Below are 56,248 nucleotides of genomic sequence, written 5' to 3'. Positions count from 1 at the left end.
CGAAGCCGAAGGCCACCGACGCCAGCACCGCCGTCCGCGGGACCCCGGCGCCGGACAGCCGCAGCATCGCGCGCGGCGCTTCACCTCGCGAGGCCAGGGAGAACACCATCCGCGAGGCGCCGTACAGGTTCGCGTTCAGCGCCGACAGCAAGGAGGTCAGCACGACGAAACTCATCAGCAGCGCCGCCGACGGCACCCCGATCTGCTCCAGGATGGTCACGAACGGGCTGGCGTTGGCCGACGCGGATTCCCACGGCAGCAACAGCACCATCAGCGCCACGGAACCGATGTAGAACAGCAGCAGCCGCACGATGACCGTGCGCGTGGTGCGGCGGATCGAATCCGCCGGGTCCTCGGACTCCGCCGCGGCGATGGTGACCAGTTCCATGCCGCCGAAGGAGAACGCGACCGCGAGCAGGCCGGTCAGCACGCCTTGCAGGCCGTTGGGCAGGAACCCGCCGTGCCCGGTGAGATTGCTCAGACCGACCGGCGACGTACCCGGCAGGATTCCGAACACCGCCAGCGTGCCGAGCACGAGGAACCCGACGACGGCGGTCACCTTGATCGCGCCGAACCAGAACTCGAATTCCCCGAACGAGCGCACGGCGAACAGGTTCACCACGGTCAGCACCGCCATGAACAGCAGCACCCAGGTCCACTGTGGAATCTTGGGCAGGAGTCCGTTCGCGATCCCGGCCGCCGCGGTCGCCTCGGCGGCCACCACGACCACCAGCAGCGACCAGTACAGCCAGCCGACGGTGAACCCGGCCCAGCGCCCGAGCGCCTTCTCCGCGTACACCGAGAACGAACCGCTGCTCGGCTCGGCGGCCGCCATCTCGCCCAGCATGCGCATGACGAGCACCATGAGCAGGCCGGCGACCACGTAGGACAGCAGGATGCCGGGACCGGCGGTCTTGATCCCCGCGCCGGTGCCGACGAACAGCCCGGCGCCGATCGCCCCGCTGATGGCCAGCATGGTGACGTGCCGCCGCCGGAAACCGGTACCGAGTGTCCTGGTCTCGATCTCGGGTTCGGCGGGACCTGGTGCGGGCATGGTGGATCCATTCGTCTGCGGCGGTACGCGGTGTTCAACCGCGGGACAACTCTTCCAGCCGTTCGTGGAGCCGGTCGACGTGGTCCTCGCTTTCGGGCTTCATCAGCACGCTACGCAGGATCCGCGCGCCGTCCGCATCCGCGTCGACCCCGGTGTGACGCAGGCCGAACCCCGGCCCGCTCACCCGCAGCGTGCTGAGGTACACCGGATCCTTCGCCGCGGCCATGCCGTTGCGCAGGATCCGTGCGCTCACCTGGTCGATCTTCGACAGGGAAGGTGGTTCCGTGCGCGGGAAGTACGTGACGATGTCGAGTTCCGGTGGCTGGTACAGGTCGAACCGTTCGGAGTCCTCCAGCAGTTTCGCCCACCGCAACGCCGCGCGGCGCCCGGCCGCGAGCACCCGGCCCAGCCCGTCGGGGGTGGGCGGCAGCACCCGGAAGGTGAGCCACAACGCGGCGGCCGCCGCGCCGGCCCGGGAGCATTCGAGGCTGATCTCGCCGAGGTGCAGGTCTTCCGAGGTGAAGTAGGTGTACGGCGAATCGTGCAGGAAGAACCGGGCCGTCCCGGGATCCTTGAACAGCACCGCGCCGCAGCCGTAGGGCTGGAGTCCGTGCTTGTGCGGGTCGATGACGATCGAATCGGCCTCGGCGATGGCGAGCCACGGTGCTTCGGGCAGCCCTTCTGGACCGTCCAAACCGGACAGAAGCCGGAAGAACCCACCGTAGGCGGCGTCGACGTGCACCCGGACGCCGTACCGTTCGCGCAGCGCCAGCGCCTCGTGGACCGGTTCCACCGTGCCGAGCCCGGTCGTGCCCGCGGTGAGCACCACGGTACCGATCTTCCCGGTACGCAGCAGGTCCTCGAGCGCGTCGAGGTCCATCGCGCCGCGGCCGTCGACAGGCACCGTGTGCCCCTCGACACCGAGTACGCCGCACATCCGGCCGTGCGTGTAGTGCGCCTCGGCGCTGTAGGCGATCCCCTTGCCCGGATGCGTCTCCCGCGCGACGAACAGCGCCTCGAGGTTCGCCACGGTGCCACTGGTGGTCAGATGCCCGAGATGCTCCGTATAGCCGAACATCGTGGCCAGCTGACGGACGACCTCGCGTTCCATCTCGGCCGTCGCGGGCCCGCCGTCGAGCGCGTGGTTGTTGGGGTTGACCAGCATCGCGGCCAGGTAGCCGACCACCGCGGCCGGATGCGGCGGTTTGAGCATCTGGCCCGCGTAGGACGGGTGGAAGAACGGGTAATTGTCCTTCAGCCGCTCGGTGAGCTCCTCGAACGCGTTCTCGAACCGCCCGTCGGGGATCTCCAGCGACGGATGTGGCCGCATGGGGGTGAACGTGTCCGCCCACGCCTCGTTCGACGTCAACGCCTGACCGAGCCAGTACCGGAAGTCCATCAAGGGCGCCCTTCGCTTCGTTCGGCTCCAAAAAACGTAGGAGTCGCCGGAGTCCTCGCGCAACCGTCTTCGGTAGGGGTCAGCTCCCTCGGGTAGCGGCCGCCTGACGCCGCTCCTCGCCCTTGTCCTCCAGTTGCTTGACGATCTCCCGCAGCGAAACGGCCAGGTCGGCGCACTCCGCCGGGCTGAGCCGATCGGTGACGAACGCTTCTTCCTGGTTGAACTCCGGGAAGAGCTCCCGCATCAGCCGTTCGCCCTCCGCCGTCAGCGCGAGCAGCACCAGCCGTCCGTCGACGGGGTGCTTGCGCCTGGTGACCAGGCCGTGCGTTTCCAGGGTCTTCATCACTCCGGTCAGCGTCCCCTTGGTGATCCCGGACTCCGCGGCGACGTGCCTGGTCTCCTTCTCGCCGAAGATCCACACCACCCAGAGCACCACGAACGCGGTCCAGGTGAGCCCTGCGGTACGCAGGACCGAGTTCTCGAAGTGCAGCCGCACCGCCGTGGCGGCGCGGTGGAGGTTGGCCACCGCCTCCATCCGCTCCCACAGCAGCGGGATTCCGCCCAGCTTGGCCCGCACGGCCTTCTCGGTCTCGGCCAGAGTGTGATATCCGGTCAACAGCCACCTCCTCACCGGCCGGTGGGCGCGCCACCGCGCGTCCGATCCGCCGATGGTATGCGGAACGGGCCGGCGTCCACAGTGGTCTTTTCGGGTCAGCGAGCGGGAACGGCCGCGCGGTGTTCGGCGATGTCGCCGAACAGGTCGCCCATCTCCTCGACGCGTTCGATCACCTGCTCGGCGGTGAACAGCAGATCGGCGGCCTTGCGGCAGGCCTCGACCTCCTCCCAGGTCACCGGGGTGGACACGGTCGGGATGGCGCGGCCGCGCAGGGAGTAGGGCGCGATGGTGGTCTTGGCGGTGTTGTTCTGACTCCAGTCGATGAACACGCGGCCGGGGCGGATCGCCTTCGTCATCCTGGCGACCACGGTTTCCGGTGACCGGCGCGCGAGCTCCTCCGCGACCGCCTTGGCGTACTCGGAGGTGCGTTCGTCGGAGCGGGTGCGCACCGGGCAGTACAGCTGCATTCCCTTGTTGCCGCTGGTCTTCGCGTACACGGTCAAGCCGTCTTCGGTGAGCAGCTCGCTGAGCATCTCGGCGACCCGGCAGCAGTCGACGACGTCCGCGGGTAGGCCGGGATCGAGGTCGAACACCAGCAGGTCGGGTGATTTCCGTGCACCACGCGGGCCGACCGTCCACTGTGGAATATGCAGTTCCAGCGCGGCGAGATTGGCCGCCCACATCAACGTCGGGAGGTCGCCGACCACCGGATAGTCGAGTGTTTCCTCCCCGCCCCGGCGGCCGCGGTTGGTCAGCCGCGCGGTGCGCACCCACTCGGGCGCGTGCCGGGAAACGTTCTTCTCGTAGAACGGTTCGCCGTCGACGCCGTCCGGGAACCGGCGGAACGTGGCGGCGCGGTCGCGCAGATGCGGGAGCATGACGGGGGCGACGCGGCGGTAGTAGTCGAGGACTTCCCGTTTGGTGAAACCGTGCGCCGGGTAGAGCACCTTGTCCAGATTGGACAGCCCCAGCCGCCGTCCCTCGACCTCGACCGTTATCCGCTCATCAGGCACCCTTCGACGATAGATCACCGGCGGGGCTTCCGGGGTACCGTGAGGCATGAGTACCGTGCCGGACGCGATCGCCCCGATGCTGGCGACCGACGGTGACCTGCCCACCGGCGGGTGGGGGTACGAGTACAAATGGGACGGCTACCGCTGCTGCCTGCGGGTCGCCCGTGACGGCGAGACACGCCTGACCAGCCGGCGCGGCCTCGACATCACAGCGACGTACCCGGACGTGACCGCCGAGGCCCTCGACGGCCACGAAGCCGTCCTCGACGGTGAGATCGTCGTTCTGGACGACCAAGGACGGCCGAGTTTCCCGCTGTTGCAGACGCGGCACCTGCGCACGCCAGACGCGTCGCTGCTGGAGCGCAGCCCGGTGCACTTCTTCGCCTTCGACGTGCTGTTTCTCGACGGCACCGTCCTGCTCGACGAGCCTTACGCCGCCCGTCGCGAACTCGTGACGTCGCTGGGTGGCGGCGGCCGCATCGTCATCCCACCGGGCTACACCGACGACGACATCTCACCCGATCAGCTGCTCGAAGTCGTCCGGCAGCACGGGCTCGAAGGGCTGATCGCGAAGAAGCTCGACAGCCGGTATTACCCCGGCAAGCGGACGCGGCAGTGGATCAAACGGGCGCTGTGGCACACCCAAGAGGTCGTGGTCGGCGGCTGGCGCCCCGGCGAGGGACGGCGCTCGGGCACGCTCGGCGCGCTGCTGCTGGGCGCGCACGACGAGGCCGGTGAGCTGCGGTACGTCGGCGACGTCGGGACCGGGTTCAGCGACAAGGTCCTCGAAGACCTGCATGCCCGGCTCACCCCGCTGGCACGGAAGACGCCGCCCTTCGCTTCGGAGGTCCCGCGCGATCGGGCGCGGCGAGTGCGCTGGGTGACGCCGGAGCTGGTCGGGGAGGTCGTGCACCGGAACTGGACCCCGGATGGACGGCTGCGGCATACGACCTGGCGGGGACTGCGGGCGGACAAGGCACCCGAGGACGTCGTGCTTCCTTCCTAGTGTCCGCGGCGTGTCAGTGCCGTGGCGGTCCGGTGTCAGCCGGGTCGGTGATCGTTGCTCTCGACAACGAGAGATCACCACCACGAGGGAGTTCCCCCATGTCTGTCTTCCCCACCCCGAAGCCGATCACCGCCACGCTGACCACCGCGGGTGCCCGGGTGCGCGTCGCCGCGAGCGAGCGTTCGGACACGGTGGTGCTGGTCGAGCCGATCGACAGCACGAGCAAGTCGGACGTGAAGGTCGCCGAGAACACGAAGGTCGACTTCGCGAACGGAGAGCTGTCGATCGAGACGAAGAAGGCCGGCGGCAAGGCGGGGTCGGTCGCGATCACGATCGAGGTGCCCGCCGGTTCCCGGCTGGTCCTGAACACGGCGTGGTCGGACGTGCGCGCCGAAGGCCGGTTCGGTGACTGCGTGCTGGAGGTGGCGTCGGGCCAGATCCAGGTCGACCACGTCGCGACGGTGCGGGGCAACCTGGCGGCGGGCGAGGTCGCGCTCGGGCACGTCGCCGGAACCGTGGACGTCGAAGGTGGCACAGCAGGTCTGCGGATCGGCGAGGCCGAGGGCACGGTCCGGTACGCGGGGGCGACCGGGAAGGTCTGGATCGGGCACGCCCACGCCGATCTGGACCTCTCCGGCTCGAGCGGAAGTTTCGACATCGACCGCGCCGACGGCGACGTCGTCGCGAAGGCGGCCGACTGCCCGATCCGGGTCGGCAAGCTGTCGCGCGGTGCCGAACTGATGAACGCGTCCGGGGGTATCGAAGTCGGTGTCGACGGGGACGCCGCGTCGGTGGATGCCAAGAGCACCAAGGGTTCGGTGCGCAGCTCCGTCGCCGCGGGCAACGGCGAGGGCGGGGTCAAGGTCTACGCCCGCACGCGGCTCGACGACATCGTCATCCAGCGCGCGGCCGCCTGAGGTACATGAAGGCCCCCTTGCTTGCGCTAAGCGCTGGGGTCCCGGCAAAGTCATATACCTGCTGGTCGACGTGGCGTGTCGCGAAAGCCACTTTCGGGACGTCTGGTGTCCCGAAAGTGGCTTTCGCGACACGAGCTTCGTTGCCGTGCGGGCCAGATGCTGCCCTGCTGTCCACAAGAGACACTCGTGGGAAGTGAGATGTACGGTTAATGGCGATATGCCCGATTGTCGGGCGAGGTCGCGAGTCCCCGATGCCCCACCTGATCGGCCAGTATGCGACTTTGCCGGGACCCTTGCGCTAAGCGCAAGGAAGGGGGCCTTCATGTACCTGGGAGCCACTCACGACGGGCGAAGCGGTCCAGCGCCTCCAGCTTCCAGGTCCGTTTCACGTCACTCGACCGATGGCCCGACCCGTCATCGATCAGCAACTCCGCGCCGGGCCAGGCGCGGGCGAGTTCCCAGGCGGTGTCCACCGGGCAGCTCAGGTCCCGCCGTCCGTGGATCAGCACGCCGGGAATCTCCCGCAACAGACCGGCATCGCGGATCACCGCGCCGGGCTCCAGCCAGCCCGCGTGGGAGTAGTAGTGCGTGACGATGCGGGCGAAAGCCAGTTCCCACTCGCCGATCGGACCATTGTGGACGGTCGCGCCGGGTTCCAGCGACAGCACGGTGTCTTCCCAGGCGCACCACGAACGAGCGGCCTCGGTCCGCACGTGCGGGTCGGGATCTTCCATGAGCCGCGCGTAGGCCGTGACCAGGTCGCCGGAGAGGTCACCGCGGAAACGGGCCCTCTCTTCGGGAAAGAACCGGCCGACGCCGTGATAGAGCCAGTCGATCTCGGAACGCCGTGTCGTGCTGATGGCGCTGACGATGATCTCCGTGACCCGCTCCGGAAATCGTTCGGCGTAGACTAGTGCGAGGGTGGTTCCCCATGAGCCGCCGGTGACGAGCCAGCGTTCGATTCCCAGGTGTTCCCGCAACCGTTCCAGGTCGGCGACGAGATGGTCGGTCGTGTTGTGCCGCAGGTCGGTCGCCGGGTCGCTCGCGTGCGGGGTGCTGCGGCCGCAGCCGCGCTGGTCGAACAGCACCGCGCGATAGCGGGCCGGGTCGAACATCCGCCGCATACCCGGCGTGCACCCCTGGCCGGGGCCGCCGTGCAGCATGACCGCCGGTTTCCCGTCCGGGTTCCCGTAGGTCTCCCAATAGACGAGGTTGCCGTCACCTACATCGAGCAATCCTTTGTCATAAGGCTCCACGGGCGGATACAGGTCGATCATGAACCCAGGCTAGAACCGTCAGTGAGATCGCGAAACACCTTCGCCGCAACGAAGTTCAGCACACCGGCCCTTTCTTCGCGACGCCGGGAGGGGCAGATTCATCGGTACCGGCGAAAACCACCAGAGACGGGGAACCATGGCGGTTGACGGCACGATGTTCACCCTTGGCGTGGAAGAAGAGTTCGTCCTCCTCGATCCGAGCGACGGCTCGGTCGCGTTGCGCGCGCCCGCGCTTCTCGAACACCTCGCCGCCGAACCGGACGTCACCGGTGAGCTGATGCGGTTCCAGATCGAGACCGCGACCGGGATCTGCCACAGTTTGGACGAGGTCCGCTCGGAACTGACACGGCTACGGCAGATCGTCGCGGGAGCGGCCGAGGCCGACGGCTGTCTGATGGTGGCGGCGGGGATACCGCCGGTCGGCCCGCGCGGGGACACGATCACACCCGAACCCCGGTACCGGCGGATGGCCAAGGCGTTCCCCGACCTGATCGACGACGCGGGGACTTGCGCCTGCCATGTGCATGTCGGTCTGCCGTCGCGGGATCTCGGCGCGCGGGTCCTCGCCGGACTGCGGCCGTGGCTCGCCCCGTTGCTGGCGCTCAGTGTCAACTCCCCGATCGAGAACGGCGCCGATTCCGGATGGTCGAGCAGGCGCTTCCCGATCTGGGACCGATGGCCGACGGCGAAACCGCCCGAAGAATGGCCTGGTGCGGCCGCCTACGACCGCAGTGTCGGGGAAGCCTTGCGCCACGGGGCCGCTCTCGACGCGGCCGGTGTGTACTTCTACGCCCGGCTTTCCCCTCGCCATCCCACGGTGGAGGTCCGGATCGCCGACGTCTGCCTTGCCGTCGACGACGCCGTCCTGCTCGCGGCGCTGGTCCGCGGACTGGTCGCGACCTGCGCCGGGGCGACGGGACTTCCGCGAGTTCGCAGCGCCCGGATCGGCGCGGCACTGACGGCCGCCGCGCGCCGGGGCCTCGACGGACCGGGGATCGACGTCTTCACCGGCCGGGAGGCCGATCAGCGCGTTCTTCTCGGCCGGCTCGTCGATTTCGTCCGGCCCGCGCTCAGGGCGGCCGGTGATCTCGATGACGTCGAGCAGGGATTGCACTCGCTTTTCGAGCGCGGGACCGGCGCGACCCGGCAACGGCGGTTGTTCGCGGAAGCGGCCTCCCCCGGCGAATTCGCCGCGGACCTCGCCTTCGCGACGATGAACGTCCCGGCCAGGTGAACCGGCGTCACAGCCAGCCGGACTCCCGCGCGATCCGCACCGCGTCGACGCGGTTGCGGGCGCTGAGCTTCGACACGATCGTCGTCAAATAGTTCCGCACGGTCCCGGCGGACAGGAAAAGTTCGGCCGCGATCTCGGTCGGATCGGAACCGACCGACGCCAGCCGGAGCACCTCGATCTCCCGTGCCGTGAGCGGACATTCCTCACTGTCCCAGGCCGCGAGCGCCAGATCACCGTCGACGACGCGCCGCCCGGCGGCGACCCCGCGGACCGCGTTGGCCAGCCTGTCGGCGGGCGCGTCCTTGCGCAGGAAGCCGTTGACCTTCGCGGCCAGCGCCCGCCGGAGGGTTCCGGGGCTGCCGAGCGAGGTGAGGATCAGCGTGCGGACCCCGGGCAGTTGTTCGTGCAGTTCGGCGGCGGCGGTGAGTCCGTCCTTGCCTGGCAGGTCGATGTCGATGAGCGCGATGTCGGGGCGCGAGGACCGGGCGAGCGGAAGGATCTCGTCACCGCTGGCGCATTCGGCGACGACCTCTATGTCGGCTTCCAGCCCGAGCAACGCGACCAGGGCCCCTCGGACAATGTGCATGTCCTCCGCGACCAGGACCTTGATCATCGACCCCATCCGCCTTTCGCCTGCGCCTCGCCCCACGAGCCGACAATACTATCCTCACACACCGGTCCCGCGAAATGGAAACCGGCCCTTGACCGCCGCGGGGGGACGCGGTCAAGGGCCGGTTCTGTGTTGCCGCGGGAATGCGTTCTTCGGACCGCGCCAACACGGCCGGGGTGGTTCCGGCGTGAATGCGCTACCTGCAATTTTGCGGCCACCGGCCGTGGAGATCCAGTGTTCACACCACCGCCGACCTGTGGTTTTCACATGGCCTTCCCGTGACGCCCTGCCCTCGCCGGACCCCGTGAAATTTTCACGTCACCGCACACATGAATCCATATCCGGCGGTGAATCAAGCACTTCAGGAGAAGCGGCGGCGAACACTACTGTCGAAACCGCAAAGCAAGCCAGAATTCCTCGATCGAAAGGACGGTACAATGGATGAGACTGTCCGGCGAGCCGTGGAGCGAGCCATTGGGGCCATGAACGAGAAACTGGGCGAAGAGCTCACTATCGACGAGATCGCCCGCGCCGCGAAGTTCAGCAAATTCCATTTCACCAGGGTGTTCCAGCAGGCCACCGGCGTCTCGCCAGGCAGGTTCCTGTCCGCGCTGCGGCTCGACGAAGCCAAGCGACTGCTGCTGGTGACCTCGCTTACGGTCGCCGACATCAGCCACCGCGTCGGCTACAACAGCGTCGGTACCTTCAGCACGCGGTTCAGCAGCCGCGTCGGTCTCTCCCCCTCCGCGTACCGCCAGCAGGGCGGTTTCCAGCGACGGCTGGCCGGCGAGCCCCTTCCCGGTGCGAAGCCCGCGATCGTCCGCGGTTTCGTGTCGGCGCCGCCGGAGATCTCGCCCGGCCTCGTCTTCGTCGGCCTCTTCCCGACGCGTATCCCGGAGGGCGCGCCCGTTCGCCACACGGTGATCGACGTCCCCGGCCCCTATCAGCTCACCGAGGTCCCCGAAGGTACCTGGCATCTCGTCGCGCACTGCGTGACCGGGCCGCTCACGCGCCGCGGCACCGGGTACAGCGGGCACCACGGCCCGATCACCGTCGAGCCGGGCGTCACCGCGCGGCTGGCGGACCTGCGGATGCGCCCCAAGTGCCTGTTCGATCCGCCGGTCCTGCTCGCGCTGCCCGACCTGCGGCGACGGCCGGAGCTGTTCAAGCGCGCTGCCTGAGTGTCAGGAAAGGGTCCTTCAAGACGATCTCCGTCTTGAAGGACCCTTTCCTCACATCTACGGGACCTCAGGCGGACAGCCGGCCCGCCGAGGGAGCGAAACCCTCCCGGATGTTCTGCCGCCAGAGTTCGTAGGCGGGCGTCCCGTCGGCGGCGTTCGCGGTGACCTCGGTCGAGTCGGCGAGGTCGACGGCCTCCTCGATGCTCAGCCCGGCCAGCGTCCGCGCGGCGCGGCGGGTGTGCGGCGGGACGAACGACGAGAACGTCCTCGCCTTCACCGCGAACACGACGCCGAGGCCGAGTTCGTCCTGGTGCTCCCCCGCCGACTCGCGCAGCCTGGTCAGCCCCGGCTGATCGCAGCCGCCCGCGAAGGTCGAGGCCAGCCCGACCCCGCTCCACAAGTCCCCACGGCGTTCGGCCGGGAAGCGGTTCACCGCCGCGGCGACCTTCACCGGGTCGGCGCCGTTGATGAACCACAGCGCCCGCCCGATGCCCTGGTCACAGGCGCGAGGGAAGTACGCGGGAGCGCCCGCCCACGGGTACGGCTTGGGGACGAACTGCTCGTCGACCCACTTGCGCGTGTCGAAGTAGGCGCGATCGAAGGCGTAGCCGTCGACGGCCAGCCAGCTCATCGTCGGATGGAACGGGACGCCGTCCAGATCCGGCAGCACCTTCTTCCACAACGGTCGCGGCAGCCGGGCCATCGCGAATCCGATGCCGATGTAGGTCAGGAAAACGTGCGGGAGGCCCGGGCCGCCCATCAGTTCGGCGGTGCGGTCCTTGCGGCCGCCGGGCATGACGTCGAGGATGGTGAACGCCATCGCCGCGCCCTCGTAGGCGAACCCGCGCATCTCCGGCTCGACCATGTCCAGCCGCCGCTCGGCCTCCCACAGTGCCGGCGCGTCGATCCCCCATTCGAACCCGCACACCACCGACTGCGGGATCGACTCGAGCCGGGCGGTCTCCGGTGTCGGCGGCACCCCGAAGCCTCGTCCCTCGAAGCCGACCGAAGCCAGCGAGGGCGCGAACAAGACCTTGCGCAGTGCACCCAGCAATGAGCTCATCACATACGTCCTTTGTGGATAGTGTCGGCTTCGCGCGCGAACTCGGCTCTTGCCGAGGAGACCACGCCGTGATCGCCGCCCGCTCGACGGCCGATCGAGGTCGGCGCCGGTACCGCCGAACAGTCCATTCGCGGCCACGACAATGGTGAATTCACCCGTTCGCCAGCTGAATTCACCGGAGCGAGACGTACTCAACAGGGAATGGAAAGCACTTATGGCGGCAATTTTACCGTCTTCTGACCTAACACCGGGTAATCGATCGATCGCTCTTGTACGGCAGGGGCAGCATACTCGAAGCTCTGCCATCGTCGCAGCTCACCAGGGGCCTTGATCGGCCGAGCAGGGCGCCGGAAAAAGCACAACCTTGAATCGTGCGATTCAGATTCACTCTTCCGGGTTTGCTATGTACACTGAGAGTTAGCGCATTATGGGGAAGAGGAGGTCGGAGTGATCCGAGTCCTATTGGCCGAGGATATGCACATGGTCCGCGGCGCCTTGGTCGCTCTGCTGAACCTCGAGCAGGACATCGAGGTCGTCGCGGAGGTCTGCTCGGGCGACAAGATCCTCCCGATGGCCGCGGAGTACCTCCCGGACGTCGCGATCATCGACATCGACCTGCCCGCCAAGGATGGGCTCGCCGCCGCTTCCGAGCTCTACCAGCAACTTCCCGACGTCCGCACGCTGATCCTCACCTCGCTCGGCCGTCCTGGCACCGTGCGCCGCGCGCTCGACGCGAAGGTCAACGGCTTCCTGCTCAAGGACGCGCCCGCCGACAAGCTCGCGAACGCCGTCCGCTCGGTCGCCATCGGCCGCCGGGTCATCGACAGTGAACTCGCGCTTTCCGCATGGGAAACGGAGGATTGCCCGCTGACACCGCGGGAAGCCGAGATCCTCCGCCTCGCGGCGAACGGCCGCACGGTCGCCGACATCGCGGCGGAGCTGTTCCTGTCACCGGGTACCGTGCGGAACTATCTCGCCACGGTGGTCACGAAACTCAACGCCCGCAACCGGGTCGACGCCATCCGTATCGCCACCGATTCCGACTGGCTCTGACCATCCGCGCGTCTTCTCCTTTGCCACAACCGGTTCCGTGCACCAGGTCGTGACGATCGCATACGGCGCAACGAAGAAATCACGGTTCGCCGGATGTTTCCGGCACTGTTCCGAAGGTTCTCCCTCTGTCACCGTCACTGAGGGGGAGTCCGCCGGAGGGGCAGGGGATGCACGGGATGAGTACCGAACCGGGAGACGTCGCGAACATCGCGGTGCGCGCGAGGCTCCTCGGCCCGCTCGAACTGCACGCCGGCGGGGCCGATCGCGCGCCGACCACACCGAAACTCCTGCAACTGCTGGCGATGCTGCTCATCCGGCCCGGCAAGACGGTCCACGTCGACTCCCTCGTCCACGAGCTGTGGAACGACACTCCCCCGCGCAGTGTCCGCCGGACCCTGCACACCTACGTCCACCACCTCCGCCGTCACCTCGACCCCGACGGTGATCTGCTGGTCACCAGGCCGCCCGGGTACCGGCTGGACGTCGACGCGGCCGTGGTCGACGTGTCGGAGTTCCAGCGGCTGCACCATCTCGGCCGAGACCTGCTGGCCGACGGCGACAACGCGGCGGCCGCGCACGCGTTCCGTACCGCGCTGGACCTGTGGTCCGGTCCACCGCTGGCCAACATCCACTGTGGACCGACGCTGGCCGCCTACACCGTCTATCTGCTGGAGCACCGGCGCAACGCCCGTGACCTGTGGATCGAGGCCGAGATCCGGGCCGGGCGGCATCGGGAGATGCTCGGGGTGCTGCGGTCGCTGACCACCGCGAACCCGTTCGACGAAACCCTGCACGCCCAGCTGATCCGCGCGCTGGGGCTCAGCGGGCGGCGCAGTGACGCGCTGGCCTCCTACGAGTGGCTGCGCGCGAGGCTCGACGACGAACTGGGGGTGGAACCCTGCGCCGAACTGCGAGAGCTGCACCGCGAACTGCTCTCCGAGGGACATCCGGTCCGCTGATCGCCGGACCGGCGAACGAGCACCACCCCGTCACCAGATCCAGGAAGTTGAGGAGTCAAGCATGACCGCTCGCACCTACGGCCAGTTCTGCGGCCTCGCCCGCGCGCTCGAGATCATCGGGGAACGCTGGTCCCTGCTCGTGATCCGCGACCTGGTGCTCGGCCCGAAGCGTTTCGACGAGCTGCAGCATGGCCTGCCGAAGATCCCGACGAGCATCCTGTCGACCCGGCTCAACGAACTCGAACGGCACGGCGTCGTCCAGCGCCGGGTGCTTTCCCAGCTCGACGCCGGGGTGGTCTACGAGCTGACCGAGTACGGCAACGACCTCGACCAGATCCTGTTGCAGCTCGGTCTGTGGGGTGCCCGTTCGCTCACCGACCCCGCGGTGGACGACCTGTTCACCCTCGACGCGGCCATCCTGTCGCTGTACACGACGTTCCAGCCGGACGAGGCACGCGGCGTCCAGGGCTCGTTCGAGCTGCATTACGGCGACCAGATGATCGTCCACGCGGTGGTCGAGGACGGCGCGGTGACCGCGGGCGAGGGCCCACACCCCGACCCGGACATCGTCATCGAGCCGCGCGGCCCGCTCATGCTCAAGCTGCTGAACGGCGAGCTGGACGCCACGAGCGCGCTCACCTGCGGCGCGGTGGCCATCAAGGGCGACCCGGCGCATCTGGAGCTGTTCACGCGGCTGTTCCACATCCCCTCGGCGCCGTCGAAGGCCGAAGGGCTCCTCACGCACTGAAGGCACACCTCGCCATTCGGCACCTACTTGCGATGGATTCACACGCAACGATCGCAAGCAGGTGCCGAATCGCGTCATTCGAAGCGTGAGGTGTCGCCGGCGCCGTGCCGCACGATCTCCGGTTCCCCCGCCGAGAAATCGATGACCGTGGTGGGTTCGACCCCGCACTCGCCGGAGTCGATCACCGCGTCCACCACGTGTTCCAACCGCTCCTTGATGTCCCAGCCCTGGGTCATCGGCTCCTCCTGGTCGGGCAGCAGCAGCGTGCTCGACAGCAGCGGTTCGCCGAGTTCGCCCAGCAGTGCCTGGGTGACCACATGGTCCGGGATGCGCACGCCGACGGTCTTCTTCTTGGCGTGCAGCAGACGGCGCGGAACCTCCTTGGTCGCCGGGAGGATGAACGTGTAACTGCCCGGTGTGGACGCCTTGATCGCCCGGAAGACCGTGTTGTCGATGTGCACGAACTGGCCCAGCTGGGCGAAGTCCTGGCACACCAGGGTGAAGTGGTGGCGGTCGTCGAGCTTGCGGATGCTCCGGATGCGGTCGATGCCGTCCTTGTTCCCCAGCTGGCAGCCCAGCGCGAAGCAGGAGTCCGTCGGGTACGCGATCAGTCCGTCCTCGCGCAGGATGTCGACGACCTGTCCGATCGCGCGCCGTTGCGGATTTTCCGGATGTACGTCGAAGTACCTGGCCATGCGCCGAGCTTAGAGCCACCGGGCCGCTCCCGCCGCGAGAGGCCACCCGGCGTGGCGTGCCCGCTGTAGGTACACGCCGTTCGGTACACAGTGGAGTCCATCGGAGTCCCATCTCTTCCATCGTGGCGTGTTCCGCGACCGTTCGCATGGTGCGAACGTCCCACACCCGCCCGGGTGACCGGCGGGATTTTCCCTGTCCCCGGCTGGGAAAACGTCTCCCTGTTCGTCGTTCTCCCTTACCCTGAACGATCAACCGGGGTAACGAGCATGGGTTAGGATCCGAATACACCGCGATGGAAGGTCGTGCGGCGCCCGGCCTCGGCCGTCTTGAGGGCGAAGCACGACAAAGAGTAAGACGTCTCCTGTTACCACTGGGGTGCCTGTGCCGGAACAGCTCGCGGTGACCGCCGAACCTCTGGGGACCGCCGGGATCGATCGGCGCCCCCGACGCGCGCTGTTCCTCGCCGGGTTGATCATCACCGTCGTCTTCGTCAACTCCTGCCTGTTCGGTCTCCTCGCGGTGCTGCTGCGGCCGGGGATGGACTTCTGGCATGGGCTGCTGGCGGTGCTGTACGTCGGGCCCGTGCTGGCGATCCAGCTGCTGTTCTTCAGCCGTCCGGCGGTCCGGCTGGACACGAAGCTCGCGAAGGGCATGCTGGTGGTCCAGGCCTGCCTGGCCTACCTTCCAACCCTGCACTTCGAGGCGGCGCTGAGCTCCCTGACCACCCTCGCGGCGGGCAGCGCGCTGCTGCTCTTCCGGCCGCGGACGGGCTGGACGGTGTTCACCGTGTTCATGGCGGGCACGACGTGGATCCTGTGGACCTACGACGACACTTGGCTCGGAGCGGTGTTCGACAGCATCAGCGCGTTCTTCTACGCGCTGGTCGTGTACCTGCTGACCTGGCTCGCGCGGCTGGTGACCGAACTGCACCAGGCCAGGACCGAACTGGCGAGGCGGGCCGTGGCCGAGCAGCGGCTGGCGTTCGCGAGGGACCTGCACGATCTGCTCGGCCTCAGCCTTTCCGCGATCGCCCTCAAGGGTGAACTGGTGCACCGGCTGCTGCGCAAGTCGCTGGACCAGGCCCGCGAAGAACTCGCCGAGATCACCGGGATCGCCCAGCGGACGCTGTCCGACGTGCGCTCGGTGGCCAGGGGTTACCGGGAGCTGTCGCTCGACAAGGAATCACGGACCGCGGTCTCGCTGCTCTCGGCGTCGAACGTCGCGGTGCGGGTCGACCTCGAACAGGTCGAGCTGCCGGTGAAGCTGCGGACGCTGCTGGCGAAGGTGCTGCGGGAGGGCGTCACGAACGTGCTCCGCTACACCGGCGTCGAGCACTGCGAGATCACCGTGCGCGAGAGCGAGGGCCGGGTCGCGCTGGAGATCGTCCACGACGGGACGGCGCACGAAGACGTCCCGGAGGAAACGGCCGAGAGCTTGCGCGCGGTGACCGAAGAGGTCTCCGGGCACGGCGGAACGCTCAGCGCCGGACCCGACGCGGCGGGCCGGTGGCGGCTGCGCGCCGAACTCCCGGTGCCCGAACAGGCCGAGCCCACCGAGACGGCGCTGGCCCAGGAACCCGGCCACTGGTCCCGGATCGAGGCCAGGAACGTCCATTGGACGCTGACGGTGATCTTCATCCTCTTCGGTCTCTCCGCGCTGACCCGGGCCTTCATGCTGACCGGACATGACTTCTGGGTCGCGCTGACCGCGGACACCTGGTACATCGCGTTCACCGTCGGCTACCTCACCGCGCTGATCACGCTGCAACTGTCCTATTTCGCCAGGCCGAACGTCCGGTTGCGCTCGCGGCAGAGTTACGCGCTGCTGTTCGTCCAGGCCTGCCTGATCTTCCTGCCGCTGATCCCGCTCGGGAGCACCTGGGTGAGCCTGCCCAGCCTGTTCGCCGGCACCGCGCTGCTGGTGCTGCCGCCGCTTGCGGGGTGGACGGCGTTCACCGCGACCGCCGTCGGCGTGGTGCTGGTCCGGATCGAATACGGCACCGACTTCATCGGCGGCTTCTACAGTTTCGCGTCCATCCTGAACACCGGGCTGATGGTCTTCGGGCTGATCTGGCTGATCCGGCTGGTGACCGAACTGGGCGAGACCCGGAAGCGGCTCGCCGAGGTCGCGGTCGCGGAGGAGCGGCTGCGCTTCGCCCGCGACCTGCACGACCTGCTGGGGATGAGCCTTTCGGCGATCGCGCTGAAGAGCGAGCTGACCAGCCGGATCATGGACATCGACACGAATCGGGCCTCCGACGAACTGCTGGAGATCCTCGGGCTGACGCGGCAGGCCCTGACCGACGTCCGCTCGGTGGCGAGCGGCTACCGGGAACTGTCACTGGACCAGGAGTCCCGGTCGGCGCAGGCGGTGCTGGTGGCCGCCGACGTCCAGGTGCGGCTGGAGATCGAGCACGAGGACCTGCCGGCGACGGTACGCACGGTGCTGGCCGTGGTGCTGCGCGAAGGCGTCACGAATGTGTTGCGGCACAGCAAGGTCGAACGCTGCGAGATCGCCGTGCGGCGGATCGGCGACGGCGTCTCGCTGGACATCGTCAACGACGGCGTCGAAAACGGGCGGCCGAAGACGGAGAAGCCGGTGCGGGTCGAGGCCGCGGGCAGTGGCATCACGAACATGTCCGACCGCGTCGCCGGACTCGGCGGTGAGCTGACCGCCGGCGTCGAGGCCGACGGGCGGTTCCGGCTGCGCGCGGTGGTGCCGGTCTAACCCGTTCGCCGGACTCACGTGCGCAACGCCGTAACTCGCGTGATCAGACACCGGACTCGCGTGCTTGAAGGCGTGACTCACGTGTACGGGATCTGAGCACGCGAGATCCGCCTCTGAGCACGGTCCCTAGATCCAGCCGGACTCTTTGGCGATGCGGATCGCGTCGACCCGGTTGCGCGCGTTGAGCTTCGAAACGATCGTGGTCAGGTAGTTGCGCACGGTTCCGGTGGAGAGAAAGGCCTTCGCCGCGACCTCCAGGGTGTCGCGGCCTTCCGCGGTCAACCGCAGGACGTCGATCTCGCGCGGGGTCAGCGGGCATTCCACGGTGTCCCAGGCGGCGAGCGCCAGATCGCCGTCGACCATCCGCCGTCCGGCCGCCACGCCGCGCACGGCGTTGGCGAGTTTCTCCGCGGGGGCGTCCTTCAACAGGAACCCGTTCACTTTGGCCGCCAAGGCCCGGCGGAGCGTGCCAGGCCTGCCGAGGCTGGTCAGGATCAGCGTTCTGACCTCGGGCAGCTGCTCGTGGAGTTCGGTGGCCGCGGTGAGACCGTCCTTGCCGGGGAGATCGATGTCGATGACGGCGACCTGGGTGCGCGAAGTCCGCGCGGCGGCGAGGATCTCGTCGCCGCACGCCACTTCGGACACCACTTCGATGTCCGGCTCCAACCGCAGCAGCGCCACGAGCGCCCCCCTGACGATGTGCATGTCTTCGGCCACGAGAACTCTGATCACCATCGCGCCGCCCCTCCACGCACGCCCCCGTGGACCCCAACATAAACACGCCCGGGCGGAACGCGTTCCACCGTTCGGGTGGTGAGTCCGCTTGGTCCCTTTCGGCGGCGCTAGGACAAAAGTGTCATACGGCTACGAATTCCACAGTCGGTCGGTGACTTTCCGTCGCCAGTCGGCACGCGCGGCTGCCGCCACTCGCGCTCGGGGTGCGAGTGGCGGCAGGCGGAGGTGCTCTCAGCTCGCCTCGGCCAGGGGCGGAGCGGTGCAACAGGCGCCGGTGAAGCAGTCGAAGACCTGCCCGCCCGGCCGGTTCGTCCAGTTGTCGAACCGGTCGATCACCAGGTCGACCCGGCTCCCGGCGGAGTCGGTGTCGATCCCTCGGACGGCGAAGAGCGAGCGGACGGTGTCGGTCACAGCGTTCTTCATCGAGTGGCTCCCAGGCGTTTCGGTGGATTTCCTTCGATGCGGAAATCGTGCTTCCCGAGGCCGGTACGCGGCCAGTGCCAGGAATCATCGCGAGAATGTGCTTTTCGCCTACGCCAGAAGGTTCTCCTGGACTGCTCCACTTCCGCGATCATGGCCACCGGATGGAGTAACGACCGGGAGATCCGATCACGGAACGCTACTGGATCCGCCTATCGGGCGACAGTGACCGAGTGTGGTTAATTGACCGAGATCATGACACGAATGGCTTAGTCATGAGCTTCGGCCAGCAACCTCGCCAGACCCGCGTACCCGCCCTCTTTCAGCCGCACTCCCGAGGTCTTCGCGTACGCGGCGTCGGCGCGGATCCCGAGTCCCTCGACCATCCGGTTCATGAAGTTGAACAAGGCGCAGACGAGGACGGCGTCGTGCAGCGCGGCCTCGTCCCAGCCCGCCGCGAACACGGCTTCGGCGTCGGCGTCGGTCACTTTCGACGGCGTCCGCGTCAGCTTGCCCACGTAGGCCAGCACGGGCTTCATGCGGGCGTCCACGGGCGAGGAGTCCAGATCGGTCAGTGCGGCGACCAGAAGTCCTTCCGGCACACCGAAAGCCTCCGCGGTGACGGTGTGGACCCCGTGGCAGTACCGGCAATCGTTGACGCCGGAGACATACGCGGCGATCAGTTCCCGTTCTCCCGCGCTGAACGCCGACGGCGCCCGCATGATCAGCTCGTGGAAGTCCAGCAGTTTCGACGCCGGGGCGGGGAACTTCTGGAAGACCTGCAGCAACGTGGCGTCAGTCGGCAAAGACCCGAGATAGGACATCGCGTGAACCACTCCCCTTTTCCGGCGTCCGCCCGTGTTCGGCGAACCTGTCGACGTCGTCGCGGCGCAGCCAGCAGGCCGCGAGGCAGGCGACCGAAGCCGGTCCCAGCCCGGTCACCGTGGCGGTGACCCTCGCGGTGGTCTGTTCCCATTCTTTACGCAGGGAACCGGCCACTGTCATCTCCGGACCTGCCGCGATCAGCGGGCGCACCGCGCGCCAGCGGGTGATCCCGGCTTCGATCAGCGCCTCGGTGTCCAGGGCGAGCGCGTCGTGCCGGGCCTGGTCCACGGCCAGCGCGACCAGTGCGGGCTCGTCGGCGATCCGCGCGAGCCCGACACCGGCGAGCAGGCGCTCGGCGTCCAAACCCATCAGGATCACGCCGGCCTCGGTCGACGGATCGTCGTCGATCGAGGGCAGGGTGAACCGGGAGTCGTAAGACTCAGACACGGGCGACGTCCTTCGTGGCGGCGCGCAGCGGGGCGTCCCGCCGCAGGTTCTCGGCGACGGCGGCCGCGACCCGCGCGGTGGCGACGCGGTGACCGTCGATGTTGCGAGCGGCCGGGCCCAAGGCCATCCCCGCGGCCGCGCCGACGGCGAAGACCCGGGGCGCGCCGACGTAGGCGAACGTGCACTCGTCCAGCTGGGGCCAGCCGCCGCGATCCAGGACGGCCTCGTCGGGCATCAGGCCGTCGCCGATGGACGGCGTCGTGCCCAGTGCCAGCACGGCGTGGTCGACCGTGACAGCCGAGCCGCCTTCGAGGTGGAGGCCGACACCCGGCGTCACCTTCGTGATCGCCTTGCCGCGATGCACGACCAGCCGCCCTTCGGCTTCGGCCGCTTCGAGCATCGGCCGGAACTCGAACATGATCGACGCGCGGCGGAACCGGCTCATCAGCTCGAGCCGGTCGGACCAGCTCACGCCATCGAAGCGCGCACGGCCTTCGGGGCGGAAGAACGACGAGTTGACGTCGGCGCATTGGTAGCGCTCGCCCGCTTCTCGGACGACCCAGTGCACCTCGCGGCCTTGGGCGAGCCCGTTGGTGATCAGGTGCGCGGCGGTCAGGCCGGCGCCGACGACGGCGAGCCGTTTTCCGCCGCTGGGAACGGGTTCGTCCCAGTAGCTCACGCCGCGCGGCGGATAGCCGCCGCCCCACCAGGTGTCCGGTGCGGACCGGCGCTCCTCGCCGAGGCACAGCACCGCGTGGCGGGCGGTGACGGAGAACCGGTCGGCGCGCACGGTGACGGCTTGCGACGTCGGCAGCACCTCACGGACCGAACCGCGCCAGGTCCGTTCCGTGACATGGTGGCTCGCGGCCAGATGCGTGCAGTAGGCCTCGAAGACGTCGACGGGGACGACCGAGCGGTGCCCGGCCTGCGCCATCCGGATCTCGCGGCGCTCCACCGGGGTCAGCACCGACCAGTGCAGCCGGGCGAAGTCCAGCAGTTCGCAGTCGCGGTAGCCCTCGACGCCGGGGTGGTGTTCGTACGGTGACCGCAGGACGCGCTGGCCGAGCAGGTCGACGCGGTCGAAGAACCGGCCACAGGGGCGGCCGTCGCGGTCGACGACGACGATGTCGCGCACGCCGTGGTGCCACAGTGCGGAAGCGACGGCGAGCCCGGCGGGGCCGGCACCGACGATGACGACGTCGGCGCCGGACGGCGGTTCGGAGGTGGTGACCGGGCGGGCGGCGGGCAGGACCGGCCACTCCCGGCCGCGCGGCGATTCGAGCAGGTGGGGTTCCGGAACGAAGGTGATCACCGGCGTGCTCAGCCGATCACGGTCACCGGGACGATCAGCTCGATCACGGGGCGCTGCTTCATCCCGTTGCTGATCAGTTCGTCCAGTGTCTGCTGGGACCGCTCGGCGGTGTCGGTCGCGATCGGGCTGTAGCGGGAGTAGGAATAGGTCGGCTTCCGGCCGCCCGCGTCCAGCGAGTACACCTTCAGTACGGCCTCTCCGGGGCGGACCTCGCCGTCGTAGAAGGTGAGGCGGCGAAGGTCCGGCGTCATGAAGGACTTCGAGAACTGGCGGGAAAGCACCAGGGTCTCGGCGTCGTTGACGAAGGTCGAGTCCTCGTCGGTGACGACCTGCATCGCGACCCAGGTCTTGTCGGTCAGGTTGGTCTCGGATTTGATCACCTGCCAGCGACCCGGCTCCGGCAGGTTGACGCTGACGGAGACGTCGTGGTCGGTGGTGTCGATCGCGCCGGAGATCATCAGCACCCGGCGACGGACGTCGGCGACCCCGGCCATCTGAATGTCACGCGCACGTACCCGCGTGGAAACGTCGAGTCCAGGGAATTCGGGTGACGACATTTTTCCTGCCTCCAGACCTCGATAAAAGGAATTTTCGACTGGCAGAATTTCCCAATCCGTAAAACACCGGAAGAATTTCACGTCGAAGTGGACGGTGTCAAGATGAGGAACACATGATCCACTACCGCGAAAGACCGCCGGCGCCAGCGTCGAGGACTGGGCCGTTCAGCGGTACCGGTCAGCTGCCGTCGGCGTCCTCGGCCCATACCGCGGCAGGAGAGCCCTGCTCCAATGCGCCGATATAGACGATCTCGAACGAGGAATCGGTGCGCCGTAGCCCTATTCTGATGACGAGGTCGTGTTTCACCAGAATAATGAACTGATGCGGATCCCGGCCATCTCCGAAAATGTCGTAGATGAGAAAAGCGGACCCATCGGCTACCGCGAAGAGGGCTTCGTAGATAACATTGCGGTCGGCCTGCGGGGCGTTGATCGCCCATTCTTCCAGCACCTGCAAACCCGACGTGAGCTGGAGGCGCATAGCCATCCGTAGGCCTCCTCGAGGTCTCGCCGGGTCACGGGGGATGTTCATTCTCCCGCGCGCGATACCCGGTGGTCTTCTTTGGTCTTGCTGTCCATGCCGGTCGTGGCTCATGGCGCTAGTTGTAGCCGAGGACGACGTGCTCGGCCGGGGACTCGCTTTCGGCGCTCCGCCTCGGCTCCCAGGCGATGGCCGTCTCCTCGGTCTCGGTGATCCCACGCGGGTCGAAATCATCGGTCACGACCCAAATTCGCACCTGTGCCGTCATGACGTTCCTCCCGGCCTTGGATGAAGAGCTCACTTGACAACCAAGGATGGACCCGTCCGATCGGAAGCCGATCGTGGCGTACTCGAGGACGGATGAAGATCCTGATGAGCAAATCACAAGTCGCCGATGAGGGGGTCCCGGTAGTCCTCTGGTAGTAACCGGAAACCCTAGGAGCACGCCATGACCGAGCGCCTCGACCCGTACGAGATCTACGCCGACGACGAGCTGGACATCGACCTGCTGGGCCTGTCGTGGCCCGACCCGGCCGTCCCCGAGCAACGAGACCCGGCACAAAAAGGACGACACGCGTGATCAGAAGGCGAACTCGCGTGATCAGACGGAGAACTCAGCAGTTCTCCGTCTGATCACGCGAGTTCGCCGTCCCATCACGCGTGTCGTCCATCTGATCACGCGAGGTGCGGGTTTCAGCGCAGGGCGGAGGTACGCCAGGTCGCCGGAGTGCGCGGGGACCAGGCCGAACGCGCGGGCGGCGCGGGTGGGGGCGCCGTCGCCGCGAGCGCGGTGAAGACGGCGACGAGCGCCGCGAGTTCGGCGTCTTCCGGGTCCCCCCGCAGGACCCGGAAGACCGGCGCTGTGTCCTTTTCGGACGGTGACATGGCTCTCCCGTCAGATCGGGTGGTTGCCGTGCTTGCGCTGGGGCGCCGCCTTCCGCTTGTCCTGCAGCATGTCCAGCGCCCTGGCGACGGCGGACCGGGTGTCCGCAGGGTCGATTATATCGTCCACGAGGCCACGTTCGGCGGCGTATTGCGGGTTCATGAACTCCTCGGTGTATTCCCCGACCAGGTGGGCGCGCAGCGCGTCCGGGTCCGACGCGGCCGCGAGATCCTTGCGGAACAGCACGTTCACCGCGCCCTCGGCGCCCATCACGGCGATCTGGTTGGTCGGCCAGGCCAGTGAAAGGTCGGTCCCGATGGACCGCGAGTCCATCACGATGTACGCGCCGCCGTAGGCCTTGCGCAGGATGACCTGGATCCGCGGCACGGTCGCCTCGCAGTAGGCGTGCAGCAGCTGCGCGCCGTGCCGGATGATCCCGGAGTGCTCCTGCTCGACGCCGGGCAGGAAGCCGGGGACGTCCACGAGGGTCACCAGCGGGATGCTGAACGCGTCACAGAACCGCACGAACCGCGCCGCTTTCTGCGACGCCGGGCCGTCGAGCACGCCGGCGAACATCATCGGCTGGTTGCCGACCAGGCCGACCACGCGTCCGTCGACCCGCGCGAGCGCGCACAGCACGTTCTGCGCCCACCGTTCGTGCAGCTCGAAGAACTCGCCGTCGTCGGCCAATTCCGCGAAGACGTCCCGCATGTCGTAGGGCTTGTTCGGCTCCACAGGGACGAGTTCGGCGAACCGCGGCCGCCGGTCCTTGCCCGCGTCCTGCGACGGCTCGCGCGGCGCGGGCTCCAGGTAGTTCGACGGCAGAAGCGACACCAGGTAGCGGACGTCGGCGAGGCACGTCTCCTCGTCGTCGTGCACCACGGTCGCCACGCCGGACGACGCGCCGTGCACGTCCGCGCCGCCCAGTTCGTCGTGGCTGACACGTTCCCCCGTCACGGTTTCGACGACGTCCGGCCCGGTCAGGTACATGCGGGCGGTGTCGCGCACCATGAAGACGAAGTCCGCGAGCGCGGGCGAATACGCCGCCCCGCCCGCGCACGGCCCCAGCACCACGCTGATCTGCGGGATGACACCGGACGCCTCGACCTGACGGCGGAAGATGCCGCCGTAGCCGTTGAGCGCCATGACGCCTTCCTGGATCCGCGCACCCCCGCTGTCGTTGAGCCCGATCAGCGGCGAACCGGTGGAGATCGCCAGGTCCATCACCTTGTGGATCTTCGCCGCGTGCGCCTCGCCGAGCGACCCGCCGAAGACGGTGAAGTCCTGCGCGTAGACGAACACCCGCCGTCCGTCGATGGTGCCCGAGCCTGCGACGACGCCGTCGGTGTACGGCCGGTTCTCCGCCAGCCCGAGCCCGCTCGCCTGATGCCGCCGGTACAGCTCGACCTCGGTGAAGGAATCGGGGTCCAGCAACAGATCCAGCCGCTCGCGCGCGGTGTGCTTGCCGAGCGAGTGCTGCCGCCGGACGCCGTCGAGCCGTCCGTCGACGATATGCTCGCGCAGTTCGTCGCGCTGGGTGCGCAGCAACGGCATCGTCGGTTCCGGCGGGTGCACCGGTTCGGCGCCGCGGGCGAGCGGGATCACCTGCCCGTCGGTCGCCCTCGGGATCCGGGGGCGCCGCAGCCGGTCTTCCGGCAGCGGCACCACCTCGGAGTCCTCCGTGCGCTGTGCGCCCGGATCGCCTTGCAGGGTCACGCCGCCTCCTTCATCCGCGTCTCGCGCTCGAGCTCGTCCATTTCGATCTCGCGCACGATGTCGCGCCAGCACACCCCCCGCCCGAGCCGAGGCATCGTGGTCACCACCGGCGCCCGGTCGAGCGAGTGCACCGGAGCCGGTGTCTCGTCCGGCCGGACGGTGGCGGATTCGTTGGCGGTCATGATCTTTCCCCTTCCTGTCAAGCGGATGCGCGGATACGGCCGTCGATCTGGTGGTAGCTGCCGCCGTAGAAGACCAGCGAGTCCTGCGCGGTGCCGCGGCTGGAAGCGACCACCTTGCCAAGGAAGATCGAGTGGTCACCGCCTTCGTAGACCTCGGCCAGTTCGCATTCCAGCCACGCCAGCGCGCCGTCGAGCAGCGGCGCGCCGGTCTGTGGCCCGGCCGTCCAGTCCACCGAGTCGAACTGCGCGAGCCCCGCCGGACGGCGCCAGTCGGCGAAGTACTTCGCCAGTTCCTTCTGGTCCGACGCCAGCACCGTCACCGCGTACGAGCCTGCCGTCACGATCGCTTCGTGCATCCGTGCCGCGCGGGAAACGCAGCACAGCACCATCGGCGGTTCGAGTGACACGGAGGTGACGGCGTTGGCGGTCATCCCGTGGGCCCGTTCGCCCCCGGCGGTCAGCACGGTGACCCCGGTGGCGAACTGGCCCATCACCTCCCGCAGCCCGGCCTGCGCGGACAACCGGCGCCGCGTGGCCGGCGTCGGCAGGCGTTTCAGCACCGGCCGCGAAGGCTCCTGAGATCCCACCGGTCACTCCCCCTTGCCGTTGACCGCGTACGGGGCCAGCGCCTCACGCAGCTGCTCCGGGACCCGGCTGGGCACCGTGGCCGTGTTGGGCCCGCGCATGCACGCGATCCGCTGCCGTCCCCGCGCGACCAGCCGCTCACCTTCGTCGGTGAGGTGGACGTAGTCGAAGGTGAACTGGATCTGGGTCTGGGTCAGCTCCTCCAGCCGCAGCCGGATCGACAGCTCGTCGAACGCGGTGATCTCCGCGAAGAACTCGCAGTCCACCTTGAGCGTGAACAGCTTGAGGTCGTGGCGGACCTCTTCGAGGACGGCGGGTGCCTTGTCCTTCAAGAACATTTCGCGGCACCGGCCCTGCCAGCGCACGTAGTTCACGTAGTAGACGTTGCCCACCAGGTTGGTCTCTTCGAATCCGACCGTATGGAGGATCTCGTAGTAGTCGGCCATGTCAGTCTTCCTCTCCCTGGAGCACCGCGAAGACGACGGGATCGGTCCGGTCGTTGACGGTCGTCGCCCAGGTGGCGATGCGGGCGTTGCCGTGGGAAAGCACCGCCCAGCCGTCCGGGTCGACCCGGTGCACGGTGAGCGCCTGTGTCATGTCGCCGGTCTTGCGCACGCATTCCAGCGCGCTCCAGACCCGGGTATGCGCGACCGAAAGCGGCTCGCGGGCGTCAGCGGCGAGCAGTTCGCCGACCGAAAGCAGATCCTCGCCGAGCAAGCCCGCCCAGTCCTCCGGTGTCCGTTCGATCGCCGTCTCGACGTCGCACGCGATCCGGCCGGTGCCGGCGATCGCCAGGGTGAGGTCGGCGCTGTGCGACGCGCTCACCTCGACACCGTCGGCCTCCGGTTTCCCGTCCGGGCGATAGCGGATCTCGAGCGGGGCGTCGACGGCACGGCCCGCCGCCAGCGCCGTCTGCGCTCGCCGTTCCGGTGTGGTTTCGACCGGGACGCCGATCGGGTCCGGTTCGACGACGATCGCGCGGGACGAGCCGAGCAGCCGTTCGGCCGCACGCTCCAAATAGGACCCGAGCATCGACGGGACCCACGGCCCTTCACCGTCACGTTTGCGGACAGCGCGCAGTTTCAGGCCTTCCCAGCGTTCGACGAGCTTCCCGTCCGGGTTGCGGACGTCGAGGTCGTAGACGTAGCTGTCACCATCCCGCGAACGCTCGCGAGCGTCGAGAAGCACGAATTCCGGGTCCTGCTCGCCGGGCTCGGCGAGGTACAGCCGCTCGATCCCTTGCGGCAGCAGGGTCGCGTCCGGGACGCAGCACTGGATCGCGTGCATCATCGCGTCACGGGTGCCCGGGTCGGCCAGTAGCTGTTCCTGCGGGAGGAACGGCGCGAACCAGTCGACCTCGGCGCCGGTCGCGATCTCCGCGACCGCGTGCCGTGCGCTGGCCCGCCGGTAGCCGGTGACCCGCTGGAACCGCTTGCCCTGGAACAGAACCGTGCCGTACAGCTCGGTCGTCGGGTCGACCGGGACCGGCGGCAGCGCGACGTCGCGGACGACCGTCTCACCGAGCGGATCCGGCCTGCTGAACCGCACCCGGGCGCGGAAGTGGTCGGCGCTGAACCCGGTTTCCCCGCTGCGCAGCACCACGTCCACCGTTTCGGCGTCCCTGGCCAGCGCGGCGAGCCGGATCGTGGTCGTTCCGCCGGGCGAAACGATGATCGGGCGCAGGAACTCCACGTCCGAGAACACCGGCGCAGGCAGGGTTTCCACGTCCAGCGTGGCCTTGGCGACCTGGGTCATCGCCTCCATGCCGATCACCGCCGGGAACAGCAGCTGGCCGTCGAGCAGGTGATCGGCCAGATACGGGTCGCTGCCCGCCGACAGGTCGGCCTCGGTGATCAGCTCGACCCCCGGGTAGTGCACGACCGCCCGGTCCACGAAGCGGGTCAGCGGCAGTTCGCGCTTCTCCACCGGCAGGGTGGCCAGCCCCGCGGTACGGCCACAGACGACCAGTACCGACGGGGCGGCCGGATCGCCGACGACCTGGCGGAGGATCTCGATGCCCTCCTCGGTCGGGATGGGGGTGATGCCGTCGCGCATCAAAGCGCTGACGACACCGAGCTTTTCGCCCATCCCGGTGCCGGACCAGACCGACCATTCGAGCGCGATCGCCCGCGCCTGAGGATGCTCGCGGCCGAAGCGCACGGTCAGTTCGGTCATCCAGTCGTTGGCCGTGGCGTAGTGCGCCTCACCGCGCAGGCCCGCCCGTCCGATGATGCTGCCGAAGGTGACCAGCAGCTTGATCTTGTCCTGGTCGACGGCGTCGAGGACGGCGTTGAGACCGCCGATCTTCGGGGAGAGGGTCTTGCGGAAGGTCTCCTCGGTCAAGGAGAACAGCGCCGCGGGCTCGTTGCGGCCCGCGCCGTGCAGGACCGCGGTGACCGGGCCGAACTCGGCCTGGATCCGGCCGATGGCGTCCGCCACCTGCTGTGCGGCGGTGACGTCGGCGCGTTCGTAGCGGTAGGTGATGCCCGCCGCCGCCATGCGCCCGAGGTTCTCCGACAGTTCGGCGTCGTCGGCCGGGTCGCTCCGGCCCAGCAACGCCAGTTTCGCGCCGGAGTCCTTGGCCAGCGCCAACGCGCTTTCCGCGGTGATGCCCTTGCCGCCACCGGTGACGAGGAGGACGTCTTCGGTGCCCAGCGGAGTCCCCTCCGCCTCGGACGGCGCGAGAGCGGCGAGCTTCGGTACCGAGCGGACGCCCGCCGAGTCGTAGCGGACTTCGCTGAAGTCGTTCGTCGCCGCGACCTCGGTGACCACAGTGGACACCGCGGCGCCGATCGCTTCAGGATCGACGGGGTTGACGTCGGCGAGGTCGACGATCGTGGTGCGGGCCGACGGGTCCTCCAGTCGCAGCGTCTTTGCCAGACCGGAGGCGCCGAGGCCGTGCTGCACCACTACGAACCGCGTGCCGTTGGGCGCGGCCAGCACCGCGCGGCCCGCGTCCAGGAACAGCCCGACATCCCCGGCGTCGCTGTCCTCGTTGAGGCACAGGAGGACACCGTCGCCGACACCCGCGTTGGCCAGCGCCGCACGCAGCGGTTCGGCGAGCGGGTGGCCTTCGGACGCGAACGCCGTCCACTCGGCGGTGGAGATACCGGGGGTCAGGTCGGGCGCTGGCCTCGGCGCGACGACGTACTCGACCGCGAACGGCCGGACCCACGGTCCGACACCGGCGACCTCGGCCTGGTTGCTGTCGGCGGGTTTGGCGGTCTGCGCCAGTTCGTCGATCATCTCGGCGAGTTCACCGAGACAGACGGTCGCGAAGTTCGGCATGCCCTCCAGCGCCGGCCGGCCGAGCGCGCGGGTCACGTCGTTGACCAGCTGACCGACGGTGATCGACGAAAGGTGTAGGTCGTCGAGCGGATGCGTGTCGGCGGTGACCGCTTCGAGCGGCAGTTCGACCCGTTCGGAAGCGAGTTTGCGCAGCAGGTCGAGCGTGCTGCTGCCGCCGTTCTCCGAGGCCTCCCCCGCCGTCGCTTCGGTGGTGTCGGCGACGCGGTCGCGAGCCAGTTCCGCGCCGATGGACGGCGCGGCCTCACACGGGCTCGCCAGGAAGTTGAAAACCCCGTCGACCGGCAGGGACCGGACGACCCGGCCGGCGAACAGCGCCGAGGTGTCCAGCGGGGCACCGAAAGCGAACGCGGCACCGGCGACCTTCAGCACCGCGGCCAGCGTCGGACTGTCGGTGTCGATCGCGAGGACCGGCGTGCCGGGCGCGATCTCGCCGAACAGCCCGGTGAGCACCCGGCCGGGACCGACCTCGATCACCAGGTCGCTGCGCTCGGCGACCTTCGCGGCCGCCTCCCGGAAACGCACCGGCAGGACCACCTGGTCGCGCAGCAGATCGCGCAGGTCCTCGGCGGCGTGCAGGACGTCACCGGTCACAGTGGACACCACGGGCCTGTCGAGCCGCGTGAAATCGAACGCGGCGAGTTCCTCGGTCATCGCCTCGGCGGCCGGTTCGACCGCGGGCGAGTGGAACGCGTGCGAGACGTTGATCCGGGTCGCCGTGATGCCCTCGGCACGGGCCAGCGCGACCACCCGCTCGATGGCGTCCGCCGGTCCGGAAAGGACGGTCTGTTCCGGCGCGTTGTATCCGGCGATGACGACGTCCTCGCCGTCGGCGATCCGCTCGACGACGTTCGGCGCCGCCGCGATTCCCGCCATGGCACCGTTTCCGGCGCTGGCGGTGGCCATCACCTTACCGCGGACCTTGGCCAGCTTGAGGACATCGCGTTCGGTGAGCGCGCCACCCCAGTGCAACGCGGTCAGCTCGCCGAGGCTGTGGCCCGCCGCCGTCTGCGCCTCGATCCCGAGGCTCTTGAGGACACGGAGCCCGGCGAGTGAACCGGTGACGATGCGCGGCTGCGCGACGTCGGTGGCGACCTGGTCGGCGCCGGTGGACAGCCCCGCGGCGCGGTAGATGTCGTCGGCGTGGGCGAAGCGTTTCCGCACCGCGCCGACCGTGCCCTGCCCGGAACCCTGGCCAGGGAACAGGAAGCCGATCTTCGGCCCCTTGGAACGCGAGCTCACGAAGATGCCCTCACCGGCGGAGAAGACTTCCGGTTCGCCTTCGCCGAGGAGGTCGAGCAGCTTGGACAGCTTGCGCTCGGCGTCCTCCGGGTTGGTCGCGACGATCGCCGCTCGCACCGGTTTTCCGGACAATTCCGCGGAAAGTGTGCCCGCGAGGTCCGCCAGCTCGGCGAGCGAAAGCTTCGGGACGACCTCCAAGAGCCCGGTCACCTGGCCGCGCAGGGAGGCGGCGTCGTCGGCGTCGAGCAGCAGCAGTTCGCTGTCCTGCCGTCCGGCGACCAGCGTCCGGGTCTTCTCGTCGAGTTCCTTGCGCCGGGCCGCACCCGGCGCTTCGGTGACGGTGACGTGCGAGTTGATCCCGCCGAAGCCCATCGCCGAAACCCCCGCGCGAACGGGGTGATCCGAAGGCCACAGCCCGGCATCGGCCGGGACATACATCCGCGCGGAGTCACCGATCAGCGACTCGTGCGGTTCGAAGTGGCCGGTCGCGGGCGGGATGACCTGGTGGTAGACCGCCAGTGTCGCCTTGATCAGCCCGGCGACACCGGCGGCGGCCTTGGTGTGCCCGATGTTGCCCTTGATCGTGCTCAGCGCGGCACGCTCGGCGAGCGGGTCGGCGTCGCGGCGGGCGGTGGAGAGCGCCTCGATCTCGGTGGCGTCGCCCAGCGCGGTCCCGGTGCCGTGCCCCTCGAAGTAAGAAACGGTCTCGACGCCGTATCCGGCCTTGTCGTAGGCCCGCTTGAGTGCGAGGCGGTGCCCCGACGCCTCGGGCCGCGTGATGCCGCCCTTGCCGTCGGAAGAGACTCCCCAGCCGCCGATGGAGGCGTAGATCCGCTTGCCCTGCGCGATGGCGTCGTCCTCACGCATCAGCACGAGCATGCCGGACCCCTCGCCCGGCCAGAAACCGTTGGAGTCGGCGTCGTAGACCTTCATCTCGCGTTTGGCGAGCGCGCCGGTCTTGGCGAACCCGATCACCTCGAACGGGTCGATCGACAAGTCGACGCCACCCGCGACGGCGACGTCGAGGTCACCCTCGCACAGTGCGTTCGCCGCGGTGACAACGGAAAGCAGCGAAGACGAGCAGGCACCGTCCACAGTGAACCCGCCGCCGCCGAAGTCGAAGAAGTTGCAGACTCGGCCGGCGATCGTGTTCGCCAACCCACCCGCGAGCGAGTCTTCGTCGATCTCGGGGAACGGCGCCTTGTACTGCGACTCGAGGTCGTGCAGGAACTCGGCGGTGTCACCCTCGGCCCAGCCGCGCTCGGCGAGCGCCGCCGCGACCGTGCGGCGCACGTACGGCCAGCGCAACCGCATGATGTTGGCCCGCGAGAACTCGCCGGTGAGGCTGTTGCCGATGACCACGCCGGTGGCGGGCCTCGGCAGCCCGTCACCTTCCGGGAAACCCGCGTCCGCCAAGGCCTGCGCGGCGACGTCGAGGGCGAGCCAGTGCGTGGTGTCGGTCGACCGGAACGTACTGCCCGCGACCTTGTACTTGATCCGGTCGAACTCGTAGTCGCGGAGTACCGCGGCCTTCTGGGCGTAGAAACGGTCCGGAGCCTTGGGATCGGGCGAGTAGTAGTCCTCGCGGTTCATCCGCTCGTCGGGCAGTCTCCGGAACGCCCGGCGGCCGGCGAGGACGTTCTCCCACAGTTCATCCGGGGAACCGGCGTCCGGGTATCGGAGACCGATACCGACAATCGAAATCCGCTCAACGCTCATGCCACCGCACTCCCCTAGCTCTCAACCACTCAAGTCATGGAATCCGGTTCCGGCGCTCTGTCCTCAGAGGCACGGGCGCCGTCCGCATCTGCAGTCCGGTCAAGCATGACCGGGGCAGGTCTCGGAGTCTTCTCTCATGTTGTTGAAGGCAGACAACGAATTCGGCGGAGGCCTGAAGGCCCCATGCTGACGCCGAAGTCCGTGAACCCCGCAAGTAGTCGACTAATTGCGGGGAGTCAGGCGGCCTTCCGGGTCGAAGTGAGCGAAACGCAGTGAGCAGCGGCTACGAAACTCGCCCACCCCACCAACTCGATCAGTTCTCGATCGCCCAAACCCGCGCCCGCGACCAAAGCGTCGTCGACCTGATAGGGCGCTTTCGCGACCACCAAGGCCAAGCGAGCCACGGGATCATCGACGGCATCCACCCAAGACCGGCTCAGCCCGGGCGACATTCCGTCCCAAGTGGACAGATTACGGAGCACGACATCCCGCACACCAGGAGAGATCCCCACCGACCCGAACGCCGCCGAAGCACGAGAGAAGGCACCCGCGACAACTGGATTCCCCGCAGCCCACGAGAAATCCCGCGACCCGGGCGGCAGAAGATCCAGGGACAGCCCTGGCGAAGCGTCCTCCACGGGACGAAGGAACCGCCCCAGCACGGCCTTGGCCCGGGAACGCGCGGAATCCGGCACGGAAGAAGGCAGCGGTGACGGCCCGAGGAACACGGTCACCACCCGGTTCAGGTAGTGGAACGTGAAGGCGACCGCGGTCAGCTCCGCCCGAGCCGCCGCCGACAAGGCCCCGGCAAGAGGATCCGGCACCGCCTCACCCGCCGCGATCGCCGAAGCCACCGAGGAACGCCCGAGCGAATCCAGTGCCATCCCATGCACTTCGACACAGTACGGACACGAGTTCGCCCGCGACACCAGGGAAGCGACGACCTCCCGATCCGCCCGGCTCGTCTCCCCCGCCGCCACCAGAGACTCCCGCAGCATCAGCCAAGTGGCCGCGAGGACCGGCGGTGACGGCGAATGCAGCGCCACCGGCGGGGCGAGCATGCCGAAATCCCGCTCGAGCTGGCGATAGACGTCGCGCACCAGCCCGGTCGCTTTGCCTGCCGGTACAGGCCGGACGTACCGGACCTCGCGCAGCACCCTGCGCAGCGCGAGTTTTACCAACTTCGGTGCCATCGGATCTCCATCTCGAATGTCCGTGAAGGCCTCCTTGCCTACCCTGAAGGTAGGGAAGGAGGCCTTCACGGACTTCCGCATCGCCGCGTGAGTCCCAGCGACCCCAGCCGTCACAACCGTCGCGAGCGGAGGCCCCTTCCCTCGCGACTTCTCAAGTACACGAAGGACCCCTTGCTTGCGCCTAGTGTCGCGTGATCCTGCGGGTCCTACGCGTGATTGGACGGCGATCTCCCGTGACTGGATGGAGATCTCGCGTGATTGGAGGGAGGACACGCCCGCAGCCGGATTCCTCCGGGTGTCATCCGTCTGATCACGCGTGACCGCCGCCTGATCACGCGAGATCGCCGTCTGCGGAACGAAACCCAACGCCGAGCAAGCAGGATCACGACCCAGTCAGCCGGTCACCACGGGAAGACGGCTGACCGCCCGCCGCCCGGTGATGGAACCGTCCGGAGCCGGAGCGCCATAGGAGACGTCGACGCCGCGCGCCTGGAGCGCCCGCACGATACCCGGCACCGAACGTTCGGCCAGTGCCGCGATCGTCATCGCCGGGTTCACCGTCAGCGCGCCCGGCACGGAAGCGCTGTCGGTCACGAAGATCCCGGGGTGGTTGCGGAGTTCGTGGTTCGGGTGCAGTGCCGAGGTTTCCGGGTCGTCACCGATCCGGCACGACGCCAGCGGGTGCACGGTGTACGCGCCGACGACGTCGTTGGTCCACGGCGCCACCTTCGCCAGGCCGTCCTTCTCCAGGATCTCCTTGCACTCCGCGTCGGCCAGCGACCAGCCGTGCAGGGTGTTCGGCGTGGGGTCGTATTTCAGCGGGCCGCGGCCGAGCATCTGCTGCGAGATGCGGTAGGCGTTGCCGGTGGGCGGCGGCGCGCCGAAGACGCCCTCGTTGTCGTCCTCGGTCATCAGGAAGATGGTCAGCCACGACGACCACTTCTTGAGGATCTCCTTCTTCTGCGCCCCGAACCAGCGCGGCTCGTCGCCGTCCGGAACCTGCGCGAGGATCGTGCCGAGCCCTGGCGGGAAGTACAGCTGCTCCAGCGAATACCGTTCGTACTCCGGCAGCGAACCGTCGAGCTTGTCCCAGTTCGCCACGGTCGGACCCTTGCCGATGTGGTTGGCCTCGTAGACCTTGCCGTCCTCACGGGACAGTCCGAGCACCTCGCGGACCCGCTCCTCGTTGATGATCGCGGTGTTGAGCCGCTCACCGTTGCCCGAGAAGTACCGGCCGACCGCGTGTGGCATGGTGCCCAGCGCCGACTCCGAACGCTGCAGGATCACCGGCGTCGCACCGGCGCCCGCCGCGATGATGACGACCTTCGCGTCGATCGTGCCGCTCTCGGTCTGCACGCGGTAATCGGAGTCGTCGACGATGTTGAAGTGCACGCGGTAGTCGCCGTCGTCGATCCGCTCGATCCGCTGGACCTCGTGCAGCGGCCGGATCTGCGCGCCGTGCGCGAGCGCGGCGGGCAGATAGTTGGTCAGCAGCGAGCGTTTCGCGTCGAACCGGCAGCCTGCCATCATGAAGTTGCAGTTCACGCACCGGTCGTTGTCCACCGCGACCGGCGCCGGGTTGGCGGTGCGGCCGGAGTGGTCGCAGAACGCCGCCCACAGCCCGCCCGCGTACGAGACGTCGTTCCAGTCCTGTTTGGACACCGGAAGCGAGTCCGAAACCCGGTCGTACCAAGGCTCCAGCGTGTCGCGCGTGATCACCGAAGGCCACATGCGACGGCCGATGCTGCCGTGCCGTTCGAAGACGAACTTCGGCGCCCTCGGCATCGCGGCGAAGTACACGACGCTGCCGCCGCCGACGCAGTTGCCGCCCAGCACGCTCATCCCGTCGCCGACGACGAAGTCGAACGCCCGGGTGTAGGACGAGCCGAGCAGGTAGTCGTGCTCGAAATCCTGCGCTTCCAGCCACGGCCCGCGTTCCAGCACGGTGACCTTCGCCCCGCCCGCGGCCAGGTGATAGGCGGGGATCGAGCCGCCGAACCCGCTGCCGACGATGACGACGTCGGTCTTGTCGTAGGCGTTCATGCCGGGCTCCCGGAAGGCGTGGTGTCAGGGTGGAGTTGCGCCAGTTCGCGGCGGTAGGAGAACTTCGGGAACCGCCACAGGCCGTCTTCGTCCGGCGCGGTGTACCCCATCGCCAGCAGACCGGGGTGGCCCTCGGCGATGGCTTCGGCGGTGTGCTTGTGCGCCGCGCTGTCGAAGGACATGTTGCAGAACAACGCGAGGCTGACCCAGCCGTCCTTCTCCGGATGTCCCGGCGCGGTCAGGGACTTCACCAGCGCCGTCCTGTCCTCAAAGGACAATGCGACGAACGACGGCAGCGCCTCGTCCAGCGTGAGGTTTTGTTCCTTGGCGTAGACCTTCGCGTGATCGTTGAGGGACTGTGCCAGATAAGGAAGTCCGACGGTCACGCCGGTCGCCTCGGTGTGCAGCAGTTCAAGCGCGCCCGCCACGACCGCGCCCGGCCCCGCCGCGGCGCCGGCGATCGCGTGATCGTCCGGGAACCGCTTCTCCCCCGGTAAGATCGTGTCCGCGTAGGCCTCCAAAGTGGACACCTTGACCTGTTCGTCCGAATCCACGGCGCCTACCTCCTGTTCCTGGTGTGCACGGTCATCGGCAGCCCGCCGCGCACCCGGAGCGACAGCATCGCCTCGGGAACCACGTCGTAGTCGGGAATCTTCTTCAGTTCCAAGTCCCGCAGGACCATCGTCAGCACGAAAACGGCCTCCATCACGCCGAGGCTGTTGCCGATGCAGAACCGCGGCCCGGCGCCGAACGGGATGTAGGCGTACCGGGGCCGCCCACTCGGCCGGTCCGGATCGAACCGGTCCGGGTCGAACTTCTCCGGTTCCGGCCAGAAGTCCGGGTGCCGGTGCAGCGTGTAGGGCACGACGACGACGTCGGACCCGGCCGGGACGTGATAGCCGCCGATCTCGTCGTCGGCCTGCGCCACCCGCGGCAGCAGCCACACCGGTGGGTACAGCCGCATGACCTCCTCGACGACCCTCGCCGTATACGGCAACCGGTGCAGATCCTCGTGGGTGGGCAACTGGTCGCCCAGCACCGAATCGGCCTCAGCCCGCAGTTTCGCCGCGACGTCGGGGTGTTCGTCGAGCAGGTGGAACGCCCAGCCCAGCGTGCTGGCCGTCGTCTCGTGCCCGGCCAGCAGCAAGGTGATCAGCTCGTCCCGCATCTGTTCGCGGGTCCCGTCGGTCGCGATCAGGCGGGACAGGACGTCTTCCCCGTTCTCGACCGGGTTCGCGAACCGCTCCTCGACGAGTTCCTCGGCGATGCGGCGGAGGTCGTCCCGCGATTCCCGGAACCGCAGTTGCTTCTTCAGCGGAGCCCACTGCGGGACCATGCTCAGCGTCACCGCTTCGAACATCGCCTGGTCCTGCACGGCCTCGAAGGAGTGGCCCAGCGAGGTGAACCCACCGAGGTCCGCGTCGAGCAACGTCTTGCCGAGCACACCGAGGGTCAGCCCGGTCATCTCGTGCAGGATCTCGACCGGCCCGCCTGCGTCCCGCAAGCGTTTCACGAGGCCTTCGACCTCGTTCGCGACGACCGAGGCCTGCCGCGCGATCCGCTTGGGCTGGAACACCGGCTGGATCGTGCGGCGCTGTTTCTTCCAGACCTCGCCGTCACTGGTGAGCAGCCCGTCGCCGAGCGCCCGCCGGGCCTCCTGGAGGCCGATTCCCTTGTGGTAGTTGGCCGCGTTGTCCGCGAGCACGTGTTTCGCCAGATCGGGGTGGTTGACCAGGTACATCGTCTTCGGACCGATCGCGATCCGGACGACGTCCCCGTAGGCCTCCGCCGAGTCCGACATGAGCGCCAGCCGGTCGGTGAAAAGCTTCTTCAGCAGACCGAAGGTCGCTCGGCGCGGCGGCCCGGGAGGCGCGAGACGCGCCCCCCGAGTGACTTCCGCACTCTGACTCATGCCGCCACGGCCCCGGTTTCCGTCTCCGTCTTCTCGGCAGGCTTGGGCAGGGTGGTGATTTCGGCCGACTTCGCCTGCTCGGCCTCCCACTTCGCGGTGGCCTTCTGCGAGAAGTGCAGGCCCCACAGGAACATCCCGCGGATCAGGCAGACGAGGGCGGTGGCCAGGAACAGGCCGTACGCCACGTGGACCACCATGAAGAACCCGTAGGCGATCGCCACCCCCGAACCGAACAGGATCTGCGACGCCGGCTTCGACGGGGTCGTACCCGGGTCGGTGACCATGTAGTTCGTGTAGAGCACGAATGCCACCCCGGTCATCATCCCGAGCGCGCCGGGGATCGCGGTGTCGAACACCAGACCTCGGATGATCGCCTGGAGCGCGAAGGTGATGAGCCACGCGCCGATCAGCCACATCCGCTGGGTGAGCATCGCGTTGAGCACCGTGCCCGACACCATGATGATGCCGACGATCAGCCAGCCGACCCACGAGTCGACCTGCTCGGTGAAGTGATACGGCGGCGCGATGCTCGCCCAGGGGAACACCAGCAGGATGATCGTGATGCCGAAGTTCGACGGGTTCATGTAGTGCCGGAGCCTGCCGCGCACCGGGGCCTGGAGGACCCACTTGGCGCCGACGGCGACCACCACGCCGAAGATCATCACGAGGACCTGGTCGTTGACGTAGGTCAGCATGTTGAGCGCGAGACCGGTGATGTGCGCCGGGAGCAGGAACTCCGCGAGTCCCTTGAAACCGTTGCCGCGGAAGCGAACGTCGCGGCCCTGAACTCGCGCCCCGATGATCTCCAGCAGGATTTCCGCGGTGTACGCCGTCGCCAGCGCGATGAACGGATAGGTGTACGGCTGCTCGAACCCGAGCACGGTGTAGCCGATGATGTTGAAGATGGTGATCGAGATCGCGAACCGGCGAAGGGCCGTGATCGTCTTGTTGCTCTTCGGTGCGGTCAGTGTCTGCTCAGCCATGACGGGTCACTTCTCCTTCGCCTGAGCGCCGAGCTGGAACGTGTGGTTGCCCGGGGTCAGCTGGACTTCCTGCGTGCGGATCTGCCCGGTCAGGTCGCGCCATTGCAGGCACACCTTCACCGGCCCGGTGACCTTGCCGAGTCCGATCTGGATCTCGTGGCTGCGCTTGCCGGAATGGCCGCTGCCGCCGTCGACGCGGTCCATGTACTTCTTGCCGTCGGGGGTGATGACGGTGACCTGCGCGCCGATCGCCGCGGTGCCCGCCGCCTTGAGCGGTCCGTCCGCCGAAGCCTTGTCGTGCACCAGCTTCAGGTTCAGGTACGAACCGGTGTCGGCGCTGACGTTGTGGTAGAAGATCGGCTGCTCCCACTGGCGGGCCACGGCGAAGTCGAGCTTGCCGTCACCGTCGGCGTCACCGGTGGCGATTCCGCGGGTGGGCACCGGGACCGCGAGGCCGAGGCGCGGGGCCAGGTCGGTGTAGCGGCCGTCGGCGCCCTTGGCCCAGAAGTGCAGGGTGTGGTCACCACCGACGTCGTCACCGGCGACCATGTTCGGCCAGAAGTAGGGATGCTTCAGTAGTTCGTCGTTGGACGTCGCCAGTTCTTGCAGCTGCGGCCAGCGGTTGACGTCGCCCTTGACGAAGCCGGTCGCCTGGGTGATCACCGATTCGCCGCTGTTGTTGTAGTCGGCGATCTTGACGTCCCAGCCCCAGCCGGACCACGCGGTGCCCGCCTGTGCGCTGCGGTCGACCCACGGTGCCTCGCCGCCCTGGAGACGACCGCGCAGATCCGCGGTGTCCTTGGCGGTGTTCATGAACTGGAAGTGGCTTTCCTCGATACCCCAGGACGTCGTGATGTTGCTGACGTACAGGTCGTAGAGGCCGTCGTGGTCGAGGTCGGCGAAGTCGACGCCCATGCCCTTGAAGGAGTCGTTGCCGAGCACCTTCGACTTCGGCTCGTTGGCCCCGCGGATCCCCTTCACCTCGGCGAATTCGACGTGACCGGGACGGGACTTGTTGTACAGCAGGCGGTCGTGGCCGAAGTCGTTGCCGATGTAGAGCTCCGGCAGGTTGTCGCCGTCGACGTCGGTGGCACTGGCCGCGAGCGACCAGCCGCCCTGCGCGTCGGCGGGGATGGCCTTGTCGTCGAGGGCGAACGTCGCGGACGGCTTCGCGCCCTGGGTGGCGCCGGTGAACCGCAGGATGTACTTGCCACCGGCGTTGTCGGCGTGCGACATCGACTTGTTCATCTCGACCCCGCCCTGGACGCGGTCGTCCAGCACCGCGCTGTCGGGGAAGTAGTTGCCGATGAAGATGTCCTGGTGGCCGTCGCCGTCGAAGTCACCGACGGACGCGGCGTTGGTGTTCCACAGTGGACCGGAGTACTCGCCGTTCTTGGAGTTGTTGCCCGGCACCAGTTCCACCGGCTCGTAGGCCTTCGGCTCGAGCTTCGTGGCACCCGGCTTCGCCAGGAAGGCGATCGGCGTGCGGCCCCAGTAGTAGGCCAGCAGGTCGACCCGGCCGTCCTCGTTCAGGTCCGCGGGCACGCAGCCCATGGGCGCGATGTACTTACCCATCGGCAGCGGCGCGGCGTCGAGTGCGAACGGCGCGTACCGGTCGCCGCCCTTGCCCGGCGTCGGGGTGACGACCACCTGGTCGCTGCGCGGGTCGACGAAGCACAGGTCGTTGGCGAGCTTGTCACCGTCGAGGTCGTTGACCGCGATCGCGGCACCGACCGACGAGATCCAGGCGCGGATGTGCTCGTATTCCTTGTTCACCGTCCGGATCGACTGGCTTTTCGCCGCCTCCGGCAGGGCGATCGTCAACGGCTCGAACGCGTACTTCGACGCCATGGTGTCCGCGTCGGCGGTCGAGACCGTTGGCAGCTGGGCCACCACGAACAGTCCCGCCATCAGCAACAGCGCCACGATGCCCGCAAGCTGCTTGCGGAGCCAGCCCAAGGTCGCGGTCATTTACCTGCACCTCCAGAAGTGAGTACCTCGGCGGCGATGCGCTGTCGCCAGGTTTCGAAAGCCGGGAGCTCACCGTCGACCACCACGGCCGGACGGACCTCCTGGGTGATGGCCGCGGCGCGCTCGGCCGGCAGCCCGCAGATCGCCTGGGTGGCGACCTCGGTCTCGGGGATCAGCAGTCCGGCGCGAACCCGGGCTTCGGCGGCGAAAGCGCTGCCCTGGGCCAGGTTTCCGCGGTACTCACCGGCGAATTCGGCCAGCTTCAGCAGTTCGTCGGAGGTGACACCGCACGCGTAGGTCGAGGCGAGCCCGACTCCGGCGTAGAGATCTCCGTGACGCTGCTTGGGGAACCTCGCGATGGTGTCGGTGACGAGATCGACGTCGGTGCCGCAGATGAACCACAGCGCCCGGCCGATGCCCTGGTCGATCGCCCGCGACGAGTAGCCGTTGTTGCCGGCGGGCCAGCTGAAGTCCGGGTCCTGGAACTGACCGTCGATGTACTTGGCGGTCTTGAAGTAGGCCTGGTGGAAGCCGTACCCGTCGAGCACCAGCCAGCGCAGCAACGGGTCGAAGTCCTCGGCGGAGGGCCAGCGGAAGCGCGGCAGCCGCGCCATCGCCCAGCCGACGCCGACGTAGATGATGTAGTCGTGCTTCTCACCGGGACCGTCGAGGAGGTCCGCGATATGCCCGCGGCCTCCCCCCGGCAGGCCGTCCAGCATTCCGTAACCCATTCCGGCGCCTTCGTAGGCGAAGCCGCGGAATTTGACCGGAATACGTTCGAGCCATTCTTCGGCCTGTTCGGTGGAACGCGCTTCGACCGCGTGCGCGTAGCCGAGCAGGAATTTCTCCCCGACGGTCTCCAGCAATTCTTGAGCGGCTGGGCTCTTCTTGTGGAAACCCCGCTTGTCCAGCGACGTCTCGGAGACGTCCGGTGTGATCATGCGACGTCTTAACGTGCGCCAACCATTGCCCAACGCACTCTCCCCCTAAGGGTGGATTCGAATTCTGCGGACTGGTTAAAGGCTCACATGCGTGATGACCCGGCAGCTACTCCACGGTTGCGCCCGCGGTTCTCCCGGTTTGCGTGAACCGGGAGAACCGGGAATAGCCCTGGTTCAGGCCACCGCGCGGAGATAGTCGGGAGCGGGCATGGTCATGCGGTTCCCGGTCGACGTCGGGTTCCCGGCGAGAGTGATCGCCATCGGCGCGTCGGTCGGCTGCGGGGTGCGCATCGGCATCCGCAGGTGGACACGGCCGTACCGGGTGATGTCGACGCGGCCGGGCAGGGTACCGACGGAGAACGACGACGCGGCGGTCCCGGCGGCGTGCTCCGCGACCGCGATCACGGTCCACCGGCCTTCGGGGACGTTCTGGATCTCGATGTCCGCCGAAAGGACGTTCGCCCGTCCGCCGAACGCGACCGGGCCGCACTGCGGGATCGGCTCGGCGAACAGTCCGATGAGGACACTCGCCGGGCCTGCCCCGCGCGGGGTCTCGACGCGCACGCTGATCGTCCCGGTGCCGCTGCGCATCGACGCGTAGCCCATTCCGGCACTGTGCAAGGCTTCCAGCGACGGCAGCCGCTGGAAATGCGGGGCCAGCGCCACGAGCAGTTCGCCGACCTCCGGGTCACGGTACTGGGTCGGGGTCATCCCGACCGCACGGGTGAAGCGGCTGGTGAACGTGCCAACGCTGCTGTAGCCGACACTGCAGACGATGTCCGACACCGTCAACGACGTCGTGAGCAGCAGTCGTTTCGCTTCGAAGAGCCGGATCGCGGTGAGGTACCGGCCGGGGGTCACCCCGGTCGCCTTGGTGAAGATCCGCGAGAAGTGGAACGGGCTGACGAAGACCTCGGAGGCCAGATCCCCCAGTGTGATCGGGTCGAAGTACCTCGCGTGCATCGCGGAGATGGCCTGCAGCACCGCAGGTTGCAAGGGAGACGCCGGCTCGGGGAGCCGACCGGGTTCGATGGCGCCTTTCTCGTTCGCCGCCGTGGCGACTGTTCGTAGCTGCATCAGACCAACCTCGGATTCGCTGTCGCTTTTCCTCTGCTCGCCAGCAAACGCTTCACCGATTTCGAAGCACTCGACGCGCGATCGAGATGGGGTCTACGCAGGGGTTATCCAGCTCTGCGCGATCGGCGAACGGTCGAACCGACGATCTCGCGTGACTGGGCGGCGATCTCTCGTGCTTGAACGGAGATCACGCGTGATCAGACGGAGAACACGAGAGTTCTCCGTCCAAGCACGAGAGTTCTCCGTCTGATCACGCGAGTTCGCCATCTGATCACGCGGGGAGGTCGAGCACGCACTCCCCGACACCGACTTCGGCGGGCCATTCGAGCTTCAGGGCGCGGTCGACGCGGTCGCCGGCGTCCACCGGGACGGCGTGCGCGGCCAGCCCCATGGCGCGGGCGACGAGGTAGAGCGTCTGCTGCAACGCGCCGACGTGCGCCAGGGTCGTGGCGTACGCGCCACCGCCGAGCACCGACGCCATCCTCGGCATCCGCGCGGTCACCGTGATCAGCGCCGAGGGCCGCCGATGGTTGCCGCCGCCGATCATCGCCATGTCGAGCATCGCGTCGAGGTCGGCCTCGTCGTCGTTGACCAGGCTGAGCCGGTGGTCGAGCGGGTCGTAATGGTAGATTCCGCGCTCCAGCCCCGAACAACGGTTGACCGAGACGTACAGCTCGAGTTCGTACAGGCACGCGACGCTGAAGTACGGCCGCTGCGAAGCGTTGTGGCTAGGCCCATTGGGGAAATGTGCGGGCCCGATCGACCGGATTCTCGCGCCGCGGAACAGGAACTCGCCGATCTGCTCGGCGGACAGCACACCCTCGGTGAATTCGGGGCAGGTGTGATCGTTCTCCAGCAACGCCGTCAGCGTCGGATCGGTCTCCGCGCGGTCGGCCAGATCCGGCCGGTAGAGCGAGTAGACCGGCCCCTCGCCGGTGGCGGCCTTGACCACCGGCGGTTTCCCGAGCCCCGGCAGATCGGCCGGGCCACCGGGCCGCCAGGTCCGGCTCGTGGTGTGGAACAGCAGTTCGTCCGGGGACCACAGGCCGAGTTCCGGATCCTCGTCCTCGGCGAACCGGCCGTGCTCCCCCGCGAGCTGGACGACGCCCGCGGCGACCAGATAGGACACGATCGCGCCGACCACCCCTGGCTCGATCCCGGTCGTGGACACGATCTCCCCCACCGACTTCGCCGTCGCCAGTGTCGCCGCGACGTGCACCGCCCACGGCTGGAACAGCACGACGCGGTACCTCGCGGACGGCGACTCCAACCCCATCCCGTAGGCGTCGGAGCGCAGGGAACAGAAGCGGGACAACCGGATCGGGCGCGCGGCGGGGATCTCGACCGGTGCGAACACCGGGGCGAGCGCCACCGGTATCACCGAAAGCAGCGGTCCTCTCCCGTCGGCGAGGCCGAGCGAATGCACCACGGAACCGCCGAGTTCCTTGAGTGCCTGCCGCAGCGCGTCGGCCCCCTCGGCCGTCCAGCTCAGCTCGCCTTCGAGGTCGGGCTCCCGCTCGACAGGCTCCCACGAGGACGTCACGTTCGCCAGCGAGATCGGCCCCAAGGCCATCCGCCGCAACGATTCCCGGACCAGTGGCCCGGCGCGGTCGAAGTCGTACTCCCCCCACCGCGTGACGACCACCAAGGAGCCGTCCTCACCGATCTCGACAAGGCTGTCGTCGGTGAGCGACCACAAGGGGATCGTCTCGGCCACACCGCCGGGGGGATCTGTCCTCAACTGTTGCTCCAGCCGGATCTACAAGAACATGGGGAAGGGATTCAGCCGGTCGTACGGGGTCGGTTCGGTGAGCCTGCCCAGTCGCACCGGCACGTCGAACAGCCGTCCGGGTGCGAAGCGGCTCCAGAAGGGCCGCAACCCCGGAACGACCACCCTGACCACCGGAAGATCGATGTCGGGCCTGGTCTGATCCAGCACCAGTGTCTCCATCCCCAGCGCGGAAAGCTTGCGTACCAGCGATTCCACGTCGTCCCGTACGTCGGCCCGCCGGACGAACTTGAAGTCCGCGGCCCGTTTCGCCGACCGTCCAGGCGCCGGCAGCAGATACGGCTGGTTCGCGACCGTAGCGTGCCGGAGCCACCGCGCCGCGTCGGGATCGTCGAGTTCGACGTCGTTCGCGAGCACCGCCGGGATCATCTGGTTGAGCTCGCTGACCGCCCTCCGCAGCGCCGTCCTGGGATCCAGGTGGGCGCCGAAACCCATCATGACGTTCTCGCGGGGTCCGGCGATACTCCTGGACAGCGCGACCATCACCGGGACACCGAGATCCGCGGTCAGGTCGAGGACCCACAGTTCCCTGCCAGCCCGCGCGTACTGGCCGACCATCTCCTCGGCCCACGGGTCGTCGAACGAGGCGATGTCGACGCCTGGCACCGGAAGCCGGTTGTACCACCACATCGCGACGGCGTCCCGTTCGACGAGTTCGAGCAGTCCTTGCAGGACAGCGTCCTCGATGCTGCTGCCGGCCGCGCAGCCGTTGGAGTCGGCGCGCATCCCGGTGATCCCGCACTCCAGCGGCACGCCGTAGTAGAGGTACGCCGTCGGCATCAGCTTCCGGCGTCGCTCCGGCAGCGACCACAACGGCGTCCAGTCGACGGCCGCCTTCTCGTCGAACCGTTCGGGAACGTGTTGGAAGATCGCGTGTTTGGCGTTCCACTCGTCCCGGCCGTCGTACTGGCGTTCGTCGAAGAGCATGCACGAGTTCGGGTGGACGGCGTCCTCGCCGAGCGCGCGGAAGGTGTCGCGGATCCGCAGTTCGTCGCCCTGGTAGTTCGCGGAGAACCGTTCGATCGCCTCGCACAGGGCGCCGACCTCGGCGTCGAGCGGGCTGGCGCCCTTGCCACCGTTGTCCCCGCGCAGCCCGGCTTGCAGCCCGGCTTCACCGCGCACCTGGCGCGCGACGTTGAGCCCGGACCGGTAGGCGTTCACGAACGCCGGCGCCCTCGGGTCGCGGGCGATCTCCTTGATGATGCCGGTGACCGGGCTGACCAGGTGGCCGTAGCGGTCGAGCACCTCGACCGGGGTGAGCGTCCGGTGCCCGCCACCGCCCGACGTCGCCTTCTTCGCCTCCCGCAACACGACCGGTTCGGCGGTCCGCGCGGCGACGATCCCTTCGTCACCGCATTCCGGGCACTGCGGACGCCGCCGCAGTTCGTGCAGCCGTCCTTGCAGGTCGAGGGTGTCGAGGATCCACACGGCCTGCTGACCCGGATACCGGTGTCCCGCCAGCCATTTGGACGCTTCGAGGGAGATCAGGTGCGACGCGGCCGCGGTCAGCGGCGGCACGGCGGGCATCGGGAACGAGGCCGGGCCGTCGTGCCCGAGGACCTCCTGCACGCACGCCTCCGCGTGCCGGTGCCCCCACAGCCGGTTGGTCAGGCAGTGCCAGCAGCCGGACCGGCCGGGTTGCAGGATCGGGCCGATCCACACCTGCGAGCCCGACGGCCGGGCCAGCAGCCACGGCCTGCCGGTGCGCCGGTGTTCGGCGTCGATCTCGGCCAGCCTCGGGTCGAGGTAGTCGTCGCACAGCACGATGGCCAGTTCGGCGGCCGTCCCGACCACCTCGATCCCGCTCGCGACGAGCGCGTTCTCCACCTGCGAGGTGTCGACGCCGCGGCCGATCGCGGTCAGGCTCGCCGTCGCCGGCTTCTGACGGCAGGCGACCGCGGACGCGTCGAGACCGCACGCGTCCCAGTACGCGAGCGCGCGTTCGTCCCCGCTGAGTTCGTCCGGGACGCGGATGGTGACCAGCCCCGCTTCCACGAGCCGGGCCAGCACCCCGGTGACCTGCTCGGCGCTCATCCCCTCCGGACAGGCGGAGAGGAGTCCGTCGAGGTCACGGGTACCGTCGAGCAACGCCGCGACCGAGGCGACCTGCGCGCCGCGCATCGCGATGACCCCTTGTTCCGAGAACAGATAGGCGCCGTTGCCCTCACTGATCTCCGCCCGCAGATGCCGTTTGAATCCCAGACCGCCGGTGCTGGAGCCTGACCCGTTCGACACTGCCTCGCGCATGGGAACCCCCGTAGGTCGGTGCGGTCCCCGAATCCTGCTGCGCGGGGCCGCGTACCGGCCAGTGCGAGATTCACGGGTCGGGCATGAAAAACCCATGTTCTTCCGGGACACACGCACGCGGGACCTGGTGGACGGCTCACTGGCCCGGTGCCCGCCGCTCTGTCACTGTCGACGCACTGGGAAAACGGGACCCGACGCGTATCGAGCTGGAGGGCGCTTGCGATGTATGCCGGATCACGAGTATCGGACACGCACCACGGCTCGGCACCTAACCCGAATCCGGACCTGTCCGCAAGCCCCGTCCGCTTCACCCTGCTCGGCCCGCTCGAACTCGTGCGGGACGGGATCGACTACGCGCCGACGACGCCGAAGCTGCTCCAGGTGCTCGCCATGCTGGTGATGAGCCCGGGGAAGATCGTGCACATCGACACGATCGTGCAGGAGCTGTGGGCCAACGACCCGCCGCGCAGCGTCCGCACCACGATGCACACCTACGTCTACCAGCTGCGCCGGTGCATCGACGAGAACGACCTCGCCCCGTACGGCGAGACCATGCTGGCGACGAAACCGCCGGGGTACGTGTTCCGGATCGCCCCGGAGCAGGTGGACGTCTTCGAGTTCCAGGCGCTGCAGAAGCAGGGCCGGGAACTGCAACTGCGGGGCGAGCCCGCCGAAGCAGCCAAGGCCTTCCGGTCGGCGCTCGACCTGTGGTCCGGGCCGCCGCTGTCGAATGTCCACTGTGGGTCGGTGCTGTCGGCGTACGCCGTCGACCTCGTCGAACAGCGGCGCAGCACGCTGCACCTGCGCATCGAGGCGGACATCGCGGCCGGGATGCGGCACGAACTGATCGGCGAACTGCGCTCACTGGTCACCGCGAACCCGCTGGACGAGGCACTGCACGGCCAGCTGATCCGCGTCCTCGGGCGCAGTGGGCGGCGATCCGATGCCCTCGCGACCTATCGCCAGGTGCGTGCCAGGCTCAACAATGAATTGGGCGTCGAGCCCTGCGACGAGTTGCAGATCCTGCACCACGACCTGCTCTCCGAGGGTGAACCCGCGTGAAGACCTGCTCCTGCCACGGGAAAACGAAAGTGAGGATCGGCGGATGACCAGTCGTACCTATGGACAGTTCTGCGGTCTCGCCCGCGCACTGGAGATCATCGGCGAACGCTGGTCGCTGCTGATCGTCCGTGACCTCGTCCTCGGCCCGAAGCGGTTCACCGAGTTGCGGGCCGGCCTGCCCAAGATCCCGGCGAGCACCCTGTCCGCGAGGCTCAACGAACTCGAGCAGTCCGGGGTGCTCCGCCGCCGTCTGCTCCCCCAGCTCGACGCCGCGGTGGTCTACGAACTCACCGAGTACGGCGGCGAACTCGACCAGATCGTGCTGGACCTGGGCCTGTGGGGCGCGCGGTCCCTCGGCCGGCCGGCTCCCGAAGACGTGCTCACCACGGACGCGGCGATCCTCTCGCTGTACACGACGTTCCAGAGCGAGAAGGCCAAGGGCGTCCACGCCACCTACGAACTGCACTACCCGGGCGGCATGGTCCTGCACGCGATCGTCGAGGACGGCGCGCTCAAGGTCGCGGACGGCGCGCATCCCGGCGCCGACGCGACGATCGAACCGCTGGGGCCGTTCATCAAGGACCTGCTGAGCGGGGAACTCAGCGCCGCCGACGCCACCCGCACCGGCAAGGTCCGGATAGACGGCGCCTTCGAGTACTTGGAACTGTTCACCGAGCTGTTCCACATCCCCGCCGCACCTCAGATGTCCCACGGAATCGTCGTCCACTGAGCCATTCGGCCGCAGCACCACAGGTCAGATGAGCAATCCGGAGTAATGGAAACGGCCGGTGCGCGAGATATCGTCGACATCCGTCACCGGCCGGTCTTTCGCCCTAGGAGCCCTTTCATGGCCGCACTCGATTCGCCACGTCCTGGCCTGCTCGCCTCGCTCAACGGGAAATACCACCGGGCGGCGCTCAACGTCTTCGCGCTGATCGTGCTGGCACACTGGGCGGAACACCTCGTGCAGGCGTTCCAGATCTACGTCCTCGGCTGGAAGACCCCGGACGCCCGCGGCGTGCTCGGCATCCCCTTCCCCAAGCTGATCAGCTCCGAATGGCTGCACTACGGCTACGCCATCGTCATGCTGATCGCGCTGTTCGCCCTGCGCAAGGGCTTCGCCGGCCGCTCGCGGCAGTGGTGGAACCTGGCGCTCGGCCTGCAGTTCTGGCACCACATCGAGCATCTGCTGCTGCTGATCCAGGCGCAGACCGGCTGGCGCCTCGGCGGCGGCACCGCGCCGAGCAGCATCATCCAGCTGTTCATCCCCCGGGTGGAACTGCACCTGTTCTACAACACGATCGTCACCATCCCGATGATCATCGCGATGCTCGTGCACCGGAAGGCCTCCGCCGTCGAGCGGCAGCTCACCGGCTGCACGTGCTCGCCCGAAAGCCGGCGTGAGCTGGCGACAACGGCGTCGTGACCAGGAGGCTCTTCGCGCTCCTGGCCCTTGTGGCGGCGTGGTTCGGGATCGCGGTGCTCGCCGCGGCCCCGGCCTCGGCCCACGTCGAACTCCTCGCCTCGAATCCCGCCGACGGCGCCCGGCTCACCTCGGCGCCCGCGCAGGTCTCGATCACCCTGTCGGAGAACATCGGCATCCAGCCGAACTCGATCAAGGTCGTCGACCAGCAGGGTACGGACGTCGTCACCGGACCGGTGTTCCAGCCGGGCGACGTCGCGGAACAGGTCGCCGTCAAGCTCGAGCCCGATCTCCCCGACGGCAGTTACCTCGTCGAGTACGCCTTCGTCTCGACTGACTCACATCCGGTGCGCGGCACGATCGCTTTCGTGATCGGCACCGGCCCCCTGATCACCTCGGCGGGCGCGGTGTCCGCCTCCACCGGCACGGATCCGGTGACCGACGCGCTGTTCACCACGTTCCGCTGGGGCTCGTTCGGCGGCGTCGCGCTGCTCGGCGGGCTGGTGTTCGTGCTGGTCTGCCGTCCTGGTGGCCGGACCGATCCGGCGGCGCGGAAGCTGATCACCGTCGGAGTGTGGCTCTCGGCCGTGACGGCCGTGGCCGGGTTCCTGCTGCAAGGCCCGTACGTCTCGGGCCGTGGCGTTGGCTCGGTCTTCGACCCTGCGCTCATCGAGGCGACCCTGCGGGTGGCGTACGGGAAGCTCCTGCTCCTGCGCCTTGCCGCGATCGTCGCGCTCGCCGTGATCGTGCGACGGCTGCTGGCGCCCGACCTGCCGGACAGGCTGCGGTCGCGCTACGAGAACCTCGGTATCGCGGCCGGGTTCATCGTGATGCTGAGCTTCTCCGCGACCGGGCACGCGGTGGCCGACAAGATCATGTTCCTCTCGGTCAGCGCCGACCTCGCGCACTTCGGCGCGATGGCCGTCTGGGTCGGCGGGCTGATCCAGCTGGCCGTGCTGCTGCGCGGCGAGTACTCGGCGTCGGAGGCCGAACCGGCGTTGGCGCGGTTCCATCCGATCGCCACCTGGTCGATCGTGGTCATGGTGGTCAGCGGCGCCTACCTCGGCTTCCGGCTCGTCCCGTCGGTGGAAGCGCTCTGGACGTCGGCCTACGGCATCGTCTTCCTGCTGAAGCTGACCGGATTCGCCACGTTGCTGCTGGTCGCGAACCTGAGCCGCAACGCGGTGCGCCGCGGGATCTCCGGCCGCGGCGGCACCGGCGTCGTGACCGCCGACCTGCGGAAACTGCGGGTCAGCGTCGGGGTCGAGGTGCTGATCGTCGCCGTGGTGCTCGCGCTGGCCGCGATGCTGTCCTCGATGTCCCCGGCCGGCTGATCAGCGCTCGATCGCTTCCGACGGCGGGGTGAACGGCCCCCAGGTGAAGGCCCGAAGCCACGGCTCGGGATCGCCCAGCCAGTCCAAGGCGGCGATCTGGGCCGGGCTCCGGCGCCCGGCGAGCGACCGGTACAGAGCGGCGGGCGGCCCCGAGAGCACCGCGGCGACCGGCTCGGTGCCCGCGATCCACGTCCCTCCCTCGGTCTCGATCCGCATTCCGGGCAGCCCGTGCTTGGTGACCGAAGCGCCGAGGCCGCTGACGAGCACTTCGAAACCCCGCAGCCAGGCCGCGTGCGCCTCGGGCAGTGGAGCGCCGAGCGCGTACCGGAGATCGAGTTCGTGGGTGAAGGCGTCCATCACCATGATGTCGCCGCGGCTCTTCCCGTCGCCGTCCGCGGCGAGGAGGGTGTCGGCCTCGGGCCCGCGCTCGTTCCAGAGCTTCAGCAATTCGGCGACCGACGCCGTCTCCGGAACCGGACACGGCTCTCCCCCGAACCGGGTGATCACCCGATCGCAGATTTCGGTCACATGCGCGAGCAGATCCCGGACGGTCCACTGTGGACAGGCCGGGACGCCCAGCTCGCCCGCGCCCGAGTGCTCGGCGAGCAAGATCGAGATGTTCTCTCTGACCTGCCGATACCCTTCGTCCGCTGTCGCCGTATTCCAGCCAGGGACCCGAATTCGGCTGCTCGTCACGCGGCCACCTCCAGTTGGGGTAAAACGATGGTCGTCCATTCTCCCACCTGTTCGAGGATCACCCTTCTCCCCTCTTGCGCGGACCGCTCGGCGCAAAGATCACCCACCCGTGACGCGTGTCCTTGCGGCTTCAGGCACACTGGACGGGGAAAGCCCCGTGCTGCAAAGACTTTGTGTACTAAAAGAAGCGCGCACCGGTGACGGATCGCCCACTGTGGAGGTGACCAATGGAGATGCCCGGCTTCGATCTGGCGTGGCGTGGTTTCAATCGCGCTCAGGTCCGGGAATTCGTTCGCGAGGTGGAAACCGAGCTACGCCGAGCCGCCGCCGAACGTGACGAAGCGATCCGCCGCGGAGAGGCGCTCGCCGCGGAACTCACCGCCGCGCGAGAGGAAAACCGCGAACTGAAAGCCAGCGTCGATCGGATCAGCCGCGTGCCGATCGCACCGGACGCGTTGCAGGAGCGATCGCGCCGGATGCTCGAACTCACCCGCGAAGAGGGTGAAGACATCATCGCGCGCGCCACCGAGGAGGCCGCCAAGGCCGAGGCGGAACGGAAGCGGATCACCGAAGACTTCGAACGCGCCATGACGCTGCGGCGGGCGGAGGCGATGCGCGCACTCGCCGCGCGGGACGAAGCCGCGCAAGCACGGGCGCGAAAGCTGCTCAACGACGCCGCCGAAGAGGGCGAGCGCCTGCTCGCCGACGCGCGGCAGAAGGCCGATGTGGCCCTCCACCTGCGCGATGACGTATTGAACCAGCTGGTCGGCTGCCGCGAACTGCTCGCGGAGGCCGGTACGGTCCTGACGATCACCGAAGAACCGAAGCCGGCAGTGCCCGTTCAGCGCCGGAGCAGGCCAGAGGCCCGCACCGGCACTGAAGCAGTCGCCACTTAAGCCCCGGACCCCGCCCCACCACCACCCTCAACGGACAGGCTGCGCCTGACTGGTGGAATCACAGCCCGGAAGAAAAGACCACCGGCCTGATCTCCATCGCGTTGATATGCGCGTCCGGGATCTGGCCCGCGATCTCGATCGCGCGCTCCTTGCTGTCGCATTCGACCAGGTAGAAGCCCGCCAGGTACTCCTTCGACTCCGCGAACGGACCGTCGGTGACCACCGGGACGCCGTCACGCACCCGGACCACCGTGCTCTCCTTCGGCTCCCCCAGCGCCTGCGTCCCGAGCAGTTCGCCGCTGTCGGTCAGCTTCTTCATGAAAGGGTCGATGCGGGCGACCACCTCGTTGCGTTCCTCCTCGGGGAGGGCGTCCCACGCGGTGGGGTTCATCGTGATCATGATCATGTACTTCATCGGTGTTCCTCCTGGTCATCCGGCCGGGTGCCCGGCCGTTCACGCTTGAGTCGGAGCCGCCGGACCGTCCTCGACATCCTGACACCCGCGAATTCCGCCCGCCCGGGGCAGATACGTGGGGAGGGTATACTCGGCGATGGCTGGGGAACGACGAGAGAACGGGTGCGGAATGACGGGCTACGGCAGCGAGCGGGAGGCCTATCTCAAGCGCCTGCGCCGGATCGAGGGGCAGATCCGCGGGTTGCAGCGGATGGTCGAAGAGGACAAGTACTGCATCGACATCCTGACCCAGGTGTCCGCCGCCACCAAGGCACTCCAGTCGTTCTCGCTCGAACTGCTGGACGAGCACCTCGCCACCTGCGTGGTCCAGGCCGCCGCCGCGGGCGGTGAAGAAGCCGACCTCAAGGTCCGGGAGGCCTCCGACGCGATCGCACGGCTGGTCCGCTCCTAGGCCACCCCGCGGAACCTGCGCAATCGCAGGCTGTTGGAGACCACGAAAACCGAGGAGAACGCCATCGCGGCCCCGGCGATCATGGGGTTGAGCAGGCCGAGCGCGGCCAGTGGCAGCGCGGCGACGTTGTAGGCGAACGCCCAGAACAGGTTGCCCTTGATCGTGCCGAGCGTGCGGCGCGAGAGCCGGATCGCGTCGACGGCGGCACTCAGGTCGCCCCGGACGAGCGTCAGGTCACCGGCCTCGATCGCGGCGTCCGTCCCGGTGCCCATCGACAGGCCGAGGTCGGCCTGCGCGAGCGCGACCGCGTCGTTGACGCCGTCACCGACCATGGCGACCACGCGGCCTTCGGACTGCAAGCGTTTGACGACGTCGACCTTGTCGGCGGGGAGCACTTCGGCGACGACCTCGTCGATCCCCACTTCCGCGGCGACCGCCTTCGCGGAACCGGTGTTGTCACCGGTCAGCAGGATCGGCCGGAGCCCGAGGGCCCGCAGTTCCTTCACGGCCTGCTTCGAGGTCGGCTTGACCGTGTCGGCGACGACGACCACACCGCGCGCCTCGCCGTCCCACGCGACCACGACCGCTGTCGCGCCACGCTCCTCGGCGGCCGCCTTGACCTGGGCGAAGTCGTCTCCGACCGTGATGTCGTGCTGTTCGAGGAGAGCCGTGCGACCGGCCAGGACGGTCTTCCCCTCGACCTCGCCGACGACACCCAGGCCCTCGACGTTGCGGAACCCTTCGACCGGTGGCAGCTGACCGAGCCGTTCTTCCGCGGCCGCGACGATCGCGCGGGCGATCGGATGCTCCGACGCGTGCTCGACAGCCGCAGCGAGCCGGAGCACCTCGGTCTCATCGGCCCCGTAGAGGTCGGTGAGGCTCATCTTCCCGGCGGTCACCGTGCCGGTCTTGTCCAGGACGACGGTGTCGACCTGACGAGTGGACTCGAGCACCTCGGGACCCTTGATGAGGATGCCCAGCTGCGCGCCCCGGCCGGTGCCGACGAGCAACGCCGTCGGCGTGGCCAGGCCAAGGGCACACGGGCACGCGATGATCAGAACCGCGACGGCGGCGGTGAAGGCGGCGTCGGCCCCGCTGCCCGCGCCGAGCCAGAAGCCGAGCGTGCCGACCGCGAGCGCGATCACCACCGGGACGAACACGGCCGAAACGCGGTCCGCGAGCCGCTGCACCCGCGCCTTGCCGTTCTGCGCGTCCTCGACCAGCCTCGCCATCTGCACGAGCTGGGTGTCGGCACCGATCCGGGTGGCGCGGACGACGAGCCTGCCGCCGGCGTTGACCGTCCCTCCGACAACGGTGTCACCGACGCTCACCTCGACCGGGACGGCTTCACCCGTCAGCATGCTCAGGTCGACCGCCGACCCGCCGTCGGTCACGACGCCGTCGGTGGCGATCTTCTCCCCCGGCCGCACGACGAACTCGTCGCCGGCCTTCAGCTCCCCGATCGGGACGCGGGTCTCGACACCGTCTTTGAGGACGGCGACGTCCTTCGCGCCGAGTTCGAGCAGTGCCCGCAGTGCGGCACCGGAGCGACGCTTGGAGCGGGCCTCGAAATAGCGCCCGGCCAGGAGGAACGTGGTCACCCCGGCGGCGACCTCGAGGTAGAGGTTGCCCGCGCCGGAGCCGCGTTCCATGGTCAGTTCGAAGCCGTGCCGCATGCCGGGCACCCCGGCGGTGCCGAACAGCAACGCGTAGAGCGACCAGAGGGTGGCGGCGGCGACACCGAGGGAGATCAGGGTGTCCATGGTGGCGGCGCCATGCCGGAAGTTCGTCCAGGCGGGGCGATGGAACGGCCACGCACCCCAGGTGACGACGGGGGCGGCCAAGGCCAGCGAGACCCACTGCCAGTAAGTGAACTGCCAGGCCGGGACCATCGCCAGCACGATCACCGGAACAGCGAGCACGGCGGAGACGATCAATCGGCGCCGGAGCCCGTCTGCCTGGTCGTCGTCTTCGTCGGGTTTGGGCGGCTCGGCCGTATAACCGGCGGACTCGACGACACCGACGAGGTCGTCCACCGAAAGCGCGGCCGGGAAGTCGACCTGCGCCTTCTCGGTGGCGTAATTGACCGTGGCGGAGACGCCGTCGACCTTGTTCAACTTGCGTTCGACCCGCGCGGCACACGACGCGCAGGTCATCCCGCCGATGGCCAGTTCGACGCGCTGGGATGTCTCGACGCTCACGGCGTGCCTCCCGTGTGGCCCTCGTGATGCCCTTCGTGCTCGCTGGTCGGCGCGGGTGGGGACGGTGTCTCGTCCGGCGGCCCGACGGCGGAGCCGATCGTCCAGGCGACGACGAACACCGCGACCAGGGCCGCGGCGAACGCCGATACCTTGACGGCGGTGCTCACGAGACGAGCTGGTAACCGGCCTCGGAGACGGCCGCGTCCACGATCTGGACATCGAGCGCGGTGTCACTGGTGACGGTTACCTTGCCACTGGCCACGTCCACGTTCACGGCACTGACGCCCGCGATGCCGCTGACCTCCTCGGTGACGGAGGAGGCGCAGTGCCCGCAGGACATGCCCTTGACGGTGTAGGTGGTTTCGGCCATCGGTACGAACTCCTCTACAGGACAGACGAAGCGATCACTTCATTTATACCCCATGGGGGTAGGGGTGTGCATTGAGGGGGCGGGCACACTGCCGCGATGAGGAAGATCTCCGCCATCGGCATCGGCGCCGGCGACCCTGAACACCTGACCGTCCAGGCCGTCCGACGGCTGAACGAGACCGACGTCTTCTTCGTGCTCGACAAGGGTTCAGAGAAGCAGGATCTGGTGGGTCTGCGCCAGGAGATCCTCGACCGGTTCGTCGAGCGGCCCGGCTACCGCGTCGTGCGGGCACCGGACCCTGAACGCGACCGTACTCCGGATGACTACCGGAAGGCCGTCGCCGACTGGCACCGGCTCCGCACCGACGTCTACGAGACCATGATCGGCTCGCTGGGTCCCGATGAGCGGGGCGCCTTCCTGGTGTGGGGTGACCCGGCGCTCTACGACTCGACCCTGACCTTGCTGGACGCGGTGCTCTCCCGGGGGAACGTGGAGTTCGAGTACGAGGTCGTCCCCGGCGTCAGCAGCGTGGCCGCGCTGACGTCCCGGCACCGGACCACGATGAACCAGATCGGACGGCCGGTGCTGATCACGACCGGCCGGCGCCTCGAAGCGGGCTGGCCCGCGGACGCGGACGACGTATTCGTGATGTTGGACGCCGGATGCACGTTCTCGCGCTTCGCGGACACGGGACTGGAGATCTACTGGGGCGCCTACCTAGGCACGCCCGACGAGCTCCTGCTGTCCGGCCCGCTCACCGACGCTCTCGCTTCGGAAATCCGCTCCGTTCGCGCCGCGGCACGGTCACGGAAGGGCTGGATCATGGACATCTACCACCTACGCCGCCCCGCCAGCTCCTGACCAACCCCGTACCTCACGTGCTCAGGCGCGTATCTCGCGTGCTTGAGCCCGTATCTCGTGTGCTCAGGCGCGTATCTCGTGTGTTCAGATGGAGAACTCGCGTGATTGGCTGGAGATCATCGTGTTGTCCGGCTGATCACGTGTGTTCTCCGTTCAATCACGTGTGTTCGCCGTCTGAGCACGTGTGTGACGTGCTCAACCACGGGTGTGGCGGGTTTCGGGCATGAGAAAAGGGTCTGGGACCTGGGAGAACCTTGAGGGGTTCTCGACCAGGTCCCAGACCCTGTTTCAATGTTAGTCCGGCGGTGTCCTACTCTCCCACAACCCTTCGGTTGCAGTACCATCGGCGCTGTCAGGCTTAGCTTCCGGGTTCGGAATGGGACCGGGCGTTTCCCTGACGCTATAACCACCGAAACACTG

General features: G+C 68.3%; 52 protein-coding genes, 1 rRNA gene and 1 pseudogene (1 of these 54 cut by a window edge). 16 read left to right on the top strand and 38 right to left on the bottom strand.

Annotated features, from left to right (window positions below):
* The 4 genes from ACLARN_RS31790 to ligD (ACLARN_RS31775) all read right to left on the bottom strand — a co-directional run.
* Positions 1–1,054, bottom strand: the 5' portion of a protein-coding gene (locus ACLARN_RS31790) for an amino acid permease (protein ID WP_409495162.1). It extends 329 nt beyond the left edge of the window; the window shows 1,054 of its 1,383 coding nt (coding positions 1–1,054); its start codon is at positions 1,052–1,054; the stop codon falls past the left edge of the window.
* Positions 1,055–1,088: 34 nt separating this feature from the next.
* Positions 1,089–2,453: a pyridoxal phosphate-dependent decarboxylase family protein gene (locus tag ACLARN_RS31785; protein WP_409495161.1), complete on the bottom strand. Its 1,365-nt coding sequence runs from the start codon at positions 2,451–2,453 to the stop codon at positions 1,089–1,091.
* Between the two features lie 79 nt (positions 2,454–2,532).
* Complete coding sequence (locus ACLARN_RS31780) at positions 2,533–3,069, bottom strand: MarR family winged helix-turn-helix transcriptional regulator (RefSeq protein ID WP_409495160.1); 537 nt, start codon at positions 3,067–3,069, stop codon at positions 2,533–2,535.
* A gap of 95 nt (positions 3,070–3,164) precedes the next feature.
* Positions 3,165–4,082, bottom strand: coding sequence for a non-homologous end-joining DNA ligase (ligD, locus tag ACLARN_RS31775; protein ID WP_409495159.1), 918 nt, complete (start codon positions 4,080–4,082; stop codon positions 3,165–3,167).
* A gap of 46 nt (positions 4,083–4,128) precedes the next feature.
* On the opposite strand from ligD (ACLARN_RS31775), the gene ligD (ACLARN_RS31770) reads away from it, so the two are divergent.
* Both ligD (ACLARN_RS31770) and ACLARN_RS31765 read left to right on the top strand, forming a co-directional pair.
* Entirely contained in the window at positions 4,129–5,088 is a 960-nt protein-coding gene (gene ligD / locus ACLARN_RS31770) for a non-homologous end-joining DNA ligase (protein ID WP_409495158.1), read from the top strand.
* Between the two features lie 98 nt (positions 5,089–5,186).
* Positions 5,187–6,005 carry a DUF4097 family beta strand repeat-containing protein gene (locus ACLARN_RS31765; RefSeq protein WP_409495157.1) on the top strand — a complete coding sequence of 273 codons (819 nt, stop codon included), beginning with the start codon at positions 5,187–5,189 and terminating at the stop codon, positions 6,003–6,005.
* A 320-nt stretch (positions 6,006–6,325) separates the two neighbouring features.
* On the opposite strand, the gene pip is transcribed toward ACLARN_RS31765, so the two are convergent.
* A complete protein-coding gene (gene pip, locus ACLARN_RS31760) occupies positions 6,326–7,282 on the bottom strand; it encodes a prolyl aminopeptidase (protein ID WP_409495156.1) in 957 nt (318 codons plus the stop codon).
* A 136-nt stretch (positions 7,283–7,418) separates the two neighbouring features.
* Between pip and ACLARN_RS31755 the strand changes: the two genes are divergently transcribed.
* Positions 7,419–8,516 (top strand): glutamate--cysteine ligase, encoded by a 1,098-nt coding sequence (locus ACLARN_RS31755; RefSeq protein WP_409495155.1) that lies wholly within the window; start codon positions 7,419–7,421, stop codon positions 8,514–8,516.
* Between the two features lie 7 nt (positions 8,517–8,523).
* Here the strand turns inward: ACLARN_RS31755 and ACLARN_RS31750 are convergent, their stop codons facing one another.
* Positions 8,524–9,129, bottom strand: coding sequence for a DNA-binding response regulator (locus ACLARN_RS31750; protein WP_076166597.1), 606 nt, complete (start codon positions 9,127–9,129; stop codon positions 8,524–8,526).
* Between the two features lie 479 nt (positions 9,130–9,608).
* On the opposite strand from ACLARN_RS31750, the gene ACLARN_RS31745 reads away from it, so the two are divergent.
* Positions 9,609–10,307 carry a helix-turn-helix domain-containing protein gene (locus ACLARN_RS31745; protein WP_409495154.1) on the top strand — a complete coding sequence of 233 codons (699 nt, stop codon included), beginning with the start codon at positions 9,609–9,611 and terminating at the stop codon, positions 10,305–10,307.
* Positions 10,308–10,374: 67 nt separating this feature from the next.
* On the opposite strand, the gene ACLARN_RS31740 is transcribed toward ACLARN_RS31745, so the two are convergent.
* Positions 10,375–11,370 carry a DUF1702 family protein gene (locus tag ACLARN_RS31740; RefSeq protein ID WP_409495153.1) on the bottom strand — a complete coding sequence of 332 codons (996 nt, stop codon included), beginning with the start codon at positions 11,368–11,370 and terminating at the stop codon, positions 10,375–10,377.
* 447 nt (positions 11,371–11,817) lie between these two features.
* On the opposite strand from ACLARN_RS31740, the gene ACLARN_RS31735 reads away from it, so the two are divergent.
* The 3 genes from ACLARN_RS31735 to ACLARN_RS31725 all read left to right on the top strand — a co-directional run bounded on the left by ACLARN_RS31735 (position 11,818) and on the right by ACLARN_RS31725 (position 14,130).
* A complete protein-coding gene (locus ACLARN_RS31735; RefSeq protein ID WP_409495152.1) occupies positions 11,818–12,423 on the top strand; it encodes a DNA-binding response regulator in 606 nt (201 codons plus the stop codon).
* A 167-nt stretch (positions 12,424–12,590) separates the two neighbouring features.
* A complete protein-coding gene (locus ACLARN_RS31730) occupies positions 12,591–13,382 on the top strand; it encodes a BTAD domain-containing putative transcriptional regulator (protein ID WP_409495151.1) in 792 nt (263 codons plus the stop codon).
* A 61-nt stretch (positions 13,383–13,443) separates the two neighbouring features.
* The gene (locus tag ACLARN_RS31725) at positions 13,444–14,130 is read left to right on the top strand and encodes a winged helix-turn-helix transcriptional regulator (protein WP_409495150.1); all 687 of its coding nucleotides are present in this window, start codon (positions 13,444–13,446) and stop codon (positions 14,128–14,130) included.
* Positions 14,131–14,204: 74 nt separating this feature from the next.
* On the opposite strand, the gene ACLARN_RS31720 is transcribed toward ACLARN_RS31725, so the two are convergent.
* Positions 14,205–14,825: an L-threonylcarbamoyladenylate synthase gene (locus ACLARN_RS31720; protein ID WP_409495149.1), complete on the bottom strand. Its 621-nt coding sequence runs from the start codon at positions 14,823–14,825 to the stop codon at positions 14,205–14,207.
* Positions 14,826–15,207: 382 nt separating this feature from the next.
* Here ACLARN_RS31720 and ACLARN_RS31715 point away from each other — a divergent pair, with 382 nt between their 5' ends.
* The gene (locus ACLARN_RS31715) at positions 15,208–17,553 is read left to right on the top strand and encodes a sensor histidine kinase (protein ID WP_409495148.1); all 2,346 of its coding nucleotides are present in this window, start codon (positions 15,208–15,210) and stop codon (positions 17,551–17,553) included.
* Positions 17,554–17,679: 126 nt separating this feature from the next.
* Here the strand turns inward: ACLARN_RS31715 and ACLARN_RS31710 are convergent, their stop codons facing one another.
* The 8 genes from ACLARN_RS31710 to ACLARN_RS31675 all read right to left on the bottom strand — a co-directional run bounded on the left by ACLARN_RS31710 (position 17,680) and on the right by ACLARN_RS31675 (position 22,571).
* The gene (locus tag ACLARN_RS31710; protein ID WP_378237287.1) at positions 17,680–18,288 is read right to left on the bottom strand and encodes a DNA-binding response regulator; all 609 of its coding nucleotides are present in this window, start codon (positions 18,286–18,288) and stop codon (positions 17,680–17,682) included.
* 231 nt (positions 18,289–18,519) lie between these two features.
* Positions 18,520–18,711, bottom strand: coding sequence for a hypothetical protein (locus ACLARN_RS31705; protein WP_409495147.1), 192 nt, complete (start codon positions 18,709–18,711; stop codon positions 18,520–18,522).
* A gap of 266 nt (positions 18,712–18,977) precedes the next feature.
* Entirely contained in the window at positions 18,978–19,532 is a 555-nt protein-coding gene (locus tag ACLARN_RS31700; RefSeq protein WP_409495146.1) for a carboxymuconolactone decarboxylase family protein, read from the bottom strand.
* Complete coding sequence (locus tag ACLARN_RS31695) at positions 19,504–19,980, bottom strand: DUF6187 family protein (protein ID WP_409495145.1); 477 nt, start codon at positions 19,978–19,980, stop codon at positions 19,504–19,506. Before ACLARN_RS31695 ends, ACLARN_RS31700 begins: the two co-directional genes overlap by 29 nt.
* The gene (locus tag ACLARN_RS31690) at positions 19,973–21,292 is read right to left on the bottom strand and encodes an FAD-dependent oxidoreductase (RefSeq protein ID WP_409495144.1); all 1,320 of its coding nucleotides are present in this window, start codon (positions 21,290–21,292) and stop codon (positions 19,973–19,975) included. Before ACLARN_RS31690 ends, ACLARN_RS31695 begins: the two co-directional genes overlap by 8 nt.
* Positions 21,293–21,300: 8 nt before the next feature.
* A complete protein-coding gene (locus tag ACLARN_RS31685; protein ID WP_409495213.1) occupies positions 21,301–21,786 on the bottom strand; it encodes a DUF6423 family protein in 486 nt (161 codons plus the stop codon).
* A 241-nt stretch (positions 21,787–22,027) separates the two neighbouring features.
* Positions 22,028–22,336: a DUF6235 family protein gene (locus ACLARN_RS31680; protein ID WP_409495143.1), complete on the bottom strand. Its 309-nt coding sequence runs from the start codon at positions 22,334–22,336 to the stop codon at positions 22,028–22,030.
* A 112-nt stretch (positions 22,337–22,448) separates the two neighbouring features.
* Positions 22,449–22,571, bottom strand: a complete 123-nt coding sequence (locus ACLARN_RS31675) for a hypothetical protein (RefSeq protein WP_409495142.1) — start codon at positions 22,569–22,571, stop codon at positions 22,449–22,451.
* A gap of 207 nt (positions 22,572–22,778) precedes the next feature.
* On the opposite strand from ACLARN_RS31675, the gene ACLARN_RS31670 reads away from it, so the two are divergent.
* Positions 22,779–22,910 carry a hypothetical protein gene (locus ACLARN_RS31670; RefSeq protein WP_279628219.1) on the top strand — a complete coding sequence of 44 codons (132 nt, stop codon included), beginning with the start codon at positions 22,779–22,781 and terminating at the stop codon, positions 22,908–22,910.
* 113 nt (positions 22,911–23,023) lie between these two features.
* Here the strand turns inward: ACLARN_RS31670 and ACLARN_RS31665 are convergent, their stop codons facing one another.
* From ACLARN_RS31665 to ACLARN_RS31590, 16 genes are all read right to left on the bottom strand, one after another.
* The gene (locus ACLARN_RS31665) at positions 23,024–23,215 is read right to left on the bottom strand and encodes an acyl-CoA carboxylase subunit epsilon (protein WP_409495141.1); all 192 of its coding nucleotides are present in this window, start codon (positions 23,213–23,215) and stop codon (positions 23,024–23,026) included.
* Positions 23,216–23,225: 10 nt separating this feature from the next.
* Entirely contained in the window at positions 23,226–24,767 is a 1,542-nt protein-coding gene (locus ACLARN_RS31660) for an acyl-CoA carboxylase subunit beta (RefSeq protein ID WP_409495212.1), read from the bottom strand.
* 158 nt (positions 24,768–24,925) lie between these two features.
* Complete coding sequence (locus ACLARN_RS31655) at positions 24,926–25,111, bottom strand: DUF6222 family protein (protein WP_409495140.1); 186 nt, start codon at positions 25,109–25,111, stop codon at positions 24,926–24,928.
* Positions 25,112–25,128: 17 nt separating this feature from the next.
* Complete coding sequence (locus ACLARN_RS31650) at positions 25,129–25,698, bottom strand: flavin reductase family protein (RefSeq protein WP_409495139.1); 570 nt, start codon at positions 25,696–25,698, stop codon at positions 25,129–25,131.
* 3 nt (positions 25,699–25,701) lie between these two features.
* Complete coding sequence (locus tag ACLARN_RS31645; protein WP_409495138.1) at positions 25,702–26,142, bottom strand: acyl-CoA thioesterase; 441 nt, start codon at positions 26,140–26,142, stop codon at positions 25,702–25,704.
* Position 26,143: 1 nt separating this feature from the next.
* Positions 26,144–31,963 (bottom strand): SDR family NAD(P)-dependent oxidoreductase, encoded by a 5,820-nt coding sequence (locus ACLARN_RS31640; RefSeq protein ID WP_409495137.1) that lies wholly within the window; start codon positions 31,961–31,963, stop codon positions 26,144–26,146.
* 236 nt (positions 31,964–32,199) lie between these two features.
* Positions 32,200–33,156 carry a carboxymuconolactone decarboxylase family protein gene (locus tag ACLARN_RS31635; protein ID WP_409495136.1) on the bottom strand — a complete coding sequence of 319 codons (957 nt, stop codon included), beginning with the start codon at positions 33,154–33,156 and terminating at the stop codon, positions 32,200–32,202.
* Positions 33,157–33,549: 393 nt separating this feature from the next.
* On the bottom strand, positions 33,550–35,199 hold the full coding sequence (locus ACLARN_RS31630) for a GMC family oxidoreductase N-terminal domain-containing protein (protein ID WP_409495135.1): 1,650 nt from the start codon (positions 35,197–35,199) through the stop codon (positions 33,550–33,552).
* Entirely contained in the window at positions 35,196–35,753 is a 558-nt protein-coding gene (locus tag ACLARN_RS31625) for a DUF5987 family protein (protein ID WP_409495134.1), read from the bottom strand. Before ACLARN_RS31625 ends, ACLARN_RS31630 begins: the two co-directional genes overlap by 4 nt.
* Positions 35,754–35,758: 5 nt before the next feature.
* Positions 35,759–37,111 carry a cytochrome P450 gene (locus ACLARN_RS31620; protein WP_409495133.1) on the bottom strand — a complete coding sequence of 451 codons (1,353 nt, stop codon included), beginning with the start codon at positions 37,109–37,111 and terminating at the stop codon, positions 35,759–35,761.
* Positions 37,108–38,094 (bottom strand): enediyne biosynthesis protein, encoded by a 987-nt coding sequence (locus tag ACLARN_RS31615; protein WP_409495132.1) that lies wholly within the window; start codon positions 38,092–38,094, stop codon positions 37,108–37,110. The genes ACLARN_RS31620 and ACLARN_RS31615 overlap by 4 nt, the downstream gene beginning before the upstream one ends.
* Positions 38,095–38,100: 6 nt before the next feature.
* On the bottom strand, positions 38,101–40,065 hold the full coding sequence (locus ACLARN_RS31610) for a CRTAC1 family protein (protein ID WP_409495131.1): 1,965 nt from the start codon (positions 40,063–40,065) through the stop codon (positions 38,101–38,103).
* A complete protein-coding gene (locus ACLARN_RS31605; protein ID WP_409495130.1) occupies positions 40,062–41,039 on the bottom strand; it encodes a DUF1702 family protein in 978 nt (325 codons plus the stop codon). Before ACLARN_RS31605 ends, ACLARN_RS31610 begins: the two co-directional genes overlap by 4 nt.
* Before the next feature lie 141 nt (positions 41,040–41,180).
* The gene (locus ACLARN_RS31600) at positions 41,181–42,083 is read right to left on the bottom strand and encodes a helix-turn-helix transcriptional regulator (protein ID WP_409495129.1); all 903 of its coding nucleotides are present in this window, start codon (positions 42,081–42,083) and stop codon (positions 41,181–41,183) included.
* Between the two features lie 271 nt (positions 42,084–42,354).
* Positions 42,355–43,800: a SagB family peptide dehydrogenase gene (locus ACLARN_RS31595; protein ID WP_409495211.1), complete on the bottom strand. Its 1,446-nt coding sequence runs from the start codon at positions 43,798–43,800 to the stop codon at positions 42,355–42,357.
* A gap of 42 nt (positions 43,801–43,842) precedes the next feature.
* Complete coding sequence (locus ACLARN_RS31590; RefSeq protein WP_409495128.1) at positions 43,843–46,119, bottom strand: TOMM precursor leader peptide-binding protein; 2,277 nt, start codon at positions 46,117–46,119, stop codon at positions 43,843–43,845.
* Between the two features lie 222 nt (positions 46,120–46,341).
* Here ACLARN_RS31590 and ACLARN_RS31585 point away from each other — a divergent pair, with 222 nt between their 5' ends.
* From ACLARN_RS31585 to ACLARN_RS31570, 4 genes are all read left to right on the top strand, one after another.
* Complete coding sequence (locus ACLARN_RS31585) at positions 46,342–47,181, top strand: BTAD domain-containing putative transcriptional regulator (RefSeq protein ID WP_409495127.1); 840 nt, start codon at positions 46,342–46,344, stop codon at positions 47,179–47,181.
* A gap of 43 nt (positions 47,182–47,224) precedes the next feature.
* A complete protein-coding gene (locus ACLARN_RS31580; RefSeq protein WP_409495126.1) occupies positions 47,225–47,911 on the top strand; it encodes a winged helix-turn-helix transcriptional regulator in 687 nt (228 codons plus the stop codon).
* Between the two features lie 117 nt (positions 47,912–48,028).
* On the top strand, positions 48,029–48,607 hold the full coding sequence (locus ACLARN_RS31575) for a hypothetical protein (protein ID WP_409495125.1): 579 nt from the start codon (positions 48,029–48,031) through the stop codon (positions 48,605–48,607).
* On the top strand, positions 48,604–49,938 hold the full coding sequence (locus tag ACLARN_RS31570; protein ID WP_409495124.1) for a copper resistance protein CopC: 1,335 nt from the start codon (positions 48,604–48,606) through the stop codon (positions 49,936–49,938). The genes ACLARN_RS31575 and ACLARN_RS31570 overlap by 4 nt, the downstream gene beginning before the upstream one ends.
* Here the strand turns inward: ACLARN_RS31570 and ACLARN_RS31565 are convergent, their stop codons facing one another.
* Complete coding sequence (locus tag ACLARN_RS31565; RefSeq protein ID WP_409495123.1) at positions 49,939–50,634, bottom strand: maleylpyruvate isomerase family mycothiol-dependent enzyme; 696 nt, start codon at positions 50,632–50,634, stop codon at positions 49,939–49,941. It lies immediately after the preceding gene.
* Between the two features lie 227 nt (positions 50,635–50,861).
* On the opposite strand from ACLARN_RS31565, the gene ACLARN_RS31560 reads away from it, so the two are divergent.
* Positions 50,862–51,530, top strand: coding sequence for a M protein (locus ACLARN_RS31560; RefSeq protein WP_409495122.1), 669 nt, complete (start codon positions 50,862–50,864; stop codon positions 51,528–51,530).
* 58 nt (positions 51,531–51,588) lie between these two features.
* Here ACLARN_RS31560 and ACLARN_RS31555 read toward each other — a convergent pair whose 3' ends face one another.
* Entirely contained in the window at positions 51,589–51,945 is a 357-nt protein-coding gene (locus tag ACLARN_RS31555) for a YciI family protein (protein WP_409495121.1), read from the bottom strand.
* A gap of 169 nt (positions 51,946–52,114) precedes the next feature.
* On the opposite strand from ACLARN_RS31555, the gene ACLARN_RS31550 reads away from it, so the two are divergent.
* A complete protein-coding gene (locus ACLARN_RS31550; protein ID WP_009081418.1) occupies positions 52,115–52,396 on the top strand; it encodes a metal-sensitive transcriptional regulator in 282 nt (93 codons plus the stop codon).
* Here ACLARN_RS31550 and ACLARN_RS31545 read toward each other — a convergent pair.
* The 3 genes and pseudogenes from ACLARN_RS31545 to ACLARN_RS31535 form a co-directional block, all read right to left on the bottom strand.
* Positions 52,396–54,597 (bottom strand): annotated as a pseudogene (locus ACLARN_RS31545) (heavy metal translocating P-type ATPase); the annotation flags it as partial. The gene ACLARN_RS31550 and the pseudogene ACLARN_RS31545 sit on opposite strands and share 1 nt — an antisense overlap.
* Positions 54,594–54,764 (bottom strand): hypothetical protein, encoded by a 171-nt coding sequence (locus tag ACLARN_RS31540; protein ID WP_409495120.1) that lies wholly within the window; start codon positions 54,762–54,764, stop codon positions 54,594–54,596. The gene ACLARN_RS31540 and the pseudogene ACLARN_RS31545, both read right to left, overlap by 4 nt.
* Positions 54,761–54,967: a heavy-metal-associated domain-containing protein gene (locus tag ACLARN_RS31535; protein WP_409495119.1), complete on the bottom strand. Its 207-nt coding sequence runs from the start codon at positions 54,965–54,967 to the stop codon at positions 54,761–54,763. The genes ACLARN_RS31540 and ACLARN_RS31535 overlap by 4 nt, the downstream gene beginning before the upstream one ends.
* Before the next feature lie 96 nt (positions 54,968–55,063).
* Between ACLARN_RS31535 and cobF the strand changes: the two genes are divergently transcribed.
* Positions 55,064–55,828: a precorrin-6A synthase (deacetylating) gene (cobF, locus tag ACLARN_RS31530; protein WP_409495118.1), complete on the top strand. Its 765-nt coding sequence runs from the start codon at positions 55,064–55,066 to the stop codon at positions 55,826–55,828.
* Positions 55,829–56,125: 297 nt separating this feature from the next.
* Here cobF and rrf read toward each other — a convergent pair.
* Positions 56,126–56,242 (bottom strand): 5S ribosomal RNA (gene rrf, locus ACLARN_RS31525).
* Positions 56,243–56,248: the final 6 nt, after the last annotated feature.

The sequence above is a fragment of the Amycolatopsis sp. cmx-11-12 genome, assembly GCF_046269425.1.
GTDB lineage: Bacteria > Actinomycetota > Actinomycetes > Mycobacteriales > Pseudonocardiaceae > Amycolatopsis.
The sequence above is the reverse complement of the archived record's forward strand: the minus strand, read 5'-3'. Positions and strand labels throughout refer to the sequence as shown.

Bases quoted from the DNA above. Each gene is read 5' to 3' on its own strand.
- ACLARN_RS31725 (WP_409495150.1), top strand. From the start codon at position 13,444: ATGACCGCTCGCACCTACGGCCAGTTCTGCGGCCTCGCCCGCGCGCTC.
- ACLARN_RS31655 (WP_409495140.1), bottom strand. From the start codon at position 25,111: ATGACCGCCAACGAATCCGCCACCGTCCGGCCGGACGAGACACCGGCT.
- ligD (WP_409495158.1), top strand. From the start codon at position 4,129: ATGAGTACCGTGCCGGACGCGATCGCCCCGATGCTGGCGACCGACGGT.
- ACLARN_RS31535 (WP_409495119.1), bottom strand. From the start codon at position 54,967: ATGGCCGAAACCACCTACACCGTCAAGGGCATGTCCTGCGGGCACTGC.
- ACLARN_RS31670 (WP_279628219.1), top strand. From the start codon at position 22,779: ATGACCGAGCGCCTCGACCCGTACGAGATCTACGCCGACGACGAGCTG.
- ACLARN_RS31665 (WP_409495141.1), bottom strand. From the start codon at position 23,215: ATGTCACCGTCCGAAAAGGACACAGCGCCGGTCTTCCGGGTCCTGCGG.
- ACLARN_RS31585 (WP_409495127.1), top strand. From the start codon at position 46,342: ATGTATGCCGGATCACGAGTATCGGACACGCACCACGGCTCGGCACCT.
- ACLARN_RS31785 (WP_409495161.1), bottom strand. From the start codon at position 2,453: ATGGACTTCCGGTACTGGCTCGGTCAGGCGTTGACGTCGAACGAGGCG.
- ACLARN_RS31705 (WP_409495147.1), bottom strand. From the start codon at position 18,711: ATGAAGAACGCTGTGACCGACACCGTCCGCTCGCTCTTCGCCGTCCGA.
- ACLARN_RS31550 (WP_009081418.1), top strand. From the start codon at position 52,115: ATGACGGGCTACGGCAGCGAGCGGGAGGCCTATCTCAAGCGCCTGCGC.
- ACLARN_RS31590 (WP_409495128.1), bottom strand. From the start codon at position 46,119: ATGCGCGAGGCAGTGTCGAACGGGTCAGGCTCCAGCACCGGCGGTCTG.
- ACLARN_RS31765 (WP_409495157.1), top strand. From the start codon at position 5,187: ATGTCTGTCTTCCCCACCCCGAAGCCGATCACCGCCACGCTGACCACC.
- ACLARN_RS31720 (WP_409495149.1), bottom strand. From the start codon at position 14,825: ATGGCCAGGTACTTCGACGTACATCCGGAAAATCCGCAACGGCGCGCG.
- ACLARN_RS31580 (WP_409495126.1), top strand. From the start codon at position 47,225: ATGACCAGTCGTACCTATGGACAGTTCTGCGGTCTCGCCCGCGCACTG.
- ACLARN_RS31600 (WP_409495129.1), bottom strand. From the start codon at position 42,083: ATGCAGCTACGAACAGTCGCCACGGCGGCGAACGAGAAAGGCGCCATC.
- ACLARN_RS31635 (WP_409495136.1), bottom strand. From the start codon at position 33,156: ATGGCACCGAAGTTGGTAAAACTCGCGCTGCGCAGGGTGCTGCGCGAG.
- ACLARN_RS31680 (WP_409495143.1), bottom strand. From the start codon at position 22,336: ATGGCTATGCGCCTCCAGCTCACGTCGGGTTTGCAGGTGCTGGAAGAA.
- ACLARN_RS31620 (WP_409495133.1), bottom strand. From the start codon at position 37,111: ATGAGTCAGAGTGCGGAAGTCACTCGGGGGGCGCGTCTCGCGCCTCCC.
- ACLARN_RS31575 (WP_409495125.1), top strand. From the start codon at position 48,029: ATGGCCGCACTCGATTCGCCACGTCCTGGCCTGCTCGCCTCGCTCAAC.
- ACLARN_RS31630 (WP_409495135.1), bottom strand. From the start codon at position 35,199: ATGAACGCCTACGACAAGACCGACGTCGTCATCGTCGGCAGCGGGTTC.
- ACLARN_RS31660 (WP_409495212.1), bottom strand. From the start codon at position 24,767: ATGCCGTTGCTGCGCACCCAGCGCGACGAACTGCGCGAGCATATCGTC.
- ACLARN_RS31750 (WP_076166597.1), bottom strand. From the start codon at position 9,129: ATGATCAAGGTCCTGGTCGCGGAGGACATGCACATTGTCCGAGGGGCC.
- ACLARN_RS31685 (WP_409495213.1), bottom strand. From the start codon at position 21,786: ATGGCCGGGGTCGCCGACGTCCGTCGCCGGGTGCTGATGATCTCCGGC.
- ACLARN_RS31555 (WP_409495121.1), bottom strand. From the start codon at position 51,945: ATGAAGTACATGATCATGATCACGATGAACCCCACCGCGTGGGACGCC.
- ACLARN_RS31640 (WP_409495137.1), bottom strand. From the start codon at position 31,963: ATGAGCGTTGAGCGGATTTCGATTGTCGGTATCGGTCTCCGATACCCG.
- ACLARN_RS31615 (WP_409495132.1), bottom strand. From the start codon at position 38,094: ATGGCTGAGCAGACACTGACCGCACCGAAGAGCAACAAGACGATCACG.
- ACLARN_RS31740 (WP_409495153.1), bottom strand. From the start codon at position 11,370: ATGAGCTCATTGCTGGGTGCACTGCGCAAGGTCTTGTTCGCGCCCTCG.
- pip (WP_409495156.1), bottom strand. From the start codon at position 7,282: ATGATCGACCTGTATCCGCCCGTGGAGCCTTATGACAAAGGATTGCTC.
- ACLARN_RS31610 (WP_409495131.1), bottom strand. From the start codon at position 40,065: ATGACCGCGACCTTGGGCTGGCTCCGCAAGCAGCTTGCGGGCATCGTG.
- ACLARN_RS31710 (WP_378237287.1), bottom strand. From the start codon at position 18,288: ATGGTGATCAGAGTTCTCGTGGCCGAAGACATGCACATCGTCAGGGGG.
- ACLARN_RS31745 (WP_409495154.1), top strand. From the start codon at position 9,609: ATGAACGAGAAACTGGGCGAAGAGCTCACTATCGACGAGATCGCCCGC.
- cobF (WP_409495118.1), top strand. From the start codon at position 55,064: ATGAGGAAGATCTCCGCCATCGGCATCGGCGCCGGCGACCCTGAACAC.
- ACLARN_RS31730 (WP_409495151.1), top strand. From the start codon at position 12,591: ATGCACGGGATGAGTACCGAACCGGGAGACGTCGCGAACATCGCGGTG.
- ACLARN_RS31700 (WP_409495146.1), bottom strand. From the start codon at position 19,532: ATGTCCTATCTCGGGTCTTTGCCGACTGACGCCACGTTGCTGCAGGTC.
- ACLARN_RS31755 (WP_409495155.1), top strand. From the start codon at position 7,419: ATGGCGGTTGACGGCACGATGTTCACCCTTGGCGTGGAAGAAGAGTTC.
- ACLARN_RS31645 (WP_409495138.1), bottom strand. From the start codon at position 26,142: ATGGCCGACTACTACGAGATCCTCCATACGGTCGGATTCGAAGAGACC.
- ACLARN_RS31560 (WP_409495122.1), top strand. From the start codon at position 50,862: ATGGAGATGCCCGGCTTCGATCTGGCGTGGCGTGGTTTCAATCGCGCT.